The organism is Sphingobium sp., from assembly GCF_032153725.1.
GTDB lineage: Bacteria > Pseudomonadota > Alphaproteobacteria > Sphingomonadales > Sphingomonadaceae > Sphingobium.
In genome coordinates, this window is record NZ_JALDYQ010000047.1 from 1 (window position 1) to 41,559 (window position 41,559).

At 65.0% G+C, this 41,559-nt stretch carries 36 protein-coding genes; 6 read left to right on the top strand and 30 right to left on the bottom strand.

Features of this window, described 5'->3' with window-relative positions:
- Positions 1-105 precede the first annotated feature (105 nt).
- The 6 genes from RUH75_RS15155 to RUH75_RS15180 form a co-directional block, all read right to left on the bottom strand.
- Complete coding sequence (locus tag RUH75_RS15155) at positions 106-1,578, bottom strand: aldehyde dehydrogenase (RefSeq protein WP_313807430.1); 1,473 nt, start codon at positions 1,576-1,578, stop codon at positions 106-108.
- Complete coding sequence (locus tag RUH75_RS15160; RefSeq protein WP_313807432.1) at positions 1,575-3,167, bottom strand: GMC family oxidoreductase; 1,593 nt, start codon at positions 3,165-3,167, stop codon at positions 1,575-1,577. Before RUH75_RS15160 ends, RUH75_RS15155 begins: the two co-directional genes overlap by 4 nt.
- Positions 3,168-3,173: 6 nt before the next feature.
- Positions 3,174-4,013: an SDR family oxidoreductase gene (locus RUH75_RS15165; protein WP_313807434.1), complete on the bottom strand. Its 840-nt coding sequence runs from the start codon at positions 4,011-4,013 to the stop codon at positions 3,174-3,176.
- A gap of 84 nt (positions 4,014-4,097) precedes the next feature.
- Positions 4,098-5,432 carry an MFS transporter gene (locus RUH75_RS15170; RefSeq protein WP_313807436.1) on the bottom strand — a complete coding sequence of 445 codons (1,335 nt, stop codon included), beginning with the start codon at positions 5,430-5,432 and terminating at the stop codon, positions 4,098-4,100.
- 39 nt (positions 5,433-5,471) lie between these two features.
- Positions 5,472-6,962: an FAD-dependent oxidoreductase gene (locus RUH75_RS15175; protein WP_313807438.1), complete on the bottom strand. Its 1,491-nt coding sequence runs from the start codon at positions 6,960-6,962 to the stop codon at positions 5,472-5,474.
- A gap of 105 nt (positions 6,963-7,067) precedes the next feature.
- Entirely contained in the window at positions 7,068-9,521 is a 2,454-nt protein-coding gene (locus tag RUH75_RS15180; RefSeq protein ID WP_313807440.1) for a TonB-dependent receptor domain-containing protein, read from the bottom strand.
- 250 nt (positions 9,522-9,771) lie between these two features.
- Here RUH75_RS15180 and RUH75_RS15185 point away from each other — a divergent pair, with 250 nt between their 5' ends.
- Entirely contained in the window at positions 9,772-11,406 is a 1,635-nt protein-coding gene (locus RUH75_RS15185) for an MFS transporter (RefSeq protein ID WP_313807442.1), read from the top strand.
- A gap of 67 nt (positions 11,407-11,473) precedes the next feature.
- Here RUH75_RS15185 and RUH75_RS15190 read toward each other — a convergent pair whose 3' ends face one another.
- The 6 genes from RUH75_RS15190 to RUH75_RS15215 all read right to left on the bottom strand — a co-directional run bounded on the left by RUH75_RS15190 (position 11,474) and on the right by RUH75_RS15215 (position 18,316).
- A complete protein-coding gene (locus RUH75_RS15190; RefSeq protein ID WP_313807444.1) occupies positions 11,474-12,301 on the bottom strand; it encodes an SDR family NAD(P)-dependent oxidoreductase in 828 nt (275 codons plus the stop codon).
- Entirely contained in the window at positions 12,298-12,825 is a 528-nt protein-coding gene (locus RUH75_RS15195; RefSeq protein ID WP_313807446.1) for a nuclear transport factor 2 family protein, read from the bottom strand. Before RUH75_RS15195 ends, RUH75_RS15190 begins: the two co-directional genes overlap by 4 nt.
- 5 nt (positions 12,826-12,830) lie before the next feature.
- Positions 12,831-14,366, bottom strand: a complete 1,536-nt coding sequence (locus tag RUH75_RS15200) for an aldehyde dehydrogenase family protein (RefSeq protein WP_313807448.1) — start codon at positions 14,364-14,366, stop codon at positions 12,831-12,833.
- A 71-nt stretch (positions 14,367-14,437) separates the two neighbouring features.
- Positions 14,438-15,610, bottom strand: coding sequence for an acyl-CoA dehydrogenase family protein (locus tag RUH75_RS15205; RefSeq protein WP_409592375.1), 1,173 nt, complete (start codon positions 15,608-15,610; stop codon positions 14,438-14,440).
- Positions 15,611-15,617: 7 nt separating this feature from the next.
- The gene (locus RUH75_RS15210) at positions 15,618-16,523 is read right to left on the bottom strand and encodes a hypothetical protein (RefSeq protein ID WP_313807450.1); all 906 of its coding nucleotides are present in this window, start codon (positions 16,521-16,523) and stop codon (positions 15,618-15,620) included.
- Between the two features lie 110 nt (positions 16,524-16,633).
- Positions 16,634-18,316 carry an amidohydrolase family protein gene (locus RUH75_RS15215; RefSeq protein ID WP_313807452.1) on the bottom strand — a complete coding sequence of 561 codons (1,683 nt, stop codon included), beginning with the start codon at positions 18,314-18,316 and terminating at the stop codon, positions 16,634-16,636.
- 85 nt (positions 18,317-18,401) lie between these two features.
- On the opposite strand from RUH75_RS15215, the gene RUH75_RS15220 reads away from it, so the two are divergent.
- Entirely contained in the window at positions 18,402-19,364 is a 963-nt protein-coding gene (locus RUH75_RS15220) for a LysR substrate-binding domain-containing protein (RefSeq protein ID WP_313807455.1), read from the top strand.
- On the opposite strand, the gene RUH75_RS15225 is transcribed toward RUH75_RS15220, so the two are convergent.
- Genes RUH75_RS15225 through RUH75_RS15260 form a run of 8 tightly spaced genes read right to left on the bottom strand, consistent with a single transcriptional unit; the run spans position 19,308 to position 27,346 of the window.
- Positions 19,308-20,126 (bottom strand): MaoC family dehydratase N-terminal domain-containing protein, encoded by an 819-nt coding sequence (locus RUH75_RS15225; RefSeq protein ID WP_313807459.1) that lies wholly within the window; start codon positions 20,124-20,126, stop codon positions 19,308-19,310. The two genes, RUH75_RS15220 and RUH75_RS15225, sit on opposite strands and share 57 nt — an antisense overlap.
- The gene (locus RUH75_RS15230; RefSeq protein WP_313807460.1) at positions 20,123-20,527 is read right to left on the bottom strand and encodes a zinc ribbon domain-containing protein; all 405 of its coding nucleotides are present in this window, start codon (positions 20,525-20,527) and stop codon (positions 20,123-20,125) included. The genes RUH75_RS15225 and RUH75_RS15230 overlap by 4 nt, the downstream gene beginning before the upstream one ends.
- Entirely contained in the window at positions 20,524-21,702 is a 1,179-nt protein-coding gene (locus RUH75_RS15235) for a thiolase family protein (protein ID WP_313807464.1), read from the bottom strand. Before RUH75_RS15235 ends, RUH75_RS15230 begins: the two co-directional genes overlap by 4 nt.
- Positions 21,686-23,317, bottom strand: a complete 1,632-nt coding sequence (locus RUH75_RS15240) for an AMP-binding protein (protein ID WP_313807466.1) — start codon at positions 23,315-23,317, stop codon at positions 21,686-21,688. Before RUH75_RS15240 ends, RUH75_RS15235 begins: the two co-directional genes overlap by 17 nt.
- Entirely contained in the window at positions 23,314-24,174 is an 861-nt protein-coding gene (locus tag RUH75_RS15245) for an isocitrate lyase/PEP mutase family protein (protein WP_313807469.1), read from the bottom strand. Before RUH75_RS15245 ends, RUH75_RS15240 begins: the two co-directional genes overlap by 4 nt.
- Entirely contained in the window at positions 24,171-24,983 is an 813-nt protein-coding gene (locus tag RUH75_RS15250; protein WP_313807472.1) for a dioxygenase, read from the bottom strand. Before RUH75_RS15250 ends, RUH75_RS15245 begins: the two co-directional genes overlap by 4 nt.
- On the bottom strand, positions 24,980-25,996 hold the full coding sequence (locus RUH75_RS15255) for a zinc-binding dehydrogenase (protein WP_313807474.1): 1,017 nt from the start codon (positions 25,994-25,996) through the stop codon (positions 24,980-24,982). Before RUH75_RS15255 ends, RUH75_RS15250 begins: the two co-directional genes overlap by 4 nt.
- Positions 25,997-26,002: 6 nt before the next feature.
- A complete protein-coding gene (locus RUH75_RS15260; protein ID WP_313807478.1) occupies positions 26,003-27,346 on the bottom strand; it encodes an LLM class flavin-dependent oxidoreductase in 1,344 nt (447 codons plus the stop codon).
- 275 nt (positions 27,347-27,621) lie between these two features.
- Between RUH75_RS15260 and RUH75_RS15265 the strand changes: the two genes are divergently transcribed.
- A complete protein-coding gene (locus RUH75_RS15265) occupies positions 27,622-28,527 on the top strand; it encodes a hypothetical protein (protein ID WP_313807480.1) in 906 nt (301 codons plus the stop codon).
- Positions 28,515-29,354: an SDR family NAD(P)-dependent oxidoreductase gene (locus tag RUH75_RS15270; RefSeq protein ID WP_313807482.1), complete on the top strand. Its 840-nt coding sequence runs from the start codon at positions 28,515-28,517 to the stop codon at positions 29,352-29,354. Before RUH75_RS15265 ends, RUH75_RS15270 begins: the two co-directional genes overlap by 13 nt.
- On the opposite strand, the gene RUH75_RS15275 is transcribed toward RUH75_RS15270, so the two are convergent.
- Genes RUH75_RS15275 through RUH75_RS15295 form a run of 5 tightly spaced genes read right to left on the bottom strand, consistent with a single transcriptional unit; the run spans position 29,355 to position 33,792 of the window.
- Positions 29,355-30,506, bottom strand: coding sequence for an acyl-CoA dehydrogenase (locus RUH75_RS15275; RefSeq protein WP_313807484.1), 1,152 nt, complete (start codon positions 30,504-30,506; stop codon positions 29,355-29,357).
- Between the two features lie 14 nt (positions 30,507-30,520).
- Positions 30,521-31,723: an acetyl-CoA C-acyltransferase gene (locus RUH75_RS15280; RefSeq protein WP_313807486.1), complete on the bottom strand. Its 1,203-nt coding sequence runs from the start codon at positions 31,721-31,723 to the stop codon at positions 30,521-30,523.
- Positions 31,720-32,037, bottom strand: coding sequence for a non-heme iron oxygenase ferredoxin subunit (locus RUH75_RS15285; protein ID WP_313807488.1), 318 nt, complete (start codon positions 32,035-32,037; stop codon positions 31,720-31,722). The genes RUH75_RS15280 and RUH75_RS15285 overlap by 4 nt, the downstream gene beginning before the upstream one ends.
- Positions 32,038-32,051: 14 nt before the next feature.
- Positions 32,052-33,305 (bottom strand): aromatic ring-hydroxylating oxygenase subunit alpha, encoded by a 1,254-nt coding sequence (locus RUH75_RS15290; protein WP_313807490.1) that lies wholly within the window; start codon positions 33,303-33,305, stop codon positions 32,052-32,054.
- Between the two features lie 10 nt (positions 33,306-33,315).
- Positions 33,316-33,792, bottom strand: coding sequence for a nuclear transport factor 2 family protein (locus RUH75_RS15295; RefSeq protein WP_313807492.1), 477 nt, complete (start codon positions 33,790-33,792; stop codon positions 33,316-33,318).
- 158 nt (positions 33,793-33,950) lie between these two features.
- On the opposite strand from RUH75_RS15295, the gene RUH75_RS15300 reads away from it, so the two are divergent.
- Positions 33,951-34,241, top strand: a complete 291-nt coding sequence (locus tag RUH75_RS15300) for an antibiotic biosynthesis monooxygenase (protein WP_313807494.1) — start codon at positions 33,951-33,953, stop codon at positions 34,239-34,241.
- Between the two features lie 62 nt (positions 34,242-34,303).
- Here the strand turns inward: RUH75_RS15300 and ribB are convergent, their stop codons facing one another.
- The 5 genes from ribB to RUH75_RS15325 all read right to left on the bottom strand — a co-directional run bounded on the left by ribB (position 34,304) and on the right by RUH75_RS15325 (position 40,206).
- Positions 34,304-35,419, bottom strand: coding sequence for a 3,4-dihydroxy-2-butanone-4-phosphate synthase (ribB, locus tag RUH75_RS15305; RefSeq protein WP_313807496.1), 1,116 nt, complete (start codon positions 35,417-35,419; stop codon positions 34,304-34,306).
- Positions 35,420-35,438: 19 nt separating this feature from the next.
- Positions 35,439-36,215 carry an IclR family transcriptional regulator gene (locus tag RUH75_RS15310; protein WP_313807498.1) on the bottom strand — a complete coding sequence of 259 codons (777 nt, stop codon included), beginning with the start codon at positions 36,213-36,215 and terminating at the stop codon, positions 35,439-35,441.
- A gap of 286 nt (positions 36,216-36,501) precedes the next feature.
- Positions 36,502-37,635 (bottom strand): acyl-CoA dehydrogenase, encoded by a 1,134-nt coding sequence (locus RUH75_RS15315; protein ID WP_313807501.1) that lies wholly within the window; start codon positions 37,633-37,635, stop codon positions 36,502-36,504.
- A 7-nt stretch (positions 37,636-37,642) separates the two neighbouring features.
- Positions 37,643-38,827, bottom strand: coding sequence for an acyl-CoA dehydrogenase family protein (locus tag RUH75_RS15320; protein ID WP_313807503.1), 1,185 nt, complete (start codon positions 38,825-38,827; stop codon positions 37,643-37,645).
- 11 nt (positions 38,828-38,838) lie between these two features.
- Entirely contained in the window at positions 38,839-40,206 is a 1,368-nt protein-coding gene (locus RUH75_RS15325) for an MmgE/PrpD family protein (RefSeq protein WP_313807505.1), read from the bottom strand.
- A gap of 273 nt (positions 40,207-40,479) precedes the next feature.
- On the opposite strand from RUH75_RS15325, the gene RUH75_RS15330 reads away from it, so the two are divergent.
- Positions 40,480-41,475, top strand: coding sequence for an alpha-hydroxy acid oxidase (locus RUH75_RS15330; RefSeq protein ID WP_313807508.1), 996 nt, complete (start codon positions 40,480-40,482; stop codon positions 41,473-41,475).
- Positions 41,476-41,559: the final 84 nt, after the last annotated feature.

Below are 41,559 nucleotides of genomic sequence, written 5' to 3' on the forward strand. Positions count from 1 at the left end.
CCGCGGCTTCACATTATAATCGATAACCCGCTTCACGGGCACAAGGATCTTCATCCCGCTTCTACCTCTGCTCTCACATGCCAATAAGTGGATCGCATCCTCTTCTCAGGACGGCAGATAAATTGTCTGCGCCTCCTGAAAGGACCGAAAACCTTCAACTCCCCCCTCACGCGCGATGCCCGATTGCCTGAGCCCGCCATAAGGCAATGTCCGGTCGATATAGAGCCCGGCGCGCGACACATTGCCGGCGCGCAGCCTTGGCGCCAGACGCCACACGGCATCTTCGTCATGCGTGAAGATGCTCGCATAGAGTCCGTAGGAGGATGCATTGGCGATGGCGATCGCCTCCTCCTCATCCGCATAGGGGATGACGCAGACGACAGGACCGAATATTTCCTCCTGCGCGATGCGCATGCCATTGTCGACATTGGTGAATAATGTCGGATGGAGGAAGAAGCCGGAACCGATACCGGCCGGACGATCGCCCCCGCAGGCCAGCATCGCGCCTTCGCGCACGCCTTCCCGGATATAATCCTCGACCCTTTCCCGCTGCCGTTCCAGCGCCAGCGGCCCCAGCGACGTTGCTGCGTCGAACGGATCGCCGGGACGCAACGCGCCCAATGCGCCAGACATGGCGTCGACCAGATCGGTCGTTTTCCGCCGGGGAACGAGAATGCGGGTCAAGGCCGAGCAGGCCTGTCCGGTCAGGCGCATGCTGCCCGGAACCAGTTGCTCCACCGCCGTTTCCACATCCATGTCCGGCAGGAGGATCGCCGCCGATTTCCCGCCCAGCTCAAGCGCCTGCCGGACAATCCTGCCGCCGCAGACCGCGCCGATATGCCGTCCGACCGCCGTGCTGCCGGTGAAGGTCACCTTGTCGATCCGGGAATCGGTGATCAGCGCTTCGCCCGCCGCATTATCGCCCGGCAAGATGCTGACCACGCCGGGAGGGATTCCGGCATCCTCCAGACATTCGGCCAGCAGGATCGCGTCGAGCGGCGTCGACGGCGCGGATTTGAGGATCAGCGTGCATCCCGCCGCCAGCGCCGGCGCCAGCTTCAGGATCGACAGGCTGAGCGGCGCATTCCACGGCACGATCGCCGCGACGACGCCCACGGGCAGATAGCGGACAAAGGCCCGCCCGCCCTTCCAGGCACGCGCATCGGGTTCGGCCAGGGCTTCGGCCAGATCGGCATAATAGTCGCACAGGTCGGCGGCGGCCTGAGCGCCTGCCACGCTTTCCCGCCAGAGCGCGCCCATTTCCAGCGTCACGGCGCTCCCCAGATCGGCGGCGCGGTGGCGCATGGCCTGCCCCAATCGTCGCAGCATGTCCGCGCGCTCCGAAGGGTGCAAGAGCGGCCAGTCGCCCTTGTAGAAGCTGTCATGCGCGCGCTCGACGGCGCGAGCGACGTCCGCCGGTCCCGCAGCCGCGACGCTGGCGACCTGCGCGCCGGTAGCCGGATTGACGATGTCCAGCCGGCCGCCGTCGATCGGCAGCAGCCATTCCCCGCCGACATAGATGCGTCCGGCATGGCGTTGGGCGAACTCTCTCCCCGCCACGGGTTCATTGCTCGTCATTGACTGTCCTCAAGGATCATGTCCGCGGCCTTTTCGGCGATCATCACCACCGGCGCGCAGGTATTGCCCGACACCATGGCCGGCATGATCGACGCATCGACCACCCTCAGGCCGGCCAGGCCATGGGCTTTCAGCCGCGGGTCCACCACGGCGTCGCTCCCCACGCCCATATGGCAGGTTCCCGCGACATGATGGCCGGTTCCCGCATGCTCGCGGATATAGGCCATGAGTTCCTCGTCATCGGCCCCATCGCCCGGTTCGCTTTCCGCCACCAGAGGCGCCATGGCCGGCTCCCGCAGCATCGCGCGAAGGCGCTTGATCCCCGCCAGCGTGACCATCCGGTCCTTCTCGCTGACAAGATGATTGAGGCGGATGCCCGGCCGGGCCATCGGGTCCGCGCTTTTGAGGAACAGCTCGCCCCGGCTTTCGGGCCGAAGCTGATAGCCCGACGTCATGAAACCGGAAAAAGGCTCCAGCCCGGTGCCGCTTGCATCGGTGCGGAACAGCAGCAGATAGCCCTGGAAATCCGGCCGGTCGAGTTCGGGCGAGGTCCGGTAGAAGGCCGCCCCGAAACCGGCGCTGACCGTCAGGGGGCCCTTGCGGCGGAAAACATATTCCAGCCCCGCGCCCAGACGGCCCATGGGCGTCCGCAACCGATCGTTCATCGTGATCGGACGGGAAGCACGATAGTTGAGGCGGATATTGGCATGATCGGCCAGATTGCGGCCCACGCCCGCGCGATCCAGGACCACCGATATGCCCAGATCCGCAAGCGCGCTCCCCGGCCCTACCCCCGACAGCAGCAACAGATGGGGCGAAGCGATGGCTCCGCCGGACAGGATCACCTCCCGCCGGGCCATCACGCGCCTGGTTTCTCCCTGCCTCGTGAATTCGACGCCGACCGCCCTTTTGCCGTCGAACAGGATGCGCGTCGCCACAGCTTCCTTCAGGACGCACAGATTGGACCGCCGCCTTGCGGGACGGAGATAGGCGGTCGCCGCGCTGGAACGGCGGACATGGCGCGTCGTCATATGATAATAGCCGACCCCCTCCTGCCCGGCGCCGTTGAAGTCGTCCAGGCGCGGCAGGCCCTGTTGCTGGCCCGCCGCGATGAAGGCTTCGGCCAGCGGATGGGGCGCGGCTGGGGGCGACACCGCGATCGGCCCGCCTGCCCCGTGCCATTCGCTCTCGCCGCCATGATAGTCTTCGGCGCGGCGGAAATAGGGCAGGATGTCGGCATAGCCCCAACCCGCATTGCCCGCCGCCGCCCAATCATCATAATCCTGCGCCTGACCGCGCACGTAAAGCAGGCCGTTGGTCGAGCTGCATCCGCCCAGCACCCTGGCCCGTGGAATGGACAGGCGGCGACCGTTCAGCGCCGGCTCCGGCTCGCTCTCGAAACAAATGCTGTATCGCGGATGGGAGGCGAGCTTGCCATAACCCAGCGGGATATGGATCCAGGGGCTGCGGTCCGCGCCCCCCGCTTCCAGCAGGCAGACGGCGTGGCGGCCATTGGCGGTCAGGCGGTTGGCGAGCACGCAACCGGCCGTCCCGCCGCCGATGATCACAAAGTCAGCCTCTTCCATCATGGTCGATCAGAGCCGCAGCGAACCGCCGTCGACGATGAAGGACTGGCCCGTCGTGAACCCGGCCGCTTCGCTGGCGAGGAAGGCCACCGTCGCGGCGACATCGTCGGGGCTGCCGTCGCGGCCGATCGGCACGGACGGCTTCGATTTGGCGATGGTCGCTTCGTCCAGCGGCGCGCCGCCCAGCTTCTTGCTCATGCCGCTCAGCGTCCGGCTGGTGAAGATGAAGCCCGGCAGAACCGCGTTGGAGGTGATGCCGTCCGCGCCCAGATCCAGCGCAAAGGTCTGCGCCAGCGCGATCACGCCCGCCTTCGAGGAGGCATAGGCGGAATTCTGCTTCGACCCCACGCGCCCGGCGACCGATGCGACGCTCACGATCCGGCCCCATTTCGCCTTGCGCATGTGCGGCGCCACGGCTTGCGTCATCAGGAAGGTGCCGGTGACGTTGATCTGAAGAACCCGCTCGAACTCGGCCGGGTCGATCTGCTCGATATCGCCATGCGCCATGCTGAAGGGCGCGCCCGCATTGTTGACCAGCACGTCGATCCGGCCGAAACGGGCGACGACATCGCCGATCATCCGGCGCACATCCTCGATACGGCTGATGTCGCCGGTCAGGGCCAGGGCCGTGCCCCCCTTGCCGCTCAGTTCAGCGACCAGATCCTCCACCCCGTTCCATGCGGCCGCGTCGGCGCGGGCCTGTTCATGCCTGTCGCGCACGCCCGCCGCCTCGACATCGGTCACCACCACGGTGAAGCCATCGGCGGAAAGACGCCTTGCAATCGCGGCGCCGATCCCGTCCTGTTTCCCGCACCCCGTGACGATCGCCACCCGACCAACCGATCCCATATTCCATCACTCCAATTTCGAAATAACCGACAGGACGGCGGGCCCGGAGAGCCTGCTCCCGTCCCGAACCGTCCGGCGCGAAAATCAGGACAAGGTCCGGCGGGCCTCCGCCAACTTGCCGCGCCGCACCAGCGTTGCCGCGGCCAGGTAAAACACAGCCGCCACCAGGAACATTCCCGAAACCGCCACTTCCGCCCAGCGCAGCGGCTCCTCCAGACCGATATTCTGGAAGAAATCGCTCGCCGCGCCAGCAACGACCGGTCCGACGCCATAACCCATCAGGGTCAGCGCGACCGCGTGGATGCCGCCGATGGTGCCGCGAAAGCGGAACGGCGTCAGGCTGAGAAGCGAAGAAAAATGCGTGCCATAATAAAGGGCCAGCAGGAAATTATGCACCGCCAGCAGGACCATGGCATGATGCCAGTCATTCACCAGAAAGGCCGCCATGGAGGAAGGCCCCGTCACCAGCATCAGTCCGGCGACGGCGAAAAGCCCTGCATAGGACGACCGCCGCGCCATCCGGTCGGCCAGGACGCCGCCCAGCAGGACGCCGGTGATGCCGGGAATGAACTGCGCCAATCCCGTGGCGAAACCCGCCTCGGCGATGGTGATATGATGCACGCGCATCAGGAAGGGCGTCAGAAAGGCATGGGTTCCCGCCTGCGCCACGATCAGGCACACGCCCGCCGCCATGATCATCAGCAGGGCAGGCATTTTCCAGAGCAGCCTGAACCCCGTGCCGACCGTGACGGGCTCACCCGCATGCTTCTGCTTTTCCGCGCCCGAATCGAATTGGCCGCGCGCCGGGTTGCGCACCGTGAACAGCAGCAGCAGCGCGAGCAATATTCCGGGGATGCCCGCGACCATGAACACCGACCGCCAGCCGTAATGGCCGGCAATATAACCGCCCAGCGCGAGGCCGATCGATATGCCGATCGGCGTCGAAGCGTAAAAGAAGGATAGCGCCAGCCCCCTTTTTTCCGGCGGGAACAGATCGCTGATGATCGACATCGACGTGGATGATGCCCCGGACTCGCTGGCCCCCACCCCGATGCGGGCCAGAGCCAGCATCGCGTAGGATTGGGCAAAGCTGCTCATGAAGGTCAGGCAGCTCCACACCGTCAGCAGGGCGGACAGGAGACGCGGCCGATGCACGCGATCGGCCAGCATGCCCAGCGGCACGCCGCAAACACCAAAGGAAATGGCAAAAAAAAGCCCGGTGAGAACGCCAAGCTGCGTATCGCTGAGACTGAATTCATGTTTCAGCGGCTCCGCAACCGTCGAAACGATCATGCGGTCAAGGCTGCTGCACAGATAGACCAGCGTCAGCACTATCACGACATAATAGTTGTAGACGTTCGACTGCCGGCTGGGCGACGGGGAACCGACCCTTTGTTCCATGGCCTTAGTTTGCAGCATCGCTCACTCCCGCATCACGATCGATCAACGTTCCGGCCTTCATCCACGTTCCGAGAGCGCCGTCTCCGCGGCGATGGGGCCAAAGGCGAACGCTTCCCCCAGATTCGCGCCCGGAGAGGGATAGAGCACGCCGATCGCGCCGCCCAGTTCGCCCGCGGCGAAAAGGCCCGCGATCGGTTCGGCAAAGGCGTTGAGGACACGGCCTTTCGCGTCACGGCGCGGACCGCCATTGGTGGTGGCACCGCCGGGATAGACCGGAATGCAGTAAAAGGGTCCCTGATCGATGGGAATCATGGATTCCGCGGGCCGGCCATGCGCGTCCCCACCCTCGGCACAGGCCGCATTATATTCCGCGATCGTCCGCGCCGCCGCTTCGGGGTCAAGGCATCCGGCCGCCCTCACCGCCCCCTCGACAGTGTCGGCCTCCTTGATCCAGCCCATCTCCACTTCCGTCCGATTGTCGCGGCTCCAGGCATAATGGCCGAAGGAACCGCCCGAGATCGGACGGGCATTCATGCGCCTGCTGTCGAAGATCCAATAGGCCGGAATGCGCGGATGTTCGAGCAGGTCGGCGTCATAGTGGAGCAATTCATAGTAGAAATTGGGCTTGGACACGGCCTGAAGATATTCATTGGCGAAACGCTTGCCATATTTGTCGACGATCGCGTAGCCGGGCGGGTTGACCGATATGTTGAAGCTGATCTCGCGCCCGTCGGGATGCTTGAAATGGCCCACCGCGCGTCCGATCATCTGGTTCATATGCCATAGATCGGCGCCTACGGCCTGCGCCATGCGGATGCCGTCGCCGGTATTGGCCGGCGCCCCGTAGAAATAGATGGGATAGGCCTTCAGATAGTTCAGGATCATGTCCTGATCCTGTTCGAACCCCCCGCTCGCCAGGATGACGCCGCAGGATGCCCGGAACGCCACGGTTTCTTCGCCAACGGTGCATCTCAGCCCCGTGATCCGGCTATCCTGCTGGATCAGCCGTTCCGCCTTGTGACCGAAAAACGGCGTGATATTGCCTTCCGCCGACACCGCTTCGACCAGCAGGTCATGCAGCGTCTGTCCGTTTCCGAACGGCACGGGTCCCTTGAAGGCCAGTTCGCCCGGCGCGGGCATGTCGACCTCGACCGACGCGGGGTCGACCCCTCTTGCCAGCGGCGCATAGACCTCGATGCTCTCGAAGCCGTTGAGCTTGGGATACCAGCCGCCCGCCATGTGGACGGACTCGATCCCCAGCCCCCGCATCCACTCGCGGGTCTTGACCGCCCGCTCCGCCCAAGCGCGCGTGACGTCGATCGGGATCATCCCTCCCGAACATTCGTCAAGGTAACGCGTCGCGGCCTCTACCTCATTGGCGCCCATGATCAGGCCGCCCGACATGCGCGTGCTGGAATAATGGGCGTCGGCAGTCTGCTTTTCGATCAGCGCGACCCGCGCGCCCTTCCTGGCTGCGGTGATGGCTGCGGCTGCGCCAGCGGCACCAAATCCGACGACGATCAGATCAAATTCTGTATGTTCCTGCATGCGCTGCCAAGCCTGTGATGGAGATTGCCGTCATTCTGTTGTCCGCGACGGAGCAACAAGGGGCGGGATGCGGCCCGAAATGATCCGGCCGCATCCCGCCTTGCGTCATTTGAACTTGTAGGTGACGCTGCCCCCGATGAACCGGGGTTCGGCCTGCACGCCATAAGCTCCCGTCACCGCGGAAAGGGCTGTCGACACGCCGGTCCGGTTCAGGCCGATAGCGGTGAAATATTTCTTGTTCGACAGATTGGTGCCGAAGATGGCGAGTTCCAGCCTGTCGTCCGGAGAGGTCCATGCGACACGCGCATCGAACAGATCCAGCACGCCGGTTTCCGCGCCGGGGAAAGCGATCACGCTGAGCGAGGTATTGCTCGTGTGATTCCATCCACCGCCCATCCGCAGCGATCCGCCAGCAACCGGCAGTTCATAGAGAACGCCAAGCCGGCTGTTGAACTTCGGCGTGTCGGAGAAGGGTTGACCGGACAGATCGACCGGGCTTCCGTTGGCACCCGTGGTCGTGAACGTCTTGTATTTCGCGTCCGCATAACCGAAAAAGCCGCTGAGCTGGAGGCCCTCGACCGGACGCAGCTTGAACTCGCCCTCAACGCCCTGGACGCGCGCCGAACCCGCATTGATGATGACGTTCGAAACGCCACCGCCGCCAGGCAGCAGGTTGCTGAGATAGCGCTGGAGATCCTTATAATCGCTGTAATAGGCAGCAAGCGAGAAATCCAGGGCGCCACCCAGCAGATCGCTGCCCTTCAGGCCCACTTCATAGTCACGGACGCGCTCCGGATCATAGGGCGGGACAAGCGTCGTCACGACCGGAATATTGATGCCGCCCGACTTCTGGCCCAGGCCCGTGCGGGCGTAAACGGAAAGATTGCGATTGATCTTGTACCGCGCGGTCAGTTCGTACGACCAATAGCCGTAGTTCTTCTTGAGGGTGATATCCGGACATTCGCCAGACGCGACGGCATTGCCGTTGACGAGAACGAACCCGCCGGCGGGCCGGAGCACGCCGTTGACCGGAGTGGTGAACAGACAACCCACCGAATTCACGGTTCCGGCCGTGTACAGCCCGTAAGTCGTGCTGCTGGGGTCACTGTTTACCAGTACGCGATCCGGGCTCACCTGGCGCTGATCCCGGGTGTAGCGGACGCCCGCGGCCAGTTCCAGCTGGTCCGTCGCCTTCCACTCCAGATGGCCATAGCCTGCATCGGCAATATTATGCGCGCCCTCGCGAATGCGCAGGTGGTTGCGGAAGGGCGTGGTGGGAGCCGCATTGTTCACCGAATAGGAATAGGTGTCGGCAATCAGGACGCCCTTGTCGCTATAATGATAATAGCCGAGCACATAATCCAGTTTCCCGTCCAGGATCGTACCGGACAGTTGTGGTTCGATCGTGAACTGGTGGGAAGTCCCTCCGGTGACGCTTTCAAGCTGGGTCGCCGGCGATCCTTCAAGATCGATACCGCCCGAAGAACGGAACTGACGATATCCACCGATGACTTTCAGGGTGATATTGTCGCTGATTTCGGATTTCAGCGTGCCACGCCAGAAGTTGATCGTCGCCTTGTCATTGGCCATGACATAGCCGGTCGATCCATCCCAGAAATTGGCCGGACGCAATTGCGCGTCGGTGAATTGCAGACCGGACGGATTCTGCGCGCTGCGCGTTCCGGCGATCAACGCCCCATAGGTGAGGGTTCCCGGCAGCATGCGGCGACCGGCCGGATTCTGGTCGATTTCCGTCCGTTCGTAGGTCAACTGGAGCGATGTCTGATCGCTGGGCTCCAACAGGACGGAGGCGCGCCCGATCCACTCATGCTTGCCGCCATAGCCCTGTCCGGTGATGATGCTGTGTCCCTGCGGGTCCTGGGTGATGCGCTGCGCGCCCAGGCGGACGGCGATCTTGTCCCCGACCGGCACGTTCACGATGCCGCGCAGCAGGACGAAATCGCGCGAGCCGTAATTGATGGCCGCCTCGCCCGAAAATTCATTCAGAACGGGCTTCTGCATGTAAACGCTGATGGCGCCACCGGTGTTGTTCCGGCCCTTCAACGTGCCCTGCACGCCGCGCGCCACTTCGATCGAGGCCACGTCGAACAGCCCTGCCGTCGCGCCCTTGGGCTGACCCAGGATGACGTCGTCATAATAGAAGCCGATCGGCGAGTCGTTGGCGATATTGGCCTGGGCGATCGTCTGGCCGCGAATGACCGCGCCAACCGTCCCGCCACCGCCATTGGTCTGGCGCAGGATCACGTTCGGCGCGACCTTCGTCAGATCGGTGAAGCTGACGACCGACTGGTCGCGAAGCGCGGTCGGCGACAGGGCGGTGATCGCCAGCGGCGCATCCATCACGCTTTCCGAACGCCGGCGGGCATAGACGACGATTTCGTCCGTATGCGCATCCTCTGCCGCCTGCGGATCGGCAGCCGCGGCCGGAGCGGCCTGCGCCGCGCCCGAATTCTGCGCCGCGACCGTCACCGGGCAGGAAGCAAGCAGTGCGATACCCGAGGCTGTGGCCCACCAGGTGCTGCGGTTACTGACTAACAATGTCACAATCTCCTCCCCACTTCCAGGCGAGCTATTTGTTTTCGCCGAATTTGCATCAATGCGACGATAGTATCGTGCGAATCCCGCGAGCGGAAACATAATCTGTCGGCACTTTAGAGATATCGTCTATCCGAATATACCGGAAATCGGCATGAAACGGGGCATCAGTGTCGACATTTTTTCCCTTTTCAGAGAAAAAGCCATTTGCGCCTATGCGGTTCGAGGCCCGCGCGAAACGGAAAGAAGAGACATGGCTGATATGGACAGCTCGCCGTCATGGCGCCGCACGACTGCTCCCTTGGCCAATGCCATTTTCCTGCGATTCTGGATTGCAGGCATGGTTTCCAACTTCGGCACGATGATGCAAACCGTCGCCACCGCCTGGTTGATGACCTCCATCACATCGAGCGCCCGGATGGTCGCGCTGGTCCAGACCGCCGCGACGATACCGGTCATGCTGTTCGCGCTGCTCGCCGGCGCCCTGGCCGACATTGTGGACCGGCGCAAACTGATGCTGGTCGCACAGATCGGCATGGCCGTGGTCGCCCTGCTGCTGGCCTTCGTGACCAGCATCGGCGGGGCCAACGCCTCCCTGCTGCTCGCCGCGACTTTCCTCATCGCGACCGGCAACGCCCTGTACGCGCCGGCCTGGCAGGCCTCCGTCGTGGAGCAGGTCAGCCACGCCCAGCTTGAGGCCGCCTCTTCCCTCAACAGCGTCGGCTTCAACGTTGCGAGAAGCATGGGGCCGGCCGTAGGCGGCGCTTTGGTCGCGATCTGGGGAAGCGCCTGCGTCTTCGCCCTGAACGGCCTTTCCAATCTTGGCCTTGTGGCGACCATCCTGAGCTGGCGGCGCAAACGGCCCGAAGGCGAACTGCCGCCCGAACGGGTCATAGAGGCGGTTTTCTCAGGCCTGCGTTACGCCAGCCTGTCGCCGCAAGCGCTGACCCTGCTGATCCGCGCGTCCGCCTTCGGCTTTTGCGGCAGCTGCGTCTGGGCGCTTACCCCCGTGCTGGCCCATGATGCTCTGGGCGGAGGCCCGCTGACCTTGGGGGTGCTGCTGGGCGGGTTCGGATTCGGGGCGGTCGTCGGCGCCATCCTGCGCGCCAATCTGGGCCTGTCCCGGCCAAGGCTGGTGGGGTTTTGCACCCTGATGTCGGGCGCGGCGACGATAGTGCTGGCGATCACGCCTTTCGTCGCGCCGGCCATATTGCTGATGGCGCTGATCGGCGGCTGCTGGGTGGCGGCACTCACGAGCCTTGGCGTGTCGATTCAGCTCAGCGTGCCCCGCTGGGTCGTCGGACGCATGATCGCGCTCAATCAGATGGCCGTTTTCGCGGGGATGGGCATTGGCAGCTTCCTGTGGGGCAGTGTGGCGCAGGCCTTTGGCGTACGAACGGCATTTCTCTCGGCAGGGATGACGATGGCACTTTCGCTCGTCCTCGCCCGCCGGTTTCCGCTATCGGCGGGCTCGGACCCCGATATCAGGCCGGTGCGCACCACGCCGCTCGACAGCGGCGACGCGCCGTTGCAGGACGGCGAAGGGCCGATCGTCATCACCCTCCTCTATCAGGTATCCACGGAAAAGGCCGCGGATTTCGCCGCCGCGATGGAAGAGCTCGGCCGGGTCCGGCAACGCGACGGTGCCCGGCGCTGGTCGCTTCAGCAGAATCTCGACAATCCGCGTGAATGGCAGGAACGGTACATCAGCACCAACTGGCTGCATCATCTTCGCCGCCAGATTCGTCCGACACAGGCTGACCAGCGGATACGGGACCATGTCGCCAGCCTGCATGACGGGTCGCCGGTGGTGACGCGAATGCTGGAACGATCGCGGGGCGGCCCGCCCTTTCGCGGAACCGCCCCGTTCAAGCTACCCGAGATTTGACGCCGTCGCGCCGGGGGAGTCTGTTTGGAAATGCGCGGAAAAGCGCATTTCGGGTCCGCACCGGCCCTCAGTGGCGCGCCTTCCAATAGCTGTGGTGAGACTTCCATTCGGGATTCGGACGGATGAGCGGCGCCCCTCCATCAACGCTGATCGTCTGCCCGGTGATCCAGCGCGCCTGCGGACTGGCCAGAAACACCACCGCCTCCGCGACGTCCCAGGCGTCCCCGTCATGGGGCAGGACGCAGCGCGCGGCGCGGTCGGCGCGCAGCCGCGCGGCGTCTTCCTCCGTGGGACAGTTCCTGTCGACCATCGCGGTCCACACCTCGCCCGGCCGGACGGTATTGCAACGGATGCCGTCGGGGCCGAACTGCATCGCGATATGGCTGGTCAGTGCTTCCAGCGCCGCCTTGGTCGCGCTATAGGCCAGGCTTGCCGTCGGGTGCACGACGGCGGTGGTAGACAGGTTGACGACCGCGCCCCCTGCGCCCATGCGCGGCAGGGCGGCCTTCGCCATGAAGGCGGCGCTTTTCAGGTTGATGGCGATCGCCCGGTCGAAATCCGCCTCGACCAGCTTGGTGACGACCGATCCACCGCCGACGCCGACATTGTTGATCAATATGTCGAGGCGGCCGAAATGCCCGATCGCCTGAGCCACCACCCCGTCGCAAGCGTCCTGATCGCAAAGGTCGGCCGCAACGGAAAGGGCACGGCCGCCCTCCTGCTCGATCGCCGCGACCGTGCGCGCGCCCGCCGCGGCGTCGACATCGGCCACCACCACCAGGACCCCACGCCGGGCGAGCAGCCGGGCGACCGCCTCCCCAATGCTGGGAACGCGCCCGGCGCTGGCGCCGCCGCCCGTCACGATGGCGACGGTCCCTGTCATGCTGTCCGTCATATCAGTCCCTCAAGCGTCTGGTAGAGTAGGTCGGCGGGCGCAGGCTGGCCAAGATGGCGACCCTGCGGCGGCACGGCGTCGACCGGATCGACCCGCGCCCATTCGTCGACCAGCGTGCGCGCGACAAGCCGCCATTCCCCGCCGGTGCGGGCAAAGCGGTCCAGATAGCGCCCGGCCCTGACCCGCGTCACGCGCGCATCGCCGGCCAGCTGGTCCTGCCAGGACACGATCTGGGATTCCGCCCCGGCGCTGTCCCCTTCCACCCGGATGCGGCTGTTGGAGATGACGTGCATCCGACCCGGCCGCGGATTGGCGGGCGGCTTGATCGCGGCGGCGAAGGCGGCGCCGCTGATCGGCGCCTCCCCGCCCATGTCGATCACGGCCTCCGGATCGATGCATCGCGCCAGCACGCCGCCATCGTAGCGGTCGATCGCGCTGGCCACCGCATAGAGCAGGTCCTGGATGGCGGCGCGATCCTCGATCAGGGCGATGCGGGCGGCAAGATCGCCCTTTCCGTCAGCCATGCCGTTCACTCCGCCGCGACGCTTTCCTCGACCTCGCCCCAGGCAAGGCTCTTGGCCTTTTCGCCCGAGGGGATGCCGAGTACCTTGATCTCCAGATAGGCCTCGAAACCCTGCCGGCCGTATTGGCGACCGATGCCGCTCTGCTTGAAGCCGCCAAAGGGGATGTCCATGTGCATCCATGTGCCGCCATTGACGCTGACCGTGCCGGTGCGCAGCTTCTCCGCAAAGGCATAGGCCTCTTCATTGGTCGCGGCCGCGACCTGCGCCGACAGGCCGTAGATCGAATTATTGGCGATCTCCAACGCATCCTCTTCGGTGTCATAGGGGATGATCGCCAGCACCGGGCCGAAAATCTCTTCCTGCGCGATGGTGTCGCTGGGCTTCACATCAGCGAACAGCGTCGGTTCGATGAAGCTGCCCTGCGGCAGATGGGCCGGGACCTTGCCACCGGACACCAGCCGATTGCCTTCGCTGATCGCCTTTCCGATATGGGCCAGCACCCGTTCGCGATGATGGGCGCTATTGAGCGGACCCATGAAATTATGCGGGTCCTGCGGATCGCCATAGGTCACAGCCTCCATCGCCGCCTTGGCCGCCGCGACGCCCTGTTCATAACGGCTGCGCGGCAGCAGGAGGCGGCTGCGCGCCACGCAGCCCTGCCCGGCATTGGCGCAGATCGTCTTCGCCGCGATCGCCGCATGCTCCTCCACATCCGCGCTTTCCAGCACGACATAGGCGGACTTGCCGCCCAGTTCGAGCAGCATCCGCTTGAGCGAACCGGAACAGGCCTGCGCCACGCGGCGCCCATTGGGCGCCGAGCCGGTGAAGGCGACCATGTCCACGCGCGGATCGTTGGTCAGGATTTCGCCGGCCAGATTGTCCCTGGCGGTCACGATATTGACGACGCCCGGCGGAATGTCGGTTTCTTCCGCGACCAGCTTGCCGACGATCGTCGCCATCCAGGGCGCGTCCGGCGACGGCTTCAGGATGATGACGCTACCCGATGCCAGCGCCGGTCCCAGCTTGCCGAGGCCCGATCCCCATGGCCCGTTCCACGGAATGATCCCCGCGACCACGCCCACCGGCTCGTAACGAATCCGGCGGTCGCTGACGACGCCGCGGAAATCGACGCTGGGCAGCGGCTCGTCAAAGGCGAAGCTCTCCGCCTTTTCCGCATAGTCGAGCAGGCGGTCGACAGGCACGTCGAACAGCGTGTCCCGCGTCAGCCAGATCGGGGTGCCGACTTCCGCCACCAGCAGCGGCCGGATTTCCGCCGCATGCCGCTTGAGCGCATCATGCAGCTGCCGGATGCAATGCGCCCGGAACTTGCCGTCGCGCGACCAGTCGGTTTTGTCGAAAGCACGCCGTGACGAGGCGATGGCCCGTTCGAAATCCTCCTGCGTGCCATCCGCGGTCACGCCGATGACTTCGCCGGTTGCCGGATTGATATTGTCGAAGACAGCGCCGCTGGAAGAGGGGACGAGCTGACCATCGATCAGCATGCGCCATTCAGCGATCGGCGGGTTCTTATACTCGGTCATAAATCCTCTCCCAACGGGCTCATGCGCCCAGAATGTCGACAGTTAAAATGCTGATCCCGTTCAGATGGCCATCAATAGGACCGCGGCAGGCCCAGCACATGTTCGGCCAGATGCGACAGGATCAGGTTCGTGGAAATCGGTGCGACCTGGTAGAGCCGGGTTTCGCGGAACTTCCGTTCAACGTCATATTCTTCCGCAAAGCCGAAGCCGCCATGCGTCTGGACGCACATGTCGCCCGCAGCCCAACTGGCATCGGCCGCGAGCATCTTCGCCATGTTCGCCTCCGCGCCCGGATTGACGCCGGTTTCATAAAGCCCCGCGGCATGATGGACCATCAGCTCCGCCGCGCGCATCTGCGCATAGGCCTTGGCGATCGGGAACTGCACGCCCTGATTCTGGCCGATGGGCCGCCCGAAGACATGCCGCTCCCGCGCATAGTCCGACGCCTTTTCGATGAACCATTTGGCATCGCCAATGCATTCGGCCGCGATCAGGATGCGCTCCGCATTCATGCCCGACAGGATGTAGCGGAACCCCTTGCCTTCCTCGCCGATCAGATTGGCGGCGGGCACGACCAGATTGTCGAAGAACACCTCCGTGGTGGAATGGTTCATCATCGTCCGGATCGGCTGGATGGTCATGCCGTTGCCCAGCGCCTGACGCATGTCGACCAGGAACACCGACAGGCCGTCGACCTTCTTCTCCACTTGGTCGGCGGGCGTCGTCCGGGCGAGCAGCAGCATCAGGTCGCTATGTTCGGCCCGGCTGGTCCAGATCTTCTGCCCGTTGATGATGTAGTTGTCGCCGTCCCGCACCGCCGTCGTGCGCAGGCCCAGCGTATTGGTGCCGCTGGTCGGCTCCGTCACGCCGAAGGCCTGAAGCCGCAATTCGCCGCTGGCGATGGCGGGGAGGTAACGTTGCTTCTGTTCCTCGCTGCCATGGCGCAGGATGGCGTTCATGATGTACATCTGCGCGTGGCAGGCCGATCCGTTGCAGCCCGTGGCCTGGATCTCCTCCATGATGACTGCCGCCGCCGTCAGCTTGAGGCCGCTGCCGCCATATTCCTCGGGGATCAGGGCGGCGAGGAAACCGGCCTTCGTCAACGCGTCGACAAAGGCGGTGGGATAGGCGGCCTCCCGGTCGAGGGCGCGCCAATATTCGCCCGGAAATTCGGCGCACAGCGCATGCACGGCCCGCCGGATTTCGGCAAGATCTTCGGCTTCATGATGAGTCATGGCGTTCATCGCAGTCTCAGTCCTTCCAGCCGTCGAAAATATCGCCAGCCTCGCGCTGGACCATGGTGGCGGCCTCCATCTGGCCATAGACCAGCGCATTGCCGATGACGTCGAGCGTGTCGGTCTTGGAAACGCCCCAGGCCTTGCAGAGCAGGACGTTTTCGCGAATGCCCTCTGCCACCCGGCTCATCACGTGATAATAGAGCATCGCGGTCGGCCAGCACTGCTTGGGCAGGTTGTACAGCATGTTCTCCATGCGGGCACGATGCGTCTTGATCAGCGTCGGGCGATGCTCGGCCATGAAACGGACATAGGGCGGAATCTCCCCGATCGTGCGCAGATACCAGTCGTAGAGCTTCGCCTTTTCATCGGCGTCGAGCGTGACGGTGGAGAAATCGAGCCCGGATTTGAACGCGTCCAGATCGACCGCCCAGCCTGCGGGAAATTTGGCGGGCGGATCGGCCTTTTCGGGGAAGTCCAGCCCCTGCATCGCTTCCTGGATCGTCTCCATGCCGCGCGGTCCGGCGTGGACGAACGCCATGGCGATCATCTCATCGGCCTGGGCGCGGTTCAACCCGTCGTTGAGGAAGCTGTGCATCACATAGCGCGCGCCCTTCACATAGCCCATCAGCATGTAGAAGGCGAGCGTCCCGCCGCCCATCACCGCCGGTTCCACCCGCAGCGTCAGGCTGCAATAGAGGCGATAGCGCTTGAGCACTTCGGGGCTGCGGTCGATCCACCAGTCGAGCCCGTTCATCGGGACGCCGAACTGGCTGCCATAATGCCCCTTGAACGCGGCGATTTCCTCGTCGGTGATCTCGGTCGGCTTCGACAGGTCGAGTCCGCGATGGACCCAATTGCCGGCGGACGGGTCAAACCCTCCGCTGACCTTCCGAAGACCCTGCACATCACGCGTCGACATCCCAATCTCCCAATTCCATCCGGCACTGGCCGCATCTCAAGTGTCGACAGTTATCCATTACACCCATGATGGCAACTGCCGCCGCCACAATTCGCGGTGGCGAACTCCGCTCAGTGATAGGCCCGCAGCACCCGGCCCGGCCGGACCGCGCCCGCGTCGATCGATCCGGCCGCGTCGGCCACCTGCACGCCGTTGATCCACACGCCATGAACGCCCAGCGGATCGGTGCGCAGGCGGCTCGCCCCGGCCGGCATGTCGAACAGGCGACGCTTGACGCCAATGCCCACGGTCGCCGGATCGAACAGCAGGATGTCGGCGGCATGGCCGGTCCGCAAGGTGCCGCGATCGACGAAGCCGAACAGATTGGCGGGCTGCGACGTCAGCCGCCGCGCCGCCTCCTCCAGCGTCAACACGCCCAGTTCGCGGACCCAGCGGCCCAGCAGATGCAGGCCGAAACCCGCCTCGCACAGGAAGGACAGATGCGCGCCGCCATCGCCCAGCGAAATCTGGTTTTCCGGATCGGCCAGGATGCGCCCGACCGCCTCGACATCATAATTGGAGAATTCGGTGGCGAAATTGGTCCTGAGATCCTCGGCCAGCCCCAGGTCAAGGAAATAGTCGAAGGGATGCTGGTCCGCTTCCGCTGCCAGTTCCCCGACTGACCGCTCCTCCAGATGCCGATTTTCCGGCAGGCCCGCCTCGGCCACGATCATCTTGGACCAGTCCCCCCGGAAAATGCGGGCGCCGACCCCGGTTTCGATGTCGCGCTTCATGGCGGCGCGGAACACCGGATCGGCCAGCACCCGGCGATAGTCCGCATCGTCCTGCGCCCGGATCGCGGGCGCCCATTCGCCATAGGCCTCGAACGGATAGGGGTTGCCGAGCGTGAAATCCATCGACATCGGCATGCAGGAACATTGGCCGTAAAGCCGGGCGCCCCTTTCGCGGGCGGCGCGCATCTGGCGAAGGTCGTTGAAGACCTGATCCGGCTTGGACGGATGATGGCGCATGGCCGATACCAGCATCGGACGCCCGGCCTGCGCGGCAAGGCTCTCCAGATAGGGAACGCCCGTCTCCGATCCCTTGACCAGCATCAGCATGCCGCGCCCCGTCTCTCCGACCGCGTTCATCAGGGCGCGCATCTCGCGCTCGTCGGCCAGCCGGGACGGCATGGGCACGCCGCCGTCGCCCACATGCTGCTCATGCGTCGAGGTGGAGAAGCCGACCGCGCCCGCCGCCATCGCCTCGGTGACGATGGCCCGCATGGCCGCGATTTCCTCTTCGGTCGCGGCCCGGTCCGACGCCTCTGCCCCCATGACATAGGTGCGCAGCGCCGAATGCCCGATATAGACGGCCAGATTGGGGCCGACCCCCTGCCGTTCCAGCATGTCCAGATATTCGGGATAGGACTGGAAATCCCAGCGGATTCCCTCCTGCAATGCCTCCAGCGACATGCCTTCCACTCGCATCAGGTGGCGCATCATCTGTTCGCGATGTTCCGGCATGGTCGGCGCGATGGTGAAGCCGCAATTGCCCGTCACGACGCTGGTCACGCCATGGGCGGGCGACGGATCGCAGAACGGGTCCCAGGTGACCTGCGCGTCATAATGGGTATGCGCGTCGATGATGCCGGGCATCACGGCCAGACCCTGGGCGTCGATTTCCTGCCGCCCCGGCCCGACGTCCGCGCCCATGGCGGCGATCACGCCCCCGGAAATCGCCAGGTCGCCGACGAAGGAACGGTCGCCCGTCCCATCGATTATGGTCGCGCCCCGAATGACGACGTCATGCATTCTCTCAATCTCCTTCGGGGCCGATTATGCCTGATCGATCGATTTTATCGAGTGCATCGGGTGAATTGTTTGATATGAAATTTGAATGGACCAGACCCTCTTCCAATCCTTCGTCATCCTCGCGGAGGAACTGCATTTCGGCCGCGCCGCCGAACGGCTGGGCATTTCCCAACCCCCTCTCAGCGGCAGGATCCGCCAGTTGGAGGAGCTGGTAGGCACGCGCCTGTTCGAACGGACCAGCCGCCGGGTCACGCTGACCGATGCGGGCACCGCCCTGCTGGAACAGGCCCGCGACATCCTCTCCCGCACCGAAGCGGCGATCGCGCACAGCCGCCGCGTCGGCAATGGCGAGGTGGGCGAGATCAGGCTGGCCATGACGACCTCCGTTCCGTTGCTGCCGCTGGGCCCCGCCATCATCGGAGATTTTCGGGCGAGCCATCCCGACGTGCGGATCATGATCGAGGAATGGCATTCCGCGCGCCAGCTCGAAGCGGTGGGAACGGGCCTGCTGCACGCCGCCTTCATGCGCCTGCCGGGCGACAGGCCGCCGCAGGACCCGGCCATCGCCGCGCTGCCGCTCGATCGGGAGGAATTGCGCCTGTTCCTGCGGACGGACGACCCGCTCGTCCGCGCCGCCGCTGGCCGGCCCGTGGCGCTGCGCGATCTGGCGGGTCGCGATTTCGTGATGTTCGACCGCTCTTCGCGCCTCACCGTGCCGGAGGAAGTGCGGGCGCTGTGCCGCGCCGCCGGGTTCGAGCCGCGCATCAGCATCGAGGCGCGGGAATCGCTGGTGCTGTGCGGGATGATCTCGGCCGGGGCAGGCGTGGCGATCCTGCCCGCATCTTTCCGGCATATCGGCGTGGCGGGCGTCACCACGCTGCCGCTGACGGAACCCACGCCCTTCCTGACGACGTGGCTCGCCTATCCGGCGGCGCCCCGCTCGCCGCTTACCCGCCGCTTCGTGGCCAGCGCGCGCCGGACGATGGCGGGATCAACGGGCGCGGGCAGTGGCAGCCATGCACCTCTGCCCCCCTTGGGCAGTCCATAGGGCCAGCCCCTGTTCCCCGCTTTCGCTGACAAGGCCGAGCGGCAGGCCCGCATAGGCCGCCGTCAGGCCCCTAAAGGCGAAAGTCCCCAGCGCCCGGCCCAACCGGGCCTCAGCATGATCCGCAAGGATCGTCGCCTGCAACGGCCCCTGCACGACAAGCGCGGGATAGCCCTCCTCCGCCTGCGCATAGGGCGCGTCATAATGGATGCGGTGGCTGTTCATGGTCAGCGCCGAATAGCGGAACAGCAGGACGGGATCGGGTTCGAAGACCGCTTCCCACGCCGGATCGCGCACCGCCTCTGGCAAGGTCGCGACCGCCGTGGAGGCCGCGCGATAGACCAGATCCTGCCGCTCCCGGATCGCCAGCCCCGCCCGGCCGTGCAGTTCGTGGCGGACGGTCACGAAGATCAGTTCTCCGCTGCGTCCGTCCTTGCGGTCGATGGCCGATACCGTGGAGCGGCGCGTCACCTGCTCGCCAAAATGCAGCGGCTGGAGGAACTCCACCTCCCCGCCCGCCCACATGCGGCGGGGCAGCGGAATGGGCGGCAGGAAGCCCCCTTTGGCCGGATGCCCGTCCACCCCCGTCTGCGCGGGGGTCCGCGCGTCCCAGAAATGCAGCCAGTGGTGCAAGGGGGGCAGAGGATCGCCCTCCGCCACCACAACATCCCTGCCAAGCGCCGCCAGCAGGACATTCGATCGCGCCGGGTCCAGCCGATCTTCTTGCTCCTGAACGCGCCCGATCCATGGCTGCCAATCGCTCACCCGACCTGCCCTCCGCTGATGACCGGCATGGCGCGGCCGTCTTCGCTGAGCCGCCTGAAGCCGATTTCGACCTCATCCCCCGCTGCCACCGCCACGCCCGCCGGCACATGCACCTGCAACCGCACGCCCGCCACATCGACCTGCGCGACGGCATAGGGGATGAGGCGGGCAAAGGCCTGCTGGAACGCCCGCTGATAGGTGACGACCGTTACCACCCTGCCCAACGGTTCCACCGCCCGCCAGTCGACCGCGCCGCCAGTGAAGGGGCTGGCGGGGCTGGGCGGCCAGAATGTCCGGCCGCTCCCGACGCAATGCGGCAGGACCAGCCTGCCTTCATCCGCCCCGTCCCAGAAGGGCCGGTTGAGCGCATTGACGACCGGATCGATGCTTTCCGCCATCATGACCGCTCCAGGATCAGGGCGTCGCCGCCCACGGTTGCCCACATGGCGCGACGGGCGCCGTCCACCTGCCGCCCGCCCGCCTCGCCGCGCAACTGGGTGACAAGTTCGCGGATCTGGCCCCAGCCGTTCATCTGCGCCTGGCTCAACTGCCCCCCGCTTGTGTTGGTCGGCAAGGCACCGCCCAACGCGATGCGCCCATCCTGAACCCAGGGCAGCGCCTCCCCCTCCCCGCAAAAGCCGAAATCCTCCAGCGCATAAAGCGGGAGGGGAGAGAAGGAATCATAGAGGCCCAGCACGTCGATCGCCTCCGGCGCCGTGGCGGCCATGGCATAGACCTGCTGCGCGCAGGCTTCGGCCAGGGAAAGCCGCTTGCCCGACTGCTGGTTCATCCCTAGCCCATAGGGCGCGAAAATGAACGTCTCCCGCCCAGCACGAATACCCTGCATGCCGGTGATGGCGACCGATCGTGGCGCGTCCGCCGCCGCAACGATGGCGCAAACCGCCCCGTCCCCGACCGGCGAACAGTCGAGCAGCCGCAACGGATCGATGATCGGCCGCGCAGCGCGATAATCCTCCCAAGCCATCGGCCCGCGCATCACCGCATCGTCGGTCAGGCGCGCATGCCCCCGGAATGCGATCGGGATCGCGCCCAGCATTTCCCGGTCATGGCCATAGCGGCGGCAATAAAGGTCGAACCCCATCGCCGCCCCCGCCACGGGCGACGCCATGCCGATATGCCCCGCCTCGCCATGTGGCCCGCCATTTTCGCGGAACTGCTCATGGAAGAAGGGGTTGTTCGCTTCCCCGATGCGCCCCAGATCGCTGTTCTTCATCGCCATCAGGCAGGCGACCCGCGTCGCCATGCCGGTGGCGACCGCCATCGCCGCATGGGCGATCACCGTCGCGGCGAATCGGCCATGCGCCCAGGTCTGGCTGCAAAAGCGCGGGCTCAATCCGAATGTTTCGGCGATGCCGTCATAATCGGCGCCGCGCGGGCTGCCGACCTGCACGATCAGCCCGTCGATCTGCTCCTTCACCAGTCCCGCGTCGTTCAGCGCGCCATGCAGCGCCTCGCCAGCGAACTGGAAGACGGACGCGTCGGGACGCCGCTCGAAACTGCTCGCGCCGATCCCGACGATGGCGGTCCTGCCTGCGATGTCAGAGCCCAAGCGCACGCCTCGCTTCCTCTGCCAGCTTGTGCTTCGCCACCTTGCCGCTGGCGAGGCGGGGTAGCTCCTCCTCCGTGCGGAAGAAGACATGGTGCGGCACCTTGAAGGATGCGGCGCGTTCCTTGACATACGCCTGCACGTCCGCCGCCGCCATCGCCGCGCTGCTGTCGACGAAGGCGACGACCAGCTCGCCCCGCACCTGATCGGCCACGCCCACCACATAGGCGTCGCGGACGTCGGGATGCCCGGCGATGAGCTGCTCGACCTCGACCGGCGACACGTTGATGCCCCCGGATTTGATCACTTCCTTCAGCCGCGAATGGAAATGGAAACGCCCGTCCCCGTCCAGAAAAGCCAGGTCCCCGGTGTCGAAGAAACCGTCGGGCCGCAACGCCTTGGCGGTTTCGACGGGGTTGTTGAGATAGCCCATCGTCGTATGGCCCCGGATCAGGACCAGTCCCACCTGCCCCTGCGGCAGATCGCGCCCGGTCTGCGGATCGACGATGCGGATTTCCATGCCCGGCAGCGGCGTGCCGCTGGTTTCCAGCTTCGCCTCCAGCGGATCGTCGGGCCAGCCCACCGTGGCATTGCCATAGGTTTCCGTCAGGCCATAGGCCGGAACCGCACCGGCAATGCCCATCTCCACCAATGTCAGCCGCTTATATTCGGCCACCGTTCCGGCATTGCCCTTTTGCAGGCTGCCAATCCGCGCCTGGGCATAGTCTGCATGGTCCAGCATGGCGCGGGTCATGTTGCCCGTGCCATAATAGACGGTCGACCCGGTCTTCTGGATCGTGTCAATCGCGCTCCCTGCCTCGAAATGCCCTTGCAGCACCAGCGTCGCGCCCCGCGTGAAGGTCGCCGGCAGGGCATTGGTCGCTCCCAGCCCGTAAAAGAGGGGCGTGCCAAGCCAGACGCGGTCTTCCTGCACGATCCCCCGCCTGAGCCCCAGTTCATATCCATTCCGCACCACGCCGCGATGCCCCAGCAAAACGCCCTTGGGCTCGGCGGTGCTGCCGGATGTGTAGAGGATGAACGCCGGATCATCGGATGAAACCAGCGCCGCCGCGGCATCCAGATCGGACGCGGAAACACTCTCCCCCAGCGTCATCAGCGCATCCCAGCGCGGCAATCCCGCCGGCGCATCGCCAACGAAGATCATCGTCCTGAGCGCCGGAAAGCGCGGATCGGCCGCCTGCCCCATCGCGGCCCCGACGGCGTCGGGCGCGACCTTGCGCAGCAGGTCGACATAATCGGTCTTGATGAACCGCGCGGCGGCCACCAGCAGCTTGACCTCGCAATGGGCCAGCGTCCAGGCCAGTTCCGTCTGCTTGTACCAGGTGTTGAGCGGCACGAAGGTCGCGCCCAGCCGCGACGCGGCCAGCGCCATGATCACCCATTCGGGCTGATTGCCCAGAAGCACGCCGACACTGTCGCCCCGGCCGATGCCCAACGCCAGCATGCCGCGCGCCGCCACCGCCGCGCGCTCATCCAGTTCGGCATAGCTGATGGCGCGGCCTTCGAACATGATGGCGGTATGCGACGGATGGCTTTGCGCCTTCTCCGTCACGACCCGCGCCAGCGTATCACCCTTGGGCTGGACCATGGCCGCAGCATTCATTCCTCATCCTCCTCGATCGCCCAGAAGCTCGGCATGTCGACGATCTCCAGCGTTTCCTTGCGCGCCCGCACCAGCAGTTCGTCCGGCTGCCCAATGCGGCCTGTCGCCTTCAGCCCCTGCCACAGATCGGCCAGCACGGCGGTGACGGCGGCGACGCCGTTGAACGGATAAAGGGCAAGGGCGAAGCCCGCCGCCTCCAGTTCCGTCACGCTCGGTATCGGCGGCACCACGCCGCCGATCCAGATCAGCGGCAATTGCGGCACGGCGGCGCGGACAAGCCTCACACGTTCCGGATCCAGATCCAGCAGGATCAGCCCGTCGGCCCCCGTCTCCGCATAAGCGCGGCAGCGGGCGATGGCCTCGTCGACCGATCCGCTCACGCGCAGAGCGTCGCTGCGTGCAAAGATCAGCATGTCGGACCGGGCGGCGCAGGCGGTGCGAATGCGCGCCGCCATCGCCTCAGTGGAAACCAGCGTGCCCTGCCCGCGATGATAGGCGGCACGCTTCGGATAGGGCTGGTCGTCGATATGGATCGCCGCCGCGCCCGCCCCTTCCAGTTCCCGGACCGCGCCGTGCAGATGGGCCAGATTGCCGAAACCGGCTCCGGCATCGACCACCAGCGGCTGATCGACAGAGCGAGCGACCCTCGCAGTCAACTCCACCGTTTCGGTAAGGGTGAGAAAGGGTTGCCCCTTGCCCACCCCCAAAGCCATGGCGTTCCCGCCCAGATAGAGCGCGTCATGCCCGGCCCGCGCCGCGATGCGCGCCGACAGCACATCCGCCACCCCCGGCGCCGTCGCCAGCCGCCCGGAAGCGAGAAGCGCGCGGAGCCTTTCCTCTCCGCGAGCACGGCTCACGCGCTTTCTCCGCCCACCGCAATCACCAGATCGAAGACGGCGTGATATTCGTTCGCCTTCCCCTCGATCGGCTTCATGTCGAGGATCAGGTCCTCGCTCACCGCTTCCTCGACATAATCGCTGCCCAGATAGGGATTGCCCGGAATGAAGAGCTGGGTGATCAGCCGCTGCCGGCCGCCGGCGCGGACCATCAGATGGATATGCCCGGCCCGCCGGTTGTGACGGCCCATCGCCCGGAACAGTTCGCCGATCGGGTCGTGATCGTGATCGGAATAATCCTTGGGAACGGCCGTGCGAATGCTGTAACGTCCCTGATCGTCGCTGCGCACGACGCCAGACAGATGATGCCCGGCCCGGTCATAATGACCGTCATGATCGGCCTGCCAGAAATCAAGCTCGGCTCCCGCCACAGGCTTGCCGGTCGCAACATCGGTCACGACGCCCTCCAGCACCAGCACCGGCGATCCTGCCGGCGGCGGGGCGTCGAACAGATTGCCGTCGGGCCGGAACGGCGCGGTGTCCTTGTGGAACGGCCCTTCCAGATTGGGGCGGGTGGCGCCCTCGACGCGGGCGGTCACGTCCACGCTCGTCATCGCCAGCGCGACATCGATCAGGCTGCGGCAGAAGCCCGCCTGACCCAGCCGGTTGAAATAATCGCCCGCGGCATGCAGTTCGTCCTGATCGATCGCGAACTCGCGGACGACCTCCTTCATCTTCTCGACGACGCGCGAATAAATGGCCTTCAGCCGCTCATTGGGTTCCACGCCTTCCAGTTCGGCGGCGATCTGACCCTCTCCAAAATTCGTCATGGTTTCAATATTATGCGGCCGGCCGCCGCACCTCCCTCAACAAGCCGATGCGCCTCGGCAACTTCCTCAAGCGGCATGATCCGGGCAATCTGCGGCTGGACCACGCCCGATGCCGTCAGCGCGATCGCGTCTTCCAATTGGACGCGGCTGACGCTGCCCACGCCCAGTATCTGCGCGCGCTTGAAGAAGATGCGGGCGGGATTGATCGCAATATTCTCGCCATAAAGCTGGCCGACCATCGCATAGCGGCCATGCACGGCCAGACTGTCGAAGGCGGCGTCGAACACGCGGCTGCCGACGGTATCGATCACCACATCCACGCCACGCCCATCGGTCAGCGCCCGCACTTCTCGGGCGAAAGCATCCGGCTCCGCGACGACCGCCTCATGCGCGCCGATCGCAGACAGCATGTCGCGCTTGTCCTCCGACCGGGTGACGGCGATGACCCTGGCGCCCATCGCCCGCGCGATCTGCACGGCAGGCACGCCCACGCCGCCGGTCGCACCAGTGACCAGAACCGTCTCCCCGATGGAGACATGGGCGACGTCGCGGACGGCATTGACCGCCACGCCCGCGCTCGGCCCCAGCCCACAACTCACCTCGAACGGCATGTCCGCCGGGGTCCGCACGCAGGCATCCTGCGGCAAGGCGACATATTCGGCATAGCCGCCGCGCACCGGACGACGTCTGGAACAGGTGGTTTCCCGGCCGCTGCGACACAGGTTGCACCGGCCGCAGCTTGAAAAGGCCTTGGTGCAGACCCGGTCCCCGATCTGGAGATCCTCGACCAGCGCGCCCGCCTCCACGACCGTCCCGCTGATTTCCAGCCCGATGATCAGCGGATAGCTGACGTCCCGTTTATAGGTGCCGTTGCGCTCCACGACATCGCGGAAGGACACGCCGCAGGCGCCGACCCGAATGAGCACATCATCGGGACCGACATCGGGGCGATCCACCTCGCAAATGTCAAAGGCGTCAGGGGAACCGGCAGCATGAAGGACGGCGGCGCGCATCGCCCGTCAATCCGCCGCTTGCGGGAAGAAACGATTGGCCGGGCGCGCCAGGCCCAGGCTGTCGCGCAGGGTCGTGCCTTCATATTCCTTGCGGAACAGCCCCCGGCGCTGCAATTCGGGCACCAGCAGGTCGACCACGGCCTCCAGCCCGGCGGGCAGATAGGCGGCGACCAGATTGAACCCGTCGCAGGCCCTGTCGTTCAGCCATTCCTCCATCGTGTCGGCCACCTGCGCGGGATCGCCCTTCATCAGGGCATGGCCGCGCGCGGGCAGGATGCGCTGGTAAAGCTGCCGCAGCGTCAGATTGTCCCGGCGCGCCATCGTCTCCGCCAGATTGCGGAAACTGGTGATCCCCTTGGTTTCCGGCAGGGGCGGCAGGGGATCGTCAGGGCTGCAACCCGACAGGTCGACGCCGCAGATGCGGCCCAGCGTCGGCATCCCCACGCTGTCGGGGATCAATTCCTGCAATTCGCGATAGATGCGGTCGGCGTCGGCCTCGGTCGGGCCGACAAACACGCTGGCACCCGGCATCACGATCAGTTCCTCGGGCGCGCGGCCATATTTGGCCATGCGCCCCTTCACATCGGCGTAAAATGCCTGGGCGCTTTCCTTCGTTTCCGCCACCGTGAAGACGACATCGGCGGTCCGGGCCGCCAGCTCCATGCCGTCGGCCGAACCGCTGGCGACCACCACGACGGGATGGCCCTGCGGCGGGCGGGCGCTGTTGAGCGGCCCCCGCACCGAGAAATAGCGGCCTTCATGGTTCAGCAGGCGCACCTTGTCGCCATCCAGGAACTGGCCGCTTTCCTTGTCGAGCAGGAAGGCATCGTCGGCCCAGCTGTCCCACAGGTCCTTGACGATATCGACGAACTCGCCCGCCCGTTCGTAACGATTGGCGAGATCGGCATGATCCTTCTGGCTGAAATTCTTGCTGTCCTCCGGATTGGAGGAGGTGACGACGTTCCAGCCGGCGCGTCCCTTGCTCAACCAGTCGAGCCCGGCATAACGGCGCGCAACGCTGAAGGGCTGGTCATAGGTCGTCGTCGCCGTCGCCACCAGGCCGATCCGGCTGGTCACGGCGGCAATGGCCGAATGCAGGCAGACCGGCTCGATCACCACCGGCCGCGTCGTCGGGTTGCGGCTGAGCAGCGCAGGATTATCCACGCCGTTGACGCCGTTTCCGTCCGCCAGGAACAGCATGTCCAGCTTTCCCCGTTCGGCAATCTGCGCGAATTCGATCCACCGATCGAAGTTGAACCCGGCATCGCTGACCGCGTCAGGATGGCGCCAGCCGCCGACATGCCCGCCTGTGGGAGACATGAACACAGAGAGCTTCAGTGACCGAACCATTACCACGTCCCTTTTAACGCCGCCCTTTAATGCCGCAAAGTGTCGACATATCTATCTATTGAACTTCTGCCGCCCAAAGGTCAATTCACATTGCCGCCTGGCAAGATTGATCGGATAGGCGAAACGCCTCGCAAGACCGTTCCGCCGTGGCCCATTCCGTTCGGCCATGCGATAGATTCGGGAGGAAAGCCAAAATGGCTGGAAAAAGGAACGAAACAAGGCGAAATATCGCTGAATGCCAGATGCGTTTCCTGGCCTCATGGAGATGTTCGAAAATGTCCGATCAGACGCTGGAAAATTTGCGCGCCATCAACCATGGCTTTGACCCGGCGAACGGGAACTGGGTGCATCGCGGACTCGATCTGTCGACACCTTGCGCGATCACCGAGCAGGAAAAAAATGCCTTCCGCGGGCATTACGCCACGCAGTTCGGCCATTCCCTCGATGGCCTTGACTGGTGGCTGGACCGGAATCCGGAAGTGCTGAAACGCTATCGCCTGTATTGCAGCCTGACATTGCGCGTCGTGCCCGCGCTGACGGGCAATGGAACGCTGACCTTCTATGCGCTGAACGGCCATGTGACCGGCGTGCGCTATGTCCTGCACAGCTGGCTGACGCGTGGCGTCAATCGCGCGCAGGCCATGGAAATGCTGGCCATGGCCTTCGTCCACGCCGGACCGCGCGGGATGGAAACGATCCAGGAAGCAGCGCAGGGCATCGAATTTCCGGAAACGACCGATACGCCCGGCATCTTTCCCGAAGGCTGGGCGGCGGATATCGACGCGTTCAAATCCGGCCTGGATTTCTCCACCGTCACGCTCGACGCCGATGAAAAGGCGAAGCTCTACGACTGGTATCTGCGCACGATCGGGGAGATTCCGCCCTATGTCCGTTTCATGGCCGAACATCGCCCGACGCTGATCAAGACCCATCGGGCGCGCATCGAAAATATGCTCTACGTCCTGCCCAAGCAGTTCTGGCCGACCACCATGCTCTATTATCACGTGATGAGCCGGGTGGCCGAGGGCATTCGCGAAAACGTGCTGCTCTGCAAGGCCTGGGGCGTTTCGAAATCCGACACGCTTGACACGATCAGCAACGCGCTGGTCTATGGTCAGATGGAGGCCGCGGCCATGGTTCAGAAGGAAGCCGGCGACATTTTCGACGGATGGACGGAGTGACGGCACGCCGCTGGCTGATCACCGGCATTTCCGGTGGTCTGGGCAGCGCCCTGGCGGACGCTGCGCTCGCCATGGGCGACGGCGTGGCGGGAACCAGCCGAAACGCGCAGGCCGCCCGGGCGTTCGAAGCCCGGGCGCCCGGCCGCGCCATCGGCATCCCGCTCGACGCGGGCGACCCCCGGCAGGCCGGCGAAATCGTCGCGCGGGCGATCGATGGGCTGGGCGGGATCGACCTGCTCGTCAACAATGCCGGCTATGCGCAGGCGGGCGCGGTCGAAGCGGTGAGCGGCGAGGAGGCGCAGGCCCAGTTCGACGCCAATTTCTTCGGCCCCGTCGCGCTGATACGGGCGGCCCTGCCCGGCCTGATCGACCGCGGCGGCCGCATCCTCAACATATCCTCGCTCGCCGCCGTCGAAACCTATGCCGGGCTGGGCCATTATTGCGCGTCCAAGGCCGCGCTTTCCGCGATTTCGGAATCGACCGATACGGAGGTCGCGCCGCTCGGCGTGCGCTGCATCGCCGTCGAGCCGGGGGGCATGCGGACCGCCTTTGCGGGTTCAAGCCTGCGCAAAAGCAGGGCCCGCCTGCCCAGATATGGCGAGCAGGATGCGACGCAGGACGCCTCCTTCCGCAAGTCCGATGGCAGGCAAAGCGGCGATCCCGCCAGGATCGCGCAGCTTCTCCTTCGCCTTGCGGAGATGACGGACCCGCCATCGCGCATGGTGCTGGACATGGCGGCGCTGGACCGCGTCGAGCGGGCCGTGGCGAAGCGGCTGGACGGCTATCGCCGCGCCGCTTCGCCCCATGACGATATCGGTTTCCCCTGATCAGGCCGGATCGCGGATCGGCAAACGCTGTTCGAACACGCCCTCCGCGATCCGGTTCAGCAATATCTCGATCGTGCCGCCGGCGATCATCCACCCGCGCGTGCGACGGAAGCAATATTCGACCAGGCTTTCCTCGCTATAGCCGATGCCCCCCATGATCTGCATCGCGTCATGGGCCATGTCGAAACCCGCCCGATTGCAGGTCAGCTTGGCGATGGCGGTATCCTGCGCCGAAGGGAAGCCGGTGTCGGCGCCCACCGCCGCGCGATACAGCAGCAATTGCGCGGCCTCGGCCTTGGCCTTCATCTCCGCGAATTTCCATTGCAGGCCCTGGAAGTTGACCAGTGGCTGCCCGAACTGCCGCCGGTTGAGCACATGCTCGCGGGCGATGTCGAAGGCATATTTGCCCAGCGCCAGGGCACGCGAGCTGTTGCCCAGCCGCTCCACATTGAATCCGGCGATCTGCTTCTTGAAGCCGCCGGGACCCAGGACGACGTCTTCCTTGGGTACATAGACATTGTCGAAATAGAGCGTGTTCCAGTCCTCGCCCGACAGGAAGCGCGATGGCTTGCCGAAGGTGAAGCCTTCCGCGCCCCGCTCGATCAGCACGGACCCGATGCCGCCCACGCCGGGGCCAAAGCGGACATAGACCAGGAAGACGGTGGCGTGCAGGCCGTGGGTGGTGAAGATCTTTTCCCCGCTGATGCGATAACCGTCGCCATCGGGGGTCGCCGTCGCCTTGAGTTCCGTGACCGCCGACCCGGCGCCCGGCTCCGTCATGGCGACCGCGATCAGCGCCTTGCCCGCCAGCAGGGGTTTCAGCAGCCGTTCCTTCTGTTCGGGCGAGCCATATTGCGCCAGCACGCGGATCGCGCCGAAATTGCCCGCCTGCACGACATCGGCCGAACGGGGGCACGCCGCCGCTACCTCCTGAATGGCGATGACCGCATCCATCAACGTGCCGCCGACGCCGCCATCCTCCGCCGGGGTGGTGATGCCGATCAGCCCGGCCTGCGCCATCTGCTGCGCGATTTCCCACGGATATTCATCGCTATGCGCCCGTTCGAGCGCGCCGTCCTTCAGGTTCCGCTCCGCAAAGCCCGCTACCGAATCCCGGAACATCTGCTGTTCGGCGGAAAGATCGAAATTCATCTCATAACCCCTATTCAGTCGCCGGCACGCTCAAGCACCATGGCGATGCCCTGCCCAAGCCCGATGCACATGGTCACCAGCGCGTAGCGGCCGCCGCTGCGCTGCAATTGCCGTCCGGCCGTGATGGCCAGCCTAGCCCCCGACATGCCCAGCGGATGGCCGATGGCGATCGCGCCGCCATTGGGATTGACCCGGCTGTCGGCATGATCCAGCCCCAGCAGCTTGAGGCAACCCAGCGCCTGACTGGCAAAGGCCTCGTTCAGTTCGATCACGTCCATGTCGGCCAGCGTCAGCCCCGCCCGCTCCAGCGCCTTGAGCGAGGAGGGGACCGGACCATAGCCCATGACGCGCGGCTCGACCCCGGCGACGGCGGCGGAAACGATGCGGGTAACGGGCGCCACGCCGGCTTTTTCGCCCGCTGCGCGACTGGCCACGAACATGGCCGCCGCGCCGTCATTCACGCCCGACGCATTGCCCGCGGTGACCACCCCGCCTTCGAACAGGACAGGCAGCCGGGCCAGCCCCTCCAGCGAGCTGTCGCCGCGCGGATGCTCGTCCCTGTCGACGATCGTGTCGGCGCCCTTGCGCCCCTTGATCGTGACCGGCACGATCTCGCCCGCGAAAAAGCCTTCCGCCGCGGCGCGCGCATATTTCTGCTGGGACGCGAGCGCGAAACGATCCGCCGCATCGCGCGTGATCCCCTGCTCGGCGGCGACATTCTCGGCCGTTTGCGGCATCGATTCCCGGCCGAACATCCTGTGGATCAGCGGATTGGGAAAACGTTCGCCCAACGCCTCGTAGACGGTCGCCTTGCGGGCGAAAGGCGTTTCGGACTTGGCCATGACGAAGGGCGCGCGCGACATGCTCTCCACGCCGCCCGCCACGAACAGTTCCCCCTGCCCGGTGGCGATCGCCCGCCCCGCATCGGCGACCGCCGCAAGGCCACTGCCGCACAGTCGATTGACGGTCTGGGCCGCGACGCTGACCGGTATCCCGGCCACCAGCGACGCATGGCGCGCGACGTTGCGGGCATCCTCGCCCGCCTGACTGGTGCAGCCGATGATGACATCCTCGATCCCCGCCGGGGCGAAGGGCGTCGTTTCGATCAGGCGGCGCAGGCATTGCGCCAGCAGATCGTCCGGGCGGACCGGCGACAGCGCGCCGGCATAACGGCCGACCGGACTGCGCAAGCCATTGTAGAGATAGGCCTGCGTCATGCGCTGGGCGCCACGAAGACGCTTCCCTCTTCCACCTTCACGGCAAAATGGTCGACATCCTGCCAGGCCGGACCGCCTTCGACGCATTTCCCGGTGCGGATCTCGAAACAGGACTGGTGCAGCGGGCATTCGATGCGGTCGCCGTCCAGCCAGCCGTCCGACAGGCGCACATGTTCATGCGTGCAGATGTCGCCGATCGCGAACAGCCCGCCCTCGAAACGGTAGAGCGCGATCGCGGTGCCGTTGATCTCCGTGGGAAAGGCCTCCCCTTCGACGATGTCGCTTTCCTCGGCGACCTGAATCCATTCTGCCATAGCTGTCCTGTCCGTCAGAGCTTCATTTCACGCCGATAGAAATCGTAAAAGGCGCGGATAAGGGTTTCGGTCATCATGGTGGACTGGGCCTCGGTCCCATGCCCGCCCATTTCCAGCACCTGCACCGAGTCCGGATAGCTTTCCGCCACCGGCTGCATCAGCGACAGGACCTCGCTGTCCTCCAGCGACACGAAACCGGCAGGGCCGACCAGATTGCTCTGCTTCAGGCGCAGTTCCTGCATCTGCTCATCATCGTCGGCATAGCCGAAATAGGTCCAGGCCAGTTCATGTGCGCCCGGCCCCTTCGGGATCATGTGACGGACGACCAGACAATTGAAATATTGCTGGACCAGCACCGTCGGAAAGATCTGGAACGCGCCCATCATGCCGTCGTTGAATTCGTCGACGACGGAACTGATGACTTCCTTGTCCTGTATCTGGAGGTCCGACTTGATGCTCTTGATCTGCCGGCTGGCGTCGCTGCTCTTGTTCTTCAGCTCGGGATCATATTGGGAATAGGTATATTCGTGCTTGCCGCCTTCCAGCGGAACGCTGTGATAGTCGCCATCGGTGCGCAGGATGCCAAAGGTCGACAGGAACGGATGCATCAGCGTCGCATGATAGGGATCGCGGCTGTTTTCCCAATAAAGCTTCCAGTTGCTCTTCACCATCTGCCGGCTGTAGCCGACCAGGCGCAGCGGCCGGCGGGACACCAGCCGGTCCAGCCGCATCAATATCTCCGGCCCGACATAGTCCTCGAAGGACGGCGTTTCCTCGCTATAGGTCGCCCAGATCGTGCCGCCGCGCACCGCCACCCGCAAACGGGTCAGTCCATGCTCCGCCTTGTTGAAATCACGGGGCATCCCCCCCTTGCCATGCGCGCCGCGCAGGAAGGGCAGGCCCATCAGATTGCCCTTCAGGTCATAGGCCCAATGGTGATAGGGACAGGTCAGCTCCCGCGCCTCTCCCTTGTTCTTCCAGCAGATCAGCGCGCCGCGATGGGCGCAGCGGTTCTCGACGACATTGACGTTGCCGTCCTGGTCACGGGTCACGATGACGGGGCGTTCGCCTACCCAGCTGCGCTTGTAGCTGCCCGGTTCGGGAATCTCGCAATCCAGCCCGACGAAGTTCCACGTCTTGCCATAATGGAATGTCTGCATCTCCCGCGCGAAGATGTCCGGATCGCTGTAAAGCCAGGCCGGAACGCGCGTGACGCCGTCGTCCGGCCAGCGCCGGTCGGCCATGTTGTCCTGGGTCTGTTCATTCATGGGTCGAACCTCACACCGGAATCACAAGGGTCGTGCGGATATGGTAATTGTCGTACACGCATGTCCTTTCGCGCAGGCGCAGGGCGCCGTCCTCCCGCACGATGCGATCGACATATTGGCCGACCATCAGAATCTGCGGCTCCTGTTCCAGCAGGGATTCGATGATCAGAAAATTGGCGGTCGCCTGGACTTCATCGCCCGTTCCGCCCGCGATCCTGACGCCGCTGATGAAATGGCGCAGCAGACGGGGCTGGTACAATGCCGCCTCGCGGGTGGCGTTCACCCGATCCTCGATCATGGCGCGGCCCCGGCAATGGATCGGCGCATGGGCAAGGCCCGCGTCGAAATTTTCCCGGCTGATCACGCGGTAGAGCGCATCAGTGGTGAAGAAAGCCGGAAAGGCGCCCAGATCCTCCGCATCGAGCATGGCGGCGATATCGTCGTAAAAGTCGCGAAGCTCGGTCCGCGAAATCGATATTGGCTGCATCACGGCATCCTCGTTCATAATTCTGTCGACACTTTACGCAGGATCACGTCGCAAATCCTCTATAAAATGGGCAAATGAACGGATATCGAAATTGCGATGTGTCGGCATATTGAAGGCGCGGCGATTGCGCTTCCAGACCAGGCGGGGTTAAAGGGGTCATGATCCAGGAACTCAATATCGTGCATGTCGATCCGAAAGGGCTGACCGAATTCGAGAATGCATTCGCCAAGGCGCGCGAACTGCTGCTGCATTGCCCGGGATGCCTTGGGGCCGGATTGCTCCGGTCCATCGAAGTAGCCGGCAAATATCTGGTCCGGGTCGACTGGGCGGAGCTATCGGATCATGTGGACCGCTATCCGGCCAGCGCCATCGCCCCTCAGGTGCGCGCGCTGCTTGCCCCTCATATCAAGGCGATCGACCCCGGACATTTCCAGCAAGTCGCGCCCTGACACCCCACACGCCCCAGGGTGTGTGGGGCTTCAGCCCATCATGGGCTGAACCCCCACATACCCTAGCTTGCCCTGCGCAGATGCGCCCCGGGCACGATCGGCCGGGAACCGACCACATGCAGCCCATGCCCGTCGATCGCGGGAATATGGATGGGCGTCGAACTATAGGTCAGCAGGACCATGTCCCCGACGCCAAGGTCCCGCAAGATCTGGGCGCCGATGCCATATTCGCGCAGCGACAGCTGCGGCGATCCTTTGGGCGCGCCCTCCCGATAGCGTTCGGCCCATCGCGTCGCGCCGTTGCGCAGGAACACCATCACCCCGGCGCCAGGATGCGCGCTCAGGACCTTGACGGCCTCATCGATATACCAGTTGCGGTGCCCCAGTCGCAAAAGATCGCTGATCAGGTCGATGGAATGAACCCGGACCAATGTCGGACTGCTGTTGACGACATCCCCCCGCACCAGCGCGAAATGTTCCGTGCCGTCGATCAGGTCGCGATAGAGGATCATGCGGAAGCATGACCTTTCACCCGTTTCGCACGGCACTTCGACCACCCGCTCGATGGTTCTTTCGGTGCGGCGCCGATATTCGATCAGATCGGAAATCGTGCCGATCTTCAGACCGTGACGCTCCGCAAAGACGGTGAGTTCGGGAAGACGGGCCATGCTGCCATCTTCGTTCATCACCTCGCAGATGACGCCTGCGGCATTAAGACCCGCCAGACGGGCAATGTCGACGGCCGCCTCCGTATGTCCCGCCCGCACGAGCACGCCGCCATCCCGCGCCACCAGCGGAAAGACATGCCCCGGCGTCACGATATCCTGAGCGCCCATCGCCGGATCGATCGCCACCGCAATGGTCCGCGCGCGATCATAGGCGGATATGCCGGTCGTCACCCCTTCGCGCGCTTCGATCGAAACCGTGAACGCCGTCGAGTGGCGCGTGCCATTTTCCTGCGCCATGGGCGACAATTGCAATTGCCTGGCGCGCTGGGCGGGCATCGCCAGGCATATCAGGCCCCGCGCATGGCGGGCCATGAAGTTGATCTGGTCGGCGGTTGCGAACTCCGCGGGGATGACGATATCGCCTTCATTCTCCCGATCCTCGGCATCCACGATGATGAAGGGCCGCCCCTGCCGGGCCTCCTCCAGAATTTCCTCGATCGATGAGATCATGACCATCCTCCGAAAACCTTCATGCCGAACAGCGCATTCCGCTTTGCCCCGCCGTCAGATCGACCAGGCCCAAGCGACGCGAAATCGCCCCCCGCACGGTGCGCAGCAGGGCGGCCTCATCCACGTCCCCGCTGACGCGCAGCCCCAGGGCCAGCGGTTCCGACGACTGGCTTTGCGGCAGGCTCACGGCCAGCGCGCATTCGTCATCGGCCACCAGTTTGGCAAAGCCCTGCGCGGCCACCTGATCCAGCACCGCCGCCAGATCCTCGAACCGCACGCGCCCGGCCATGTCTTCCGTCTCGGCATTCAGCCGGTGGACATAACGCCGCACCAGTTGACGGTCGCACCGGGCCAGCAGCACGCGCCCCTCCGTGGAATGCAGAAGGGAGATGAGGTTGCCCTGCCGCAATCCGCCGCCGTTCGCGGCCGACACGATATGGAGGCATTCAAGGGCCACGCCGTTCTGGCCGGCCAGGATGACCGTACCGCCCGTGGCTTCCGCCAGCTCGTCCATCAGCGGCAACAGCCCGCCCTGACGGATCAACCGCGGCTGCACCCAGCTTCCCAGCATCGCCGCCTTGATCGACAGGCGATAGGTGCGGCCACCATGGCCCCGGCGCAGATAGCCGAGCGACACCATGTAACTCAGCAATTCGGACGCGCTCGACTGGGGATATTGATATTTGCGGGCGATATCCATCACGCCCGCCTCCTGGTGGTCCGCGTCGAAATATTCGAGAACCTCAAAGACCCGGCGAGCCGACTTGATCGATTTGGCTTCCTGGCACCTTGCCATTTCTCTCCTCCATTCTGGGCGGGACGTCTTCTGCGGAGCAATGAACCATGATTCCCTTTTTCTGTCGACACTTTTTTTGATGGACGCCAAAATCCAGGAGATCTACCCGTATTTCCGGGAATTTACTTGTCTATAAAAATAGCTTTGTCCATTAATGTCGACAGTTACCCGAATCAGCGAATCCGGACAGGCTGTTGCGCGCGATGCCCTGTAGAACGGGAAGAGCCGGCCTCCCGATCGGGAAGCCGGCTCTTTTTTGCCCGGCAATGCCACCCGGTTGGAAAGATCACCCTATGGGCACAAGAGGTCCAGCGTCCGCCAGCATGTCCAGTTGATGATCCGCATTGCCGAACAGCGCGTCGATCGCGGTCAGGCGCTTGAAGGCATGGCCGACCTTATATTCCATGGTCAGCCCGATGGCGCCGTGCAGTTGCACCGCCTGCTGCCCGACCATCCGGCCGGCCTCGCCGATCTTCGCCTTCGCGGCGGCGATATTGCAGCGCCGTTCCTCCGCCGGACGTGCGAGCGAGATCGCCGCCAGCATCGCCATCGAACGCGACAGCTCCACCTGCATGAGCATGTCGACGGCGCGGTGCTGAAGAACCTGGAAGGTGCCGATGGCAACGCCGAACTGATTTCGCGTGCGCAGATATTCGGCCGTCATGTCCAGCGTGTCCGCCATGATGCCCGTGGCTTCCGCGCAGAGCGCCGCATTGGCTTCCTCGAACAGCGCGGTCAGCACGGTCGCGCCGCTTCCCTCTTCGCCGATCAGCGCCTGCGCATCCAGCCCGACATCCTCGAACGCGATCTCCGCCGTCGCGATCCCGTCATAGCCCGCATGGCTACGGATCGAGACGCCGGGAAGGGCGGGATCGACCAGAAAAAGCGACACACCCCTCTCGCTTCGGGCGCTGACGACCAGTTCGTCGGCGGCGGCGCCGGCGATCACCGCGGTCTTCCGCCCGTTCAGGCGCCAGCCCGTCGCCGTCGGCTCCGCGCGGCAGTTCAGCCGCTCGACCGTGTGGCGCGGACCGTCTGGTTCGTGATGGGCCAGCGCCATGATCCTCTCGCCCGCGATGATCGACGCGATGCGCGCGCTCTTCTGCGCCGGGGAGGCCGCGAGCCGCAACGCCCCGCCCGCCAATATGACCGTCGCCAGAAACGGTTCGACCAGCAGGCCCCGGCCCAGCGCCTCCATGATGATCATCATGTCGACGCCGCTGCCCCCGAAACCGCCATCGGCCTCGGCAAAGGGCAGGCCCAATACGCCCAGGCCGGCCAGCTCCGCCCAGACCGCGCGGCTGAAACCGTCCGGTTCCCGCATCGCGGTCAGGCGCTCCTCGAAACTGTAGCGGTCGGTCACGAAACGGCTGATCGTTTCGGACAGCATCCGCTGATCGTCGGTCAATTCGAAATCCATGATGTCCTCAAAGGCGAAGGATGGTCTTGGCGATGATATTCTTCTGGATCTCGTTCGATCCCCCGAAGATCGAAACCTTGCGCATCGTGAAATAATAGGGGGTCGCGGCCGCTTCCCAGCCATGATCGCCATGGTCCGTGGCATCATGGGATGGCGTGGCGATACCGGCCGGGCCCGCCAGCTCGGCCACCAGTTCGGTCATGCGCTGCTGCAATTCGGTGCCCTTGACCTTCAGGATCGACGCCGCGCTGTTGGCGCCGCCGCCCTGCGCATCGGCCGCCACGACGCGCAGCTGCGTCAGTTCCAGCGCGCGCAGCTCGACCTCGACCTCCGCCAGCTTGCGGCGCAGGCGCGCGCGCTCCCGCTCGTCGATCCTCCCGCTCCCGCCCAGTTCTCCTTCCAGATGACGCAGTTGCGCCAGACGCTCCTTGGACAGGCCGATCCGGGCGATGCCCGACCGTTCATGGCCCAGCAGATGCTTGGCATAATCCCAACCCCTGCCTTCTTCCCCGATCCGGTTCCCGACAGGCACGCGGACATCGTCGAAGAACACTTCGTTGAGGTCCGAAATCCCGTCGATCGACGGAATCGGCCGGATCGTGATGCCCGGCGTCTTCATGTCGAGCAGCAGGAAGGTGATGCCCTGCTGCTTCCTGCCGCTCGCATCGGTCCGCACCAGCGCGAACATCCAGTCGGCATGCTGGGCCTGGGTCGTCCATATCTTCTGGCCGTTCAGCACATAATCGTCTCCGTCCCTGACCGCGCTGGTCTTCAGCGCCGCAAGGTCGGAACCCGCGCCCGGTTCGGAAAAGCCCTGACACCACCAGATGTCGATATTGGCGGTGGCGGCCAGGAATTTCGCCTTTTGCGCGTCGGTGCCGAATTTGCACAGGATCGGGCCGATCATGTTAACGTTGAAGGGCGATCCTTCGGGCGCATGGGCCAGCGCCATTTCCTCCTGGAAGATATAGCGCTGCGTCGGGCTCCAGGGCTGGCCGCCATCGTCAACAGGCCAGGCCGGCACGGCCCAGCCCCGCGCGTTCAATATCCGTTGCCAGCGGACGATATCCGCCTTGCCCAGATGGTCGCGATTGATCATTTTCGCGCGCAGATCATCGGGCAGCGACGCCTTCAGAAAGGCGCGCACGTCTTCCCTGAACGCCAGGTCTTCCGGGGTGAAATCCAGATTCACGGCCTTTCCTTTCAGGCAATCGCGGCGATGGCTTCGCCAAAGGCGAGCGAACGCATGAGCAGCGCCACGCCAGGCAGCCTTTCAAGCTGCGCCAGCGCCCCGGCCGTCCCGGTCTGAAGATCGGTCGAAAGCAGCCCGTCGGTGCAGGTCGCGAACTTGGCCAGCGTTTCTTCCCGGCTCAACGGGTCTTCCGCATCGCCATGCGCCCGGATCGCCGTTCCCTTGATCTCCCGCCCGTCCCGCAAGCGGATCGTGATCCAGTCCTCCGCCCCCAGCTGATCATTGCCCCAATCGACATGGACGACCATCCTGACCCTGGGCCGCAGTTCCAGGATCTTCGGATCGTTCAGCTTTTCAGCGGAAAAGGTCCGCGCATCCATCGGTTCGCCGGCCAAAGTCGCGGCGACGACATGCGGCAGGCTGAACCGCGCCTCCTCGACATCGGCGGGCACCGGATATTTCATGATGGTGGGGAAGGCGGCGTTCACCTCCACCCTCACCTCGCGCACATCGTCGGCGCGGATATCGTGCTGCGCGATCAGGGCCTTCATCCGGTCGATGATCCGCTGCAACATGTAACAGCAGGGATATTTCTTCTGCCCCACCGCCATCACGCGAAAATCTTCGCCGCTGCCCAGCGACAGGGGAAGGTCCGCCTGCCCGGCAAGCGCATCGAAATAGCCTGCCTTGCCATCCATGATCGACGGATTGCCACCCAGCCCGCGCTGCGCCAGCAGGGCGGCCATGATCCCGTCCCGTGCCGCGAAACCGGCCTCCACGACATGCGCGGCCGAACCCGTCTGGCGCACGAGGCCGCCGCCCATCGAAGCGGCGAGCGTGATGGCATCCCGCGTCTTCCCGAAATCCAGTCCCAGCATCTTCGCCGCGCCGGCCGCCACGCCCAGCGTCCCGACGTTGGCGCAGGACAGCCAGCCGCGCGCGGCGGCTCCGCCGTTGGACAGCACCATTCCCGGCCGCGCGGCGACTTCAAAGCCGATGATGGTCGCTTCGACCACGGCCTGCCCGGACGCGTTCAGCCACTCGCCCAGCGTGAACATGGCGGGGATCAGGCAACATGTATATTGCGCCTCCGGCCAGGCGACATCTTCCAGTTCCGTGCAGTGCGAGGAGTCGCAATTCAACATGGCCGCCAGTTCCACCGACGTCTGGAAGGAATGGCCCAGCACGCTTGCCTGCGTCACGGCGCCCTGCGCCCTGACATGGTCGGCCATGATCCGGGGCACCTCCATCCTCGCGCCCAGGATGGTTGATCCGATCGCGCTGATGCACAGGTCCTTGGCACGCTCGACAACCGCCGGGGCAATGGAATCGAAATGCGTTTCGCAGACAAATTCCGCGAACCGGTCGGCAATGGCCATGATGCGTCTCCAAATATCCGTGCAATTGAAAGCGCGCCCAACAGCATGGGTCAATGGCCAGCCGACCGCGACGCCGCGGCTTTCGGATAGGCGAACTTTTTCCATATCAATTCGCCATTTCGATGATCGGGTCCTTTCCTTTCCCGCACCGGATGCAAGCTGCATCGCATCCACGAATTCATGCACGGAACTTTGACGCAGAAGAGTTCAGCTGTTCTGATAGGTGCAGGAGGCGATGATGACTGTGAATGTGGAAATATCCGGGCGTGCCGCATGCCCCGCTCGGTAACCGAATGGCAGGCCGCCGCGCGGGCAAAGCTTGATCCGGCGCTGTGGGATTATCTGGAGTTCACCCATCCCCATGGGCCGACCGATGCGGCGGGCTGCTGGGATGCGATCCCGCTCTATCCCCGCATATTGCGCGGCGCGACGGCGGCGGGCATCGGCGCGACGGTGCTGGGTTCCAGCGTGACGCTGCCCATCCTCACCGCCCCCAACGGCCGGGCCACGCGCTTTCATCCCGATGGCGAGCTGGCGGTGCTGCGGGGCGCGCGCGCCGCCGGAACGATCGCCATCCTGCCAAGTTCCGTTGCCGCCAGCGCGGCGACGCTCGCCGCCCGGGAACCTCAGGCACGCTGGTGGCAGCAACTCTACATGTTGAACGATCGCGGCCTGATGGCCGAACGCCTGGCCCGGTTGCGCGGGGCAGGTTGCGGCGCGATCGTCCTGACTGCGGACCTGCTGCCCGACGGTCGCGCGGCACCTCCGCCGCCGCCCCGGGCCGTCTGGGAAAGCGGCGGGGTCGAAGCGCCCGCCTGCTATTCCGGCGCATCGCTGGACGATCTGGAATGGCTGGTGGGCGAAGCCGGGCTGCCGGTCATCGTCAAGGGCGTCCTGCGCCCCGACGATGCCGCCCTGTGCGTCACCGCCGGGGCCAGCGGCGTCATCGTGTCCAATCACGGGGGCAATCAGCTGCCGACGGCGGTGGCGTCCGCCATTGCCCTGCCCGCCATCGTCAAGGCCTGTCCCGATGCCGACATATATGTCGATGGCGGAATCCGCAGCGGCGTATCCGTGCTGAAGGCGCTCGCCATGGGCGCGCGGGCCGTTCTGGTGGGCCGGCCGGCAAGCTATGCGCTGGCGGTCGCAGGCGCGGACGGCGTGGCTGCGATGCTTGCTCGGCTGGGCGACGAACTGGCGCATGCCATGCAATTATGCGGCGTCAGCGACATTCGCGACCTGGATGGATCGTTGCTGACGCAGGCCTGATATCGCCGGGAGGTTGTTTGGAAATGCGCTAGGCGGCGCATGGCGGCACCGGCCCTCTCCCCCACCCGGCCACCCATAGAATAC

Coding starts and splice junctions, on each gene's coding strand:
- RUH75_RS15155 (WP_313807430.1), bottom strand. CDS start 1,578: ATGACGAGCAATGAACCCGTGGCGGGGAGAGAGTTCGCCCAACGCCAT.
- RUH75_RS15160 (WP_313807432.1), bottom strand. CDS start 3,167: ATGATGGAAGAGGCTGACTTTGTGATCATCGGCGGCGGGACGGCCGGT.
- RUH75_RS15165 (WP_313807434.1), bottom strand. CDS start 4,013: ATGGGATCGGTTGGTCGGGTGGCGATCGTCACGGGGTGCGGGAAACAG.
- RUH75_RS15170 (WP_313807436.1), bottom strand. CDS start 5,432: ATGCTGCAAACTAAGGCCATGGAACAAAGGGTCGGTTCCCCGTCGCCC.
- RUH75_RS15175 (WP_313807438.1), bottom strand. CDS start 6,962: ATGCAGGAACATACAGAATTTGATCTGATCGTCGTCGGATTTGGTGCC.
- RUH75_RS15185 (WP_313807442.1), top strand. CDS start 9,772: ATGGCTGATATGGACAGCTCGCCGTCATGGCGCCGCACGACTGCTCCC.
- RUH75_RS15190 (WP_313807444.1), bottom strand. CDS start 12,301: ATGACGGACAGCATGACAGGGACCGTCGCCATCGTGACGGGCGGCGGC.
- RUH75_RS15195 (WP_313807446.1), bottom strand. CDS start 12,825: ATGGCTGACGGAAAGGGCGATCTTGCCGCCCGCATCGCCCTGATCGAG.
- RUH75_RS15200 (WP_313807448.1), bottom strand. CDS start 14,366: ATGACCGAGTATAAGAACCCGCCGATCGCTGAATGGCGCATGCTGATC.
- RUH75_RS15205 (WP_409592375.1), bottom strand. CDS start 15,610: ATGAACGCCATGACTCATCATGAAGCCGAAGATCTTGCCGAAATCCGG.
- RUH75_RS15210 (WP_313807450.1), bottom strand. CDS start 16,523: ATGTCGACGCGTGATGTGCAGGGTCTTCGGAAGGTCAGCGGAGGGTTT.
- RUH75_RS15215 (WP_313807452.1), bottom strand. CDS start 18,316: ATGCATGACGTCGTCATTCGGGGCGCGACCATAATCGATGGGACGGGC.
- RUH75_RS15220 (WP_313807455.1), top strand. CDS start 18,402: ATGGACCAGACCCTCTTCCAATCCTTCGTCATCCTCGCGGAGGAACTG.
- RUH75_RS15230 (WP_313807460.1), bottom strand. CDS start 20,527: ATGATGGCGGAAAGCATCGATCCGGTCGTCAATGCGCTCAACCGGCCC.
- RUH75_RS15240 (WP_313807466.1), bottom strand. CDS start 23,317: ATGAATGCTGCGGCCATGGTCCAGCCCAAGGGTGATACGCTGGCGCGG.
- RUH75_RS15250 (WP_313807472.1), bottom strand. CDS start 24,983: ATGACGAATTTTGGAGAGGGTCAGATCGCCGCCGAACTGGAAGGCGTG.
- RUH75_RS15255 (WP_313807474.1), bottom strand. CDS start 25,996: ATGCGCGCCGCCGTCCTTCATGCTGCCGGTTCCCCTGACGCCTTTGAC.
- RUH75_RS15260 (WP_313807478.1), bottom strand. CDS start 27,346: ATGGTTCGGTCACTGAAGCTCTCTGTGTTCATGTCTCCCACAGGCGGG.
- RUH75_RS15265 (WP_313807480.1), top strand. CDS start 27,622: ATGTCCGATCAGACGCTGGAAAATTTGCGCGCCATCAACCATGGCTTT.
- RUH75_RS15270 (WP_313807482.1), top strand. CDS start 28,515: ATGGACGGAGTGACGGCACGCCGCTGGCTGATCACCGGCATTTCCGGT.
- RUH75_RS15275 (WP_313807484.1), bottom strand. CDS start 30,506: ATGAATTTCGATCTTTCCGCCGAACAGCAGATGTTCCGGGATTCGGTA.
- RUH75_RS15280 (WP_313807486.1), bottom strand. CDS start 31,723: ATGACGCAGGCCTATCTCTACAATGGCTTGCGCAGTCCGGTCGGCCGT.
- RUH75_RS15285 (WP_313807488.1), bottom strand. CDS start 32,037: ATGGCAGAATGGATTCAGGTCGCCGAGGAAAGCGACATCGTCGAAGGG.
- RUH75_RS15290 (WP_313807490.1), bottom strand. CDS start 33,305: ATGAATGAACAGACCCAGGACAACATGGCCGACCGGCGCTGGCCGGAC.
- RUH75_RS15295 (WP_313807492.1), bottom strand. CDS start 33,792: ATGCAGCCAATATCGATTTCGCGGACCGAGCTTCGCGACTTTTACGAC.
- RUH75_RS15300 (WP_313807494.1), top strand. CDS start 33,951: ATGATCCAGGAACTCAATATCGTGCATGTCGATCCGAAAGGGCTGACC.
- ribB (WP_313807496.1), bottom strand. CDS start 35,419: ATGATCTCATCGATCGAGGAAATTCTGGAGGAGGCCCGGCAGGGGCGG.
- RUH75_RS15310 (WP_313807498.1), bottom strand. CDS start 36,215: ATGGCAAGGTGCCAGGAAGCCAAATCGATCAAGTCGGCTCGCCGGGTC.
- RUH75_RS15315 (WP_313807501.1), bottom strand. CDS start 37,635: ATGGATTTCGAATTGACCGACGATCAGCGGATGCTGTCCGAAACGATC.
- RUH75_RS15325 (WP_313807505.1), bottom strand. CDS start 40,206: ATGGCCATTGCCGACCGGTTCGCGGAATTTGTCTGCGAAACGCATTTC.
- RUH75_RS15330 (WP_313807508.1), top strand. CDS start 40,480: ATGCCCCGCTCGGTAACCGAATGGCAGGCCGCCGCGCGGGCAAAGCTT.